The sequence below is a fragment of the Amycolatopsis coloradensis genome (assembly GCF_001953865.1).
Lineage (GTDB): Bacteria > Actinomycetota > Actinomycetes > Mycobacteriales > Pseudonocardiaceae > Amycolatopsis > Amycolatopsis coloradensis.
Genome location: NZ_MQUQ01000006.1, coordinates 321,349 through 377,607, shown reverse-complemented (window position 1 = coordinate 377,607; position 56,259 = coordinate 321,349). Strand labels below are relative to the sequence as shown.

Annotated in this window: 56 protein-coding genes and 1 pseudogene (2 of these 57 cut by a window edge); 33 read left to right on the top strand and 24 right to left on the bottom strand. The window is 68.4% G+C overall.

The annotated features are described in order from the left end of the window. Positions 1–693, bottom strand: the 5' portion of a protein-coding gene (locus tag BS329_RS15100; protein ID WP_076161005.1) for a hypothetical protein. Its footprint begins 66 nt before the window's first position; only the first 693 of its 759 coding nucleotides appear in the window; the start codon lies at positions 691–693; its stop codon lies beyond the left edge, outside the window. Further along, positions 690–899, bottom strand: coding sequence for a hypothetical protein (locus tag BS329_RS15095; RefSeq protein ID WP_076161003.1), 210 nt, complete (start codon positions 897–899; stop codon positions 690–692). The genes BS329_RS15100 and BS329_RS15095 overlap by 4 nt, the downstream gene beginning before the upstream one ends. Positions 900–1,024: 125 nt before the next feature. Between BS329_RS15095 and BS329_RS15090 the strand changes: the two genes are divergently transcribed. Together BS329_RS15090 and BS329_RS15085 are read left to right on the top strand one after the other, a co-directional pair. Next, entirely contained in the window at positions 1,025–2,629 is a 1,605-nt protein-coding gene (locus BS329_RS15090; protein ID WP_076161000.1) for a histidine kinase, read from the top strand. Continuing rightward, the gene (locus tag BS329_RS15085) at positions 2,604–3,278 is read left to right on the top strand and encodes a response regulator transcription factor (protein ID WP_076160997.1); all 675 of its coding nucleotides are present in this window, start codon (positions 2,604–2,606) and stop codon (positions 3,276–3,278) included. Before BS329_RS15090 ends, BS329_RS15085 begins: the two co-directional genes overlap by 26 nt. On the opposite strand, the gene BS329_RS15080 is transcribed toward BS329_RS15085, so the two are convergent. Next, a complete protein-coding gene (locus BS329_RS15080) occupies positions 3,223–4,344 on the bottom strand; it encodes an FAD-dependent monooxygenase (protein WP_076160994.1) in 1,122 nt (373 codons plus the stop codon). The genes BS329_RS15085 and BS329_RS15080 overlap by 56 nt on opposite strands. Positions 4,345–4,387: 43 nt before the next feature. Between BS329_RS15080 and BS329_RS15075 the strand changes: the two genes are divergently transcribed. Next, positions 4,388–4,933 (top strand): TetR/AcrR family transcriptional regulator, encoded by a 546-nt coding sequence (locus BS329_RS15075; protein WP_076160991.1) that lies wholly within the window; start codon positions 4,388–4,390, stop codon positions 4,931–4,933. Between the two features lie 128 nt (positions 4,934–5,061). Here the strand turns inward: BS329_RS15075 and BS329_RS15070 are convergent, their stop codons facing one another. Genes BS329_RS15070 through BS329_RS15060 form a run of 3 tightly spaced genes read right to left on the bottom strand, consistent with a single transcriptional unit; the run spans position 5,062 to position 7,762 of the window. Then, complete coding sequence (locus tag BS329_RS15070; protein WP_076160988.1) at positions 5,062–5,808, bottom strand: ABC transporter permease; 747 nt, start codon at positions 5,806–5,808, stop codon at positions 5,062–5,064. Continuing rightward, on the bottom strand, positions 5,805–6,836 hold the full coding sequence (locus BS329_RS15065) for an alpha/beta hydrolase family protein (protein WP_244197164.1): 1,032 nt from the start codon (positions 6,834–6,836) through the stop codon (positions 5,805–5,807). Before BS329_RS15065 ends, BS329_RS15070 begins: the two co-directional genes overlap by 4 nt. A gap of 8 nt (positions 6,837–6,844) precedes the next feature. Next, positions 6,845–7,762 carry an ABC transporter ATP-binding protein gene (locus tag BS329_RS15060; RefSeq protein ID WP_076160983.1) on the bottom strand — a complete coding sequence of 306 codons (918 nt, stop codon included), beginning with the start codon at positions 7,760–7,762 and terminating at the stop codon, positions 6,845–6,847. Between the two features lie 135 nt (positions 7,763–7,897). Between BS329_RS15060 and BS329_RS15055 the strand changes: the two genes are divergently transcribed. Next, positions 7,898–8,686 carry an ion transporter gene (locus BS329_RS15055; protein ID WP_076160980.1) on the top strand — a complete coding sequence of 263 codons (789 nt, stop codon included), beginning with the start codon at positions 7,898–7,900 and terminating at the stop codon, positions 8,684–8,686. A gap of 5 nt (positions 8,687–8,691) precedes the next feature. Here BS329_RS15055 and hrpB read toward each other — a convergent pair whose 3' ends face one another. Continuing rightward, positions 8,692–11,085 (bottom strand): ATP-dependent helicase HrpB, encoded by a 2,394-nt coding sequence (gene hrpB / locus BS329_RS15050; protein ID WP_076160978.1) that lies wholly within the window; start codon positions 11,083–11,085, stop codon positions 8,692–8,694. Then, a complete protein-coding gene (locus tag BS329_RS15045; protein WP_076160976.1) occupies positions 11,082–11,909 on the bottom strand; it encodes a glutamate ABC transporter substrate-binding protein in 828 nt (275 codons plus the stop codon). Before BS329_RS15045 ends, hrpB begins: the two co-directional genes overlap by 4 nt. Positions 11,910–12,000: 91 nt before the next feature. Here BS329_RS15045 and BS329_RS15040 point away from each other — a divergent pair, with 91 nt between their 5' ends. Beyond that, positions 12,001–12,489 carry a MauE/DoxX family redox-associated membrane protein gene (locus BS329_RS15040; protein WP_084749736.1) on the top strand — a complete coding sequence of 163 codons (489 nt, stop codon included), beginning with the start codon at positions 12,001–12,003 and terminating at the stop codon, positions 12,487–12,489. A gap of 2 nt (positions 12,490–12,491) precedes the next feature. Continuing rightward, complete coding sequence (locus BS329_RS15035; RefSeq protein WP_084749716.1) at positions 12,492–13,286, top strand: DsbA family protein; 795 nt, start codon at positions 12,492–12,494, stop codon at positions 13,284–13,286. Positions 13,287–13,349: 63 nt separating this feature from the next. Here BS329_RS15035 and BS329_RS15030 read toward each other — a convergent pair whose 3' ends face one another. The 3 genes from BS329_RS15030 to BS329_RS15020 all read right to left on the bottom strand — a co-directional run bounded on the left by BS329_RS15030 (position 13,350) and on the right by BS329_RS15020 (position 16,037). Then, positions 13,350–14,225: a LysR family transcriptional regulator gene (locus BS329_RS15030; RefSeq protein WP_076160970.1), complete on the bottom strand. Its 876-nt coding sequence runs from the start codon at positions 14,223–14,225 to the stop codon at positions 13,350–13,352. A 147-nt stretch (positions 14,226–14,372) separates the two neighbouring features. Further along, complete coding sequence (locus BS329_RS15025; RefSeq protein WP_076160968.1) at positions 14,373–15,080, bottom strand: RraA family protein; 708 nt, start codon at positions 15,078–15,080, stop codon at positions 14,373–14,375. Between the two features lie 9 nt (positions 15,081–15,089). Next, entirely contained in the window at positions 15,090–16,037 is a 948-nt protein-coding gene (locus BS329_RS15020) for a hypothetical protein (protein ID WP_208619214.1), read from the bottom strand. Positions 16,038–16,218: 181 nt separating this feature from the next. Between BS329_RS15020 and BS329_RS15015 the strand changes: the two genes are divergently transcribed. From BS329_RS15015 to BS329_RS14995, 5 genes are read left to right on the top strand one after another with little or no spacing between them, the layout of a single operon-like run. Continuing rightward, the gene (locus tag BS329_RS15015; RefSeq protein ID WP_208619213.1) at positions 16,219–17,412 is read left to right on the top strand and encodes a lipid-transfer protein; all 1,194 of its coding nucleotides are present in this window, start codon (positions 16,219–16,221) and stop codon (positions 17,410–17,412) included. A gap of 20 nt (positions 17,413–17,432) precedes the next feature. Further along, on the top strand, positions 17,433–17,864 hold the full coding sequence (locus BS329_RS15010) for a type II toxin-antitoxin system Rv0910 family toxin (RefSeq protein ID WP_076160966.1): 432 nt from the start codon (positions 17,433–17,435) through the stop codon (positions 17,862–17,864). After that, positions 17,861–18,706: a MaoC/PaaZ C-terminal domain-containing protein gene (locus BS329_RS15005; RefSeq protein ID WP_076160963.1), complete on the top strand. Its 846-nt coding sequence runs from the start codon at positions 17,861–17,863 to the stop codon at positions 18,704–18,706. The genes BS329_RS15010 and BS329_RS15005 overlap by 4 nt, the downstream gene beginning before the upstream one ends. A 10-nt stretch (positions 18,707–18,716) precedes the next feature. Beyond that, complete coding sequence (locus BS329_RS15000) at positions 18,717–19,586, top strand: SDR family oxidoreductase (RefSeq protein WP_076160961.1); 870 nt, start codon at positions 18,717–18,719, stop codon at positions 19,584–19,586. Beyond that, positions 19,583–20,803, top strand: coding sequence for an acyl-CoA dehydrogenase family protein (locus BS329_RS14995; protein ID WP_076160958.1), 1,221 nt, complete (start codon positions 19,583–19,585; stop codon positions 20,801–20,803). The genes BS329_RS15000 and BS329_RS14995 overlap by 4 nt, the downstream gene beginning before the upstream one ends. A gap of 276 nt (positions 20,804–21,079) precedes the next feature. On the opposite strand, the gene BS329_RS14990 is transcribed toward BS329_RS14995, so the two are convergent. Together BS329_RS14990 and BS329_RS14985 are read right to left on the bottom strand one after the other, a co-directional pair. Further along, complete coding sequence (locus tag BS329_RS14990) at positions 21,080–23,566, bottom strand: DNA gyrase/topoisomerase IV subunit A (RefSeq protein ID WP_076160956.1); 2,487 nt, start codon at positions 23,564–23,566, stop codon at positions 21,080–21,082. Between the two features lie 29 nt (positions 23,567–23,595). Continuing rightward, positions 23,596–25,647, bottom strand: a complete 2,052-nt coding sequence (locus BS329_RS14985; protein WP_076160953.1) for a DNA gyrase/topoisomerase IV subunit B — start codon at positions 25,645–25,647, stop codon at positions 23,596–23,598. Between the two features lie 231 nt (positions 25,648–25,878). Here BS329_RS14985 and BS329_RS14980 point away from each other — a divergent pair, with 231 nt between their 5' ends. From BS329_RS14980 to BS329_RS14970, 3 genes are all read left to right on the top strand, one after another. After that, a complete protein-coding gene (locus tag BS329_RS14980) occupies positions 25,879–26,820 on the top strand; it encodes a hypothetical protein (RefSeq protein ID WP_244197163.1) in 942 nt (313 codons plus the stop codon). 152 nt (positions 26,821–26,972) lie between these two features. Beyond that, a complete protein-coding gene (locus BS329_RS14975; protein WP_076160949.1) occupies positions 26,973–28,049 on the top strand; it encodes an LLM class flavin-dependent oxidoreductase in 1,077 nt (358 codons plus the stop codon). Next, entirely contained in the window at positions 28,046–28,633 is a 588-nt protein-coding gene (locus BS329_RS14970; protein WP_076160946.1) for an FMN reductase, read from the top strand. Before BS329_RS14975 ends, BS329_RS14970 begins: the two co-directional genes overlap by 4 nt. Before the next feature lie 162 nt (positions 28,634–28,795). Here BS329_RS14970 and BS329_RS14965 read toward each other — a convergent pair whose 3' ends face one another. Together BS329_RS14965 and BS329_RS14960 are read right to left on the bottom strand one after the other, a co-directional pair. Continuing rightward, positions 28,796–29,137: a YciI family protein gene (locus tag BS329_RS14965; protein WP_076160944.1), complete on the bottom strand. Its 342-nt coding sequence runs from the start codon at positions 29,135–29,137 to the stop codon at positions 28,796–28,798. After that, the gene (locus BS329_RS14960; protein WP_076160941.1) at positions 29,137–30,366 is read right to left on the bottom strand and encodes an MFS transporter; all 1,230 of its coding nucleotides are present in this window, start codon (positions 30,364–30,366) and stop codon (positions 29,137–29,139) included. The genes BS329_RS14965 and BS329_RS14960 overlap by 1 nt, the downstream gene beginning before the upstream one ends. 146 nt (positions 30,367–30,512) lie before the next feature. On the opposite strand from BS329_RS14960, the gene BS329_RS14955 reads away from it, so the two are divergent. The 3 genes from BS329_RS14955 (at position 30,513) to BS329_RS14945 (ending at position 32,583) form a co-directional block, all read left to right on the top strand. After that, positions 30,513–30,926, top strand: a complete 414-nt coding sequence (locus tag BS329_RS14955) for a PGPGW domain-containing protein (RefSeq protein ID WP_076160938.1) — start codon at positions 30,513–30,515, stop codon at positions 30,924–30,926. Between the two features lie 29 nt (positions 30,927–30,955). Beyond that, positions 30,956–31,639, top strand: coding sequence for a TetR/AcrR family transcriptional regulator (locus BS329_RS14950; protein ID WP_076161127.1), 684 nt, complete (start codon positions 30,956–30,958; stop codon positions 31,637–31,639). 86 nt (positions 31,640–31,725) lie between these two features. After that, entirely contained in the window at positions 31,726–32,583 is an 858-nt protein-coding gene (locus BS329_RS14945; protein WP_076160935.1) for an oxidoreductase, read from the top strand. A 56-nt stretch (positions 32,584–32,639) separates the two neighbouring features. On the opposite strand, the gene BS329_RS14940 is transcribed toward BS329_RS14945, so the two are convergent. Continuing rightward, complete coding sequence (locus tag BS329_RS14940) at positions 32,640–33,464, bottom strand: ABC transporter permease (RefSeq protein WP_076160933.1); 825 nt, start codon at positions 33,462–33,464, stop codon at positions 32,640–32,642. Beyond that, positions 33,454–34,339 (bottom strand): annotated as a pseudogene (locus tag BS329_RS45170) (ABC transporter ATP-binding protein). Before BS329_RS45170 ends, BS329_RS14940 begins: the two are co-directional and overlap by 11 nt. A 154-nt stretch (positions 34,340–34,493) precedes the next feature. Between BS329_RS45170 and BS329_RS14930 the strand changes: the two are divergent. Next, positions 34,494–34,952: a hypothetical protein gene (locus BS329_RS14930; protein WP_076160930.1), complete on the top strand. Its 459-nt coding sequence runs from the start codon at positions 34,494–34,496 to the stop codon at positions 34,950–34,952. Between the two features lie 98 nt (positions 34,953–35,050). Here BS329_RS14930 and BS329_RS14925 read toward each other — a convergent pair whose 3' ends face one another. Both BS329_RS14925 and BS329_RS14920 read right to left on the bottom strand, forming a co-directional pair. After that, the gene (locus tag BS329_RS14925; RefSeq protein WP_244197162.1) at positions 35,051–35,395 is read right to left on the bottom strand and encodes a hypothetical protein; all 345 of its coding nucleotides are present in this window, start codon (positions 35,393–35,395) and stop codon (positions 35,051–35,053) included. Between the two features lie 22 nt (positions 35,396–35,417). Continuing rightward, a complete protein-coding gene (locus tag BS329_RS14920; RefSeq protein WP_076160924.1) occupies positions 35,418–36,068 on the bottom strand; it encodes a hypothetical protein in 651 nt (216 codons plus the stop codon). A gap of 766 nt (positions 36,069–36,834) precedes the next feature. Here BS329_RS14920 and BS329_RS14915 point away from each other — a divergent pair. The 4 genes from BS329_RS14915 (at position 36,835) to BS329_RS14900 (ending at position 42,303) form a co-directional block, all read left to right on the top strand. Then, a complete protein-coding gene (locus BS329_RS14915; RefSeq protein WP_143253035.1) occupies positions 36,835–39,324 on the top strand; it encodes a CHAT domain-containing protein in 2,490 nt (829 codons plus the stop codon). Between the two features lie 228 nt (positions 39,325–39,552). Beyond that, entirely contained in the window at positions 39,553–40,068 is a 516-nt protein-coding gene (locus BS329_RS14910) for a lytic polysaccharide monooxygenase auxiliary activity family 9 protein (RefSeq protein ID WP_076160919.1), read from the top strand. Positions 40,069–40,138: 70 nt separating this feature from the next. Next, the gene (locus tag BS329_RS14905) at positions 40,139–41,086 is read left to right on the top strand and encodes a DNA polymerase domain-containing protein (protein ID WP_076160916.1); all 948 of its coding nucleotides are present in this window, start codon (positions 40,139–40,141) and stop codon (positions 41,084–41,086) included. 62 nt (positions 41,087–41,148) lie between these two features. Continuing rightward, positions 41,149–42,303, top strand: a complete 1,155-nt coding sequence (locus BS329_RS14900) for a 4-hydroxybenzoate 3-monooxygenase (protein WP_076160913.1) — start codon at positions 41,149–41,151, stop codon at positions 42,301–42,303. Here BS329_RS14900 and BS329_RS14895 read toward each other — a convergent pair. From BS329_RS14895 to BS329_RS14885, 3 genes are all read right to left on the bottom strand, one after another. After that, positions 42,223–42,882: an AAA family ATPase gene (locus BS329_RS14895; protein ID WP_244197161.1), complete on the bottom strand. Its 660-nt coding sequence runs from the start codon at positions 42,880–42,882 to the stop codon at positions 42,223–42,225. The two genes, BS329_RS14900 and BS329_RS14895, sit on opposite strands and share 81 nt — an antisense overlap. 66 nt (positions 42,883–42,948) lie before the next feature. Then, positions 42,949–43,614, bottom strand: a complete 666-nt coding sequence (locus BS329_RS14890) for a DUF998 domain-containing protein (protein WP_076160910.1) — start codon at positions 43,612–43,614, stop codon at positions 42,949–42,951. Positions 43,615–43,711: 97 nt separating this feature from the next. Beyond that, a complete protein-coding gene (locus tag BS329_RS14885) occupies positions 43,712–44,863 on the bottom strand; it encodes a beta-ketoacyl synthase N-terminal-like domain-containing protein (protein ID WP_076160908.1) in 1,152 nt (383 codons plus the stop codon). Between the two features lie 35 nt (positions 44,864–44,898). Between BS329_RS14885 and BS329_RS14880 the strand changes: the two genes are divergently transcribed. The 3 genes from BS329_RS14880 to BS329_RS14870 all read left to right on the top strand — a co-directional run bounded on the left by BS329_RS14880 (position 44,899) and on the right by BS329_RS14870 (position 48,828). Continuing rightward, positions 44,899–47,589: a sensor domain-containing protein gene (locus BS329_RS14880; RefSeq protein WP_244197160.1), complete on the top strand. Its 2,691-nt coding sequence runs from the start codon at positions 44,899–44,901 to the stop codon at positions 47,587–47,589. Positions 47,590–47,900: 311 nt separating this feature from the next. Beyond that, positions 47,901–48,464 carry a TetR/AcrR family transcriptional regulator gene (locus BS329_RS14875; protein ID WP_076160902.1) on the top strand — a complete coding sequence of 188 codons (564 nt, stop codon included), beginning with the start codon at positions 47,901–47,903 and terminating at the stop codon, positions 48,462–48,464. Between the two features lies 1 nt (position 48,465). Then, positions 48,466–48,828, top strand: a complete 363-nt coding sequence (locus tag BS329_RS14870; RefSeq protein WP_076160899.1) for a tautomerase family protein — start codon at positions 48,466–48,468, stop codon at positions 48,826–48,828. On the opposite strand, the gene BS329_RS14865 is transcribed toward BS329_RS14870, so the two are convergent. Continuing rightward, entirely contained in the window at positions 48,829–49,530 is a 702-nt protein-coding gene (locus BS329_RS14865; RefSeq protein ID WP_425266365.1) for a CDP-alcohol phosphatidyltransferase family protein, read from the bottom strand. A 181-nt stretch (positions 49,531–49,711) separates the two neighbouring features. Between BS329_RS14865 and BS329_RS14860 the strand changes: the two genes are divergently transcribed. From BS329_RS14860 to ribA, 6 genes are read left to right on the top strand one after another with little or no spacing between them, the layout of a single operon-like run. Then, positions 49,712–50,692 (top strand): zinc-dependent alcohol dehydrogenase, encoded by a 981-nt coding sequence (locus BS329_RS14860; RefSeq protein ID WP_076160893.1) that lies wholly within the window; start codon positions 49,712–49,714, stop codon positions 50,690–50,692. 21 nt (positions 50,693–50,713) lie between these two features. Further along, positions 50,714–51,112 (top strand): 6-pyruvoyl trahydropterin synthase family protein, encoded by a 399-nt coding sequence (locus BS329_RS14855; RefSeq protein ID WP_076160890.1) that lies wholly within the window; start codon positions 50,714–50,716, stop codon positions 51,110–51,112. After that, the gene (locus BS329_RS14850) at positions 51,109–52,176 is read left to right on the top strand and encodes a glycosyltransferase family 4 protein (protein WP_076160887.1); all 1,068 of its coding nucleotides are present in this window, start codon (positions 51,109–51,111) and stop codon (positions 52,174–52,176) included. The genes BS329_RS14855 and BS329_RS14850 overlap by 4 nt, the downstream gene beginning before the upstream one ends. Continuing rightward, entirely contained in the window at positions 52,173–52,991 is an 819-nt protein-coding gene (locus BS329_RS14845; RefSeq protein WP_076160884.1) for a class I SAM-dependent methyltransferase, read from the top strand. The genes BS329_RS14850 and BS329_RS14845 overlap by 4 nt, the downstream gene beginning before the upstream one ends. After that, on the top strand, positions 52,988–53,968 hold the full coding sequence (locus tag BS329_RS14840; protein ID WP_076160881.1) for a lysylphosphatidylglycerol synthase transmembrane domain-containing protein: 981 nt from the start codon (positions 52,988–52,990) through the stop codon (positions 53,966–53,968). Before BS329_RS14845 ends, BS329_RS14840 begins: the two co-directional genes overlap by 4 nt. After that, positions 53,965–54,579 (top strand): GTP cyclohydrolase II, encoded by a 615-nt coding sequence (ribA, locus tag BS329_RS14835; RefSeq protein ID WP_076160878.1) that lies wholly within the window; start codon positions 53,965–53,967, stop codon positions 54,577–54,579. Before BS329_RS14840 ends, ribA begins: the two co-directional genes overlap by 4 nt. A 69-nt stretch (positions 54,580–54,648) precedes the next feature. On the opposite strand, the gene BS329_RS14830 is transcribed toward ribA, so the two are convergent. Further along, positions 54,649–55,353, bottom strand: a complete 705-nt coding sequence (locus BS329_RS14830; protein WP_084749710.1) for a creatininase family protein — start codon at positions 55,351–55,353, stop codon at positions 54,649–54,651. A 17-nt stretch (positions 55,354–55,370) separates the two neighbouring features. On the opposite strand from BS329_RS14830, the gene BS329_RS14825 reads away from it, so the two are divergent. Both BS329_RS14825 and BS329_RS14820 read left to right on the top strand, forming a co-directional pair. Further along, positions 55,371–56,159 carry an inositol monophosphatase family protein gene (locus BS329_RS14825; protein WP_076160873.1) on the top strand — a complete coding sequence of 263 codons (789 nt, stop codon included), beginning with the start codon at positions 55,371–55,373 and terminating at the stop codon, positions 56,157–56,159. Positions 56,160–56,244: 85 nt separating this feature from the next. Continuing rightward, positions 56,245–56,259, top strand: partial view of a glycosyltransferase family 4 protein gene (locus BS329_RS14820; protein WP_143253027.1) — the start only. 1,080 nt of this gene lie beyond the right edge of the window; the window shows 15 of its 1,095 coding nt (coding positions 1–15); the start codon lies at positions 56,245–56,247; the stop codon falls past the right edge of the window.

The window sequence follows — 56,259 nt, the reverse complement described above, 5'->3', positions numbered from 1 at the left end:
GGGGGACCACTGCTCGACCCGCTTCTCGCTCAGGTGGGTGAGCAGGTCGAGTAGCGGCGGCCACAGGTCCTCGTCGGCGGCCGCGACCTGTAGGAGCCCCCGGAAGCGGGGCTCGGAGAGCAGGCCGAGGACGTGATCGATCCGGCTCTTGTCGTCGAGGACGAACGCGATCCGGATCAGTGCCTCGTCGCCGATGACGTCGAGGGCCTTCCGCACCGTCGGATCGGGCAGGTGACCGACGAACCGGCCGACGGTGATCCAGTCCTCGCGGCGCACCAGTTCGCCCGCGACCGCGACGACGGTGTCGAGCGGGATCCGCGCGATGATCGCGCTCGCCCGGCGCGGGTCCAGTTCGGCCGCGACGTCGGACAGGAACCGCGGCCTCAGGCGTTTCGCGACGTCGACGCCCCGGGAGACGTCCACCAGCCCGGCGATCCGGGCGCACAGAAGCGGGCCGAAGACCTTCTCGGCGATTTTCGCGAGGATCGGGCTCGGGATGAGCTTGCTCGCCGTCGCCATCCGCTCGAGGGTGGCGCGGTTGGCGTCGAACAGCTTGTTCGTGACCTGCTCGCGGAACGCCTGGAGTTCGGCCGCGTCGACGTTCCCCAAGTAGGAGAGCCGTTCGGGGGTGGTGCCGAGGACGCGGGCGAGTTTGAGGATTTCCGCCTGCGAGGCGAAGTTTTCAGTGGTCACAGGCCCACCACCTTGCGAATGGTGCCACGCAGAAGCGCGGGTACGTACTTCAAGCCCTCTTCGCCCGCTTCGGCCAAGGCCTTGGCCTGGCGGTGGCGCGCGTCGCGCAACGCGTCGGAGAGGTCCTGTTTCTCGGTGTCGGCCAGCGCTTCGATGCCTGCCGGGACAGGACCGCCTAGCTGACCGGAGAGTGTGCGCTCGGCCATGGTCGATCATCATGCCTCATGGCCCGCGCGGAGGCCGCGTGATCGGACCATCTTGACTTTCGTCCATGGCGAAGCGGACGGCGCGGCTTGTAGCGTCCGGTCCTGTGAAGGATCCTGAAGAGCCGATGCGGCGCGGGCGTCGGCTGGCGATGGACCTCGCGCTGTGGCTCGGGCTCTGTGGCTTGGTGGTCATCGACGCGGGATCCAGTACGAGGCCCTGGGAACTGCTCGCCGGACTCATCGCGACCACGGCCGCGATCGCGGTGTCGCGGCGGTACCCCGTGGTCTCGCTCGCCATAGCAATGCTCGCGGGCTTCGTCGTCCTGGGCAGTTTCGGCGGCCGGGTGCCGATCTGGGAAGGGTTCGTCCTGGTCGCGGTGAGCTACCTCGCCGGTTACCGGCAGCCGGTCGCGAAGCCGATGCTGCGCGTTTTCGCCGTCGTCTCCGTGATCGCGGTCCCTGTGGCGCTGATGGCGGGCGAGGACGGGTTCGCCTCCTGGGGCGCCCTGCTCGGGCTCTTGGTCTTCGCGTCGGTGACGCCGTGGCTGCTGGGCAAGTACATCCGGCAGCGCGAGGACATGGCGCGCGACGGTTGGCGTCGCGCGGAGGAGATGGAGAGCCGTCAGCGGCTCGTCGCCGACCGGGCGCGGCTACGGGAGCGCACCCGGATCGCCAGTGACATGCACGATTCGCTGGGTCACGAACTGAGTCTCATAGCGGTCCGTGCGGCGGCGCTCGAGGTCGCGGGCGGCCTCGACGAGAAGCAGCGGGAGGCCGCCGGTGACCTGCGGCAGAGCGCCGCGACGGCGACCGAGCGATTGCGCGAGATCATCGGCGTGCTGCGTGAGGACGACGCGCCGACCGAGCCGGTGCACGAGACCGTCGACGAACTGCTGGACCGGGCAAGGGCGTCCGGCGTGCTCATCGAGTCCTTTGTGGACGATTCGATCGACGGCGAGCCGCCGATGGTCGACCGCGCGGCCTATCGCGTGGTGCAGGAGTCGGTGACGAACGTCGTGAAGCACGCGCCCGGCGCCGCCGTCACCGTCCGGGTCGTGCGTTCGGCAGGGCGGACCGACGTCGTGGTCACCAACGTGCCGCCGCCCGCGGGGCCCTTGCCCGGCCGGTCTTCGGGACGGCGCGGGCTGATCGGTCTGCGTGAGCGGGTCCGGCTGGTCGGCGGGACCTTGCGGGCGGGACCTCGCGACGGCGGCTTCGAGGTCAGTGCGAGCTTGCCGCATGACGCGGCGCCGTCGGAGGAATCGCCGGAAAACCAGGCGGCGATGGACGCCGAAGTGGGACAGTCGACGTCGGCGAAGGAACTGGAACGTGCTCGACGGGACGTGCGGCGCAGCCTGATCCAGGCGATCGTCGTGCCGATCGGGCTCTTCGGCGTGGTGGTCGGGATCAGCGGGGTGGTGTTCCTCTTCCAGTGGTACGGCTCCGTGCTGCGCAAGGGAGACTACGACCGCGTCCGGCCGGGGCAGACGAGGGCGGAGCTCGCGGTCGTGCTGCCGGACGGTCAGCGGATCGCGCGGCCAAGGGTGGTGGAGCCGCCGGTGCCCGCGGGGGCGACGTGCGAGTACTACGGCACCGAGCGCACCGTGTTCAACTTGGACTACGAGGCCTACCGGCTGTGCTTCGCCGAGGGGAAGCTCGTGGCGAAGGACATGATCAGTGAAGACGAGCAAAGGGGGAACCCGGATGATCCGGGTGGTGCTGGCCGATGACGAGGCGATGATCCGCGCCGGGGTGTCGGCGATCCTGGCCGCGGACGCCGGGATCGAAGTGGTCGCGGAGGCCGGAGACGGCCGCGCCGCCGTCGAACAGGCTCGCGTGACCAGGCCGGATGTCGTGCTCCTCGACATCAGGATGCCGGTCATGGACGGGCTCAAGGCGGCCGAGGAAATCCGGCGGCTGCTGCCCGACATCGGCGTGATCATGCTGACGACGTTCGGCGAAGACGCCTACATCGAACGCGCGCTGGGCCTCGGCGCGAGTGGCTTCCTGCTGAAGTCCGGTGACCCGCGGGAACTGCTCTCCGGGATCCACGCCGTCGCCGGTGGGGCGGCGTTCCTCTCGCCGAAGGTCGCGCAGCGGGTCATCGCGCGGTTCTCCGGCAACCAGGTGTCCCGTGCCGAAGAGGCGAAGGCACTGATCGGCAAACTGACCCCGCGCGAACAGGAAGTGCTGGCGCTGCTGGGTTCCGGACTGTCCAATGCGGACATAGCCGGGAAGCTGTTCGTGGTCGAGGGCACGGTGAAGGCCTACGTGAGCACCATCCTCAACCGGCTCGGCGCGCGGAACCGGGTGCAGGCCGCGATCACGGCGTACGAGGCGGGGCTGGTCGGCGGGGAACGGGAGGAGTCCAGCCGCTGACACCGGCGCCGATGCGGGCGGTGAGCGCGCCGGGAAGCATCCGGAACACGCTGTTGCGGATCGCTACCGCGAGCGGATTTCTGAGCTGGGGCCCCATTTTTCCGGCCTGGACCGAGGACTTGACGACCGCTTGGCTGCGTGGGCGGCGCTGCTCGTCGTAACTCCTCAATGCCGTGTCGACGTTCTCGTGCGTGCTGAGCGCGGCGGCGAGGACGACGGCGTCTTCGATCGCCTGGCAGCCGCCTTGGCCCAGGAACGGCGGCATCGCGTGCGCCGCGTCGCCGAGGAGCGCGATGCGGCCTCGCACGTACGACGGCAGGGGAGTGCCGAGCAGGTACAGGTCGTGGTGGAGCAACGCCTCGGGCGTGGTCGCTTCGATCAGTTCGGGGATGGGTTCGTGCCAGCCGCCGAAGCGCCTTCGAAGGTACGCTTTCGGGTCTTCGTATCGGATTCCCGGTTCGGCGACATAGCTCGCCCACCAGTAGACCCGGCCGTCGTGCAACGGGATGACGCCGATCTCGGCGCCGTCGTCCCAGCTCGTGCCGAGTTCGGTGGGACGCGGGAGCGCGGTCACCGCGCGGAAGGCGGTGCTGCCGCTGTAGACCGGTTCGGGATGCCGCGGCCACAGGCGTTTCCGGAGTCCACTGTGGATTCCGTCGGCGGCGACGATGACGTCCGCGTCCAGGTCCTCGGGGTTCGTGACCTCGACGCCGGTGCGGACGCATCCGGCGGGAAGGGCGTCGTGGAGTGCCGCGATGAAGTCGGCGCGGTGGATGGCGGCGAGCGGGCGGCCGTGGTGACGGCGGAACGCGTCGGCGTCCCATCGGGTGATGCGGCGGCCTTCGCGGTCGTGGAGGCCGCCGGACTCTTGTTCTCGCAGCTTGGCGAGGTGGACGCCCAGCGTTTCGAGTGAGCGCAGGGCGTTCGGCCACAGGGAGATGCCCGCGCCGACCGCGGTGAGTTCCGGGGCCTGCTCCAGGACGGTGACCTCCCAGCCGATGCCATGCAGCCCGATGGCGGCGCTCAGTCCGCCGATTCCCCCGCCGGCCACGATCGCTTTGCGCATGTCGACCTCCTCTACATCCGTAGAGTACTACTACACTTGTAGAGTGCGAAAGGCGACGATCGGGGACGCGGCCATCGAGGTGATCGCGGCGGACGGGATGCGCGGGCTGACGCATCGCGCTGTCGACCGGTTCGCCGGCCTGCCGCCGGGTTCGACCTCGTATTACGCGCGGACGCGGGCGGCGCTGCTGGAGCTGGCGATCTCGCGGATGGTCGAACTCGACGAGGTCACCCTCGACCCGCCGCCCGGCAGGCTGGCCGAGTACGTGGCGGGGTTCGCCCACGCGGCGATCACGAGCGGGCGGACGCGGATGCTCGCGCGGTACGAGTTCGCGCTGGAGGCGACGCGGCGGCCGGAGCTGCGCGAGGCGTACGACCGAGGGGGCCTGATGATCCGGCGGCGGTGTGCCGAGGTGCTGGCCGACCGCGGCTCGGTGGAGCCGGAGCGGCACGCGCGGGTGCTCGTCGCTTGGCTGGACGGGACGATTTTCGACGCTCTCGCCGGGACCGGCTCGCTGCGGCCGCCTGGGTTGGCGGAGCTGACGCGGGGGGCGCGGGAGGTGCTGGCGGGGCTCGGGGTGGCGGGGTAGCAGGGGACCTTTGCTATCGCCTGGGGCTGGGTGTCGCGAAAGCCACTTTCGGGACATCTGATGTCCCGAAAGTGGCTTTCGCGACAGGCCGGGCGAGCAAGTGGGAGCAAAGGTCCCTTGCTGCGCCTTCAGGCGTCGCGGCGCCGGAGCACGGTGGAACCGGCGGCGAGACCGGCCGCCGCCCACGCCGTACAGAGCACGATGCCGACCCAGGGCGCGTAGGGCGCGATGCCGCCGAAGATGGGGTTCGGCTCCCCTGGCGAGAGCATCGCGTTGACGCCCGCGAAGCCGGGGAAGTAGTTCAGGATGTCCTCCCCGCCCAGCGAACCGACGAACATCGGGACCATCACCAGCAGCACGAACACCGTCACGAGCGTCCCCGCCGTGCTCCGCAGCGCCGTCCCCAGGCCGAGGCAGAGCAAGCCCAGCAGACCGAAGTAGCCACCCATACCCGCGGCGGTCGCGAGGACGTCGCCCACCGAGGTATCCCGCGCGGGGATCAGCGGCGCCGAGATCGCCACGCCGACGAGCGTGTTCAAGACGCCGTAGCCGAACAGCACCGGCAGCAGGACCGCCGATTTCGCCGCGAGGAGCCGATTTCGCACCGGGATCCACTGCAAGGTCGAGCGGATGCTGCCGCTGGCGTATTCGCTTGTGATGAACAGTGCCGCCAGCGCGACCACGGCGAACTGGGTGAGGTAGAACGCCGCCCCGGTCACCACGGCGTGCGGGGCCATCGAGCGTTCGACGCCCGCGTTCGCGGCCAGGCCCAGCGCGCCGGAGTAGGCGAGCATCAGGACGACCCCGATGCTCAGGCACCACCAGGTCGAGCGGACCGACCAGAACTTGGTCCATTCCGAAGAGACCGCGTTCATCGTGCGCTCCACTGCTTGAAGAAACCGGTCAGCCGGTCACGGAAGAAGTCCAGTGCCTTCCGGGAATCGATCGAGCCGTACTGGTTCTCGACCTCTGTCGGCGGAATCTGCGGTCGCAGCCCCAGCTGGTCGACCAGGAGCGCCGCGTCCGTCACCGACGAATGGCCGCTGTCCTTGACCAGGAACCGCTCCTTCGGACCGGTGAGCCGCGGCCAGGTCTCGTCCCAGGTCGGGCCGAAGTGCTTCTCGCCGATCGGGCTCGCCAGGAGAAGCAGCGGCCGGTCGAGGGAAACGGTGCCGTAGAAGGGGCCGTCGACGTTCACGCCCGCTTTGATCCGCCGGTCGGCGACCATCGTGGCGGCGGTGGCCGAACCGCCGGCGGAGTGACCGGCCATCCCGATCTTCCTGGCGTCGATCGACCAGCGCCGGTCCTTCAGCAGGGTGTCGACGACGAACGACGTGTCGATCGCGCGGTTCGCGATCGCGGCGGGCCAAGGGCCGTTCGGCCGGGTACATGCGACGCACTGGCGCAGTCCGTCGGGGAACTCCGTCGCCCAGGCTTCGTAGGCGTGGTCGATTCCGGCCACCACGAAACCCTGTGCGGCAAGATGTTCCGCCACCGAGGTCAGGGTGATCCGGTTGTTGCCCGCCCCCGGCGACAACAGGACCAGCGGGCGACGTCCGGGCAGCGAAGGCGCGTTCTCCCTCGAGTGAATCCGGACCTTGCTCAGTGTGTCCGGCGGCAGGTCGAGCTTCCGCCCGGCGACCGCCGCCGCCGACTCCGCGTTCGTCATGTACAGCGGCGCCCGCCCGAGGGGGACGGCCGGGTACCAGACGTTGACCATCAGCTCGCGCCGCTTCTCGGGCATCCAAGGATCGGCTCGCTGCTGATCGGTGAGGTGCAGCGTGCGCACCCCGATCGGGAACGGGCCCTCCGGCGCGGGAAGCGACAAAGCCGGGGCGGCCGGTGCCGCCGACGCGACCGCCGGCGCCCCCAGCAGGCCCGCGATCACTGCTACCGAGACCATGAGTGACTTCATGCCGCGACTCCCGTTCCGTATTCGACCGACGACGCGGTCAATTCCATGTAGGCCTGTTCCAATGACGCCGTCCGTTCGGTCAGCCCGTGCACGCGGATCCCGAGTTCGTGCACCGCGTCGCCGACGCTGTGCACGGCGAGGTCGTGCACGATCAGTTCGTCCCGATCGGCTTCCGTGGCCGCGCCGAGCGCGCGCAGACGCTGGTCGAGTGCGCGCAGTTCGGCGGGAACGGGCACCCGCACCGCGACCGACGTCCGCGAATTGCCCGCGATGAATTCGTCGACCGGGGCGTCGGCGAGCAGTTTTCCCTTGCCGATGACGACCAGCCTGTCCGCGGTCAGCTGCATCTCGCTCATCAGGTGGCTCGACACGAACACCGTGCGGCCCTCCGCCGCCAGCGAACGCATCAGCTGCCGAACCCAGCGGACGCCGTCGGGGTCGAGACCGTTGACCGGTTCGTCGAACATCAGCACGCCCGGGTCGCCCAGCAACGCGCCCGCGATACCGAGCCGTTGCCCCATGCCGAGCGAAAACATCCCGGCTCGTTTGCCCGCGACGTCGGTGAGGCCGACCGTCGCGAGCACCTCGTCCACCCGGCTCGCCGGGAGCCCGTTGCTGCGTGCCATCGCCAGGAGGTGCTTGCCCGCGCTCCGCCCGGGGTGCAGTGCCTTGGCCTCCAGCAACGCGCCGACCTCACGCAGCGGAGACCGCAGGTCCGCGTACTTCTCGCCGCCGATGCGGACGTCCCCGCCGCTGGGCCGGTCGAGGCCGAGCGTCATCCGCATGGTCGTCGACTTGCCCGCGCCGTTGGGACCGAGGAAACCGGTCACCTTGCCCGGCTCGACGGCGAAGGTCAGCCCGTCGACCACCGTCTTCTCGCCATAGCGCTTCGTGAGTCCTCGAAGCGTGATCATCCGCGCCCTCCTTCGTGTACCGCAAGTCTCCGGCGCGGGGACACGTGCGGGCATCGCCCCGAAGTCATCGGACACCCCTTACTTTCGACAGGTGCCGCCCGGCACGAGTCACCGCGGAAAGGCAGAATCGGCGCCATGACCACCCGCGAACAACGGCGCGCGAACCCGCTCGACCTGGTGATGCTCGTCCTCGCCGTGTTCTCCGTCGGGCTGCTCGTCTACGTGACGTTCTTCCCGCATTCGGACGAGACGGCGCACACCGTCTTCGTCATCGACACGGCGGTGTGCGGGATCTTCGCGCTCGAATTCCTGTGGCGGTGGCGGCGCGACGGCTGGGAGAAGTGGTTCCCGCTGCGCAACTGGTACGAAATCCTCGGCATGATCCCGATCGCGGATCCGGCGCTGCGCGGATTCCGGTTGCTGCGGATCCTGGTGGTGCTCGCCCGGCTCGTGCGCACGGCCGACCGCGCGTTCGGGGAGCGGTTCACGCAGCGGCTGGTCGAACGGCTTTCGCGGCCGATCGTGCTGGCGATCAAGAAGCCGATCACGATCGCGGTGCTCGACGAGGTCGTCAAGGTGCTGGAAACCGGGAACTACCCGCAGAACCTCGCGCGGTCACTGGGCGACAACCAGACGCTGCTGCGGGGGATCATCGCCGAGAAGCTCAAGAACGACCCGCAGGCGGGACGGCTTTCGAAGCTGCCGTTCCACGACGAGGTGGTGCGTTCGGTGATCGACACCGCGATGCGCGTGATCCTCGAAGTGCTGACGGATCCGCGGACCGACGAGTTCTTCGCGCATGTCGTGCGGGAGAACCGGGAGCAGATCCGGAGCGCGGTGCAACTCGGGCTGAACGAAAAAGAGGACGACGAGGAGCTGGCGGCGCAGCTGCCGACCCGGCCGCAGCACCAGATGATGGACTGAGGCGCTCAGGACGAGCCACCGCGCCGGGCGGTCCGCCGGGTCGGAGCGGCGCTCAGCGGGTCTTCCGGCCACGGATGCTTCGGGTAGCGCCCGCGGAGATCGGCTCGCACGGCCGCATAACCGTTACGCCAGAAGGATTCCAGATCGGCGGTGACCGCCGCGGGGCGCCCGGCGGGCGAAAGCAGGTGCAGTACGACGGGGACCCCCGCCAGTTCCGGCGTCGCGAGCCACCCGAAGGTCTCCTGCAGTTTCACGGCCAGCACCGGCTGCTCACCCGAGTAGTCGACGCGGAGCCGCGAACCCGACGGCACCTCCAGCCGGTCCGGCGCCAGCTCGTCCAAACGCGACGCTTCGGGCCAGGGCAACAGCCCGCGCAGCGCCGCACCCGCGTCCAGTGAAGCCAAGTCCGACCGGCGGCGGGCCTGCCCGAGGTCGAGCCAAGAGTCCAAAGTGGACAACAGGGCGGCTTCGTCGACCGCGGGCCAAGGTGGGCCCAGCACTCGATGCAGGAAGGACAGCCGCTCGCGCAGGCGCCCCCCGTCCTCCGACCACCTCAGCAGACCGAGCCCTTCGGTGCGCAGGCCGTCCAGCAGCGCGGCGCGGATCGCGTCCGGCGCGGGGGAGCGCAACGGCTTCTCCGACAACACGATCGCTCCGAGCCGCCGCATCGAACGCGCCACCACGTCCCCGCCTGCCCAGTGCACCTCGTCCACCGTCGTGACCAGATTCGGCGCCGCGCGCACGGCGAGTGCCTCGTCGGCGGGCGCGGCCAGCCGGATGATCCCCTGCGCGCGGCCGGGGTCGCGGGTCGCTTCGGCCACCGCCAGCCATTCGACGTCCGCCAGTCCGCTGCCACGCGGCAGTTCCGCCGCCGTGCCACCGGCCATCAGATACACCGGCGTGCCCACGGCACGCCGTCGCGCGAGCCGTTCGGGATGTGCCAGCGCCACGACCAGCGCCGGATCGGCCGCGTGACCGCCGTCGGGCACCAGTTTGGCGAGCCGCCGTACGTCGGACTTCCAGCGCCCGTCGTCCCGCACCCGTCGCAGTTCGGCTTCGAGATCGGTCAGTGTGCCGCCACTGTCGAGCAGCGCGACGACCTCGGCCGCCGAACGCGCGTTGGTCCGTGCCGCGCCGTCCAGCAACGCCCGCGCCAACCGCGGATGCAGGCCGAGCCCGGCCATCTTCCGGCCGCGTTCGGTCACCGTCCCGTCTTCCGTGGTCGCCCCGAGCGTGGTCAGCAACGCGCGACCGGCGGCCAGCGCGCCTTCACCCGGCGGATCCCACCAGGAGAGGCCGGAGCCGTCCGGAGTGGACCAGCACGCGAGTTCGAGCGCGAACCGGGCCAGTTCCGCCGTCCTGATCTCCGGCTCGGGGTAGGCGGGCAGGGAACCCTGTTCGTGCGCCGCCCAGCACCGGTAAGCACGCCCCGGTGCCTCACGTCCGGCCCGGCCGGCGCGCTGTTCCGCGACCGCGGCCGAAACCCGGACCGTCGCCAGCCCCGGCAGTCCGCGCCGGTGATCGACCCTGGGCACCCGGGACAGTCCGCAGTCCACCACCGCGCGCACACCCGGCACGGTCAGGCTGGACTCGGCGACCGACGTCGAGAGCACCACCCGGCGGCGGGCGCGCGGGCGCAGCGCGTCGTCCTGACTCGTCGCCGAAAGCCGCCCGTGCAGTGGCAGCACGTCGGCGGCCAGGCCGCTGAGCAGGCCACTCACTCTGGCGATCTCGCCCGCGCCGGGCAGGAACGCGAGGACGTCTCCGTCCCCTTCGGACAGTGCTTTGTGGATCGCGCGGACCACGGTCGTCTCGATCCGCTCGCCACGCGCGGGCGGGGAATACGAGACGTCGACCGGATAGGTCCTCGCGTACGCGGTGATCACCGGCGCGTTCCCGAGCAGCGCGGCCAGCCGTCCGGCCGCCACGGTGGCGGAAGTCGCGATCAGGCGCAGGTCGTCCCGCAGCCCGGCACGCACGTCCAGCAGCAACGCGAGCACCAGGTCCGCGTCGAGGTGCCGTTCGTGGCATTCGTCGAGCAGGACGGTCGAAACCCCGGACAGTTCGGGATCACCCTGCACCCGCCGGACCAGCAGCCCCGAAGTGACCACTTCGATTCGCGTCGAAGAAGACACCTTCCGGTCTCCGCGCACCGAATAGCCGACCGTCTCGCCGACCCGTTCACCCAGCAGGGACGCCATCCGCGCCGCCGCGGCCCGCGCGGCCAGCCGCCTGGGTTCGGCGACGATCACCCGGCCTTCGCCGTTGTCCAGCGCGAGCGGCACCAGGGTGGTCTTGCCGGTCCCCGGGGGCGCGACGAGCACGGCGGTGCCATGGGCGTCGAGCGCGGCTTCGAGTTCGGGCAGGACGGCGCGGACCGGCAGATCGGGAAGGGTCACCGTTCGGTGACCTGTGGTGGCGGCGGGATCCGGTAACCGGACGGGCCGATGTTGCGGTTCAGCGATGCGAGCCAATCGCCCGACGAGATCATCTTCTGGATGGCCCTGGCCACCGCCGCCCGCCCCTCGTCGTCACCCTTGCGCAGGCCTACACCGTATTTCTCGGCGGAGAAGGGCTTGCCGACGACCCTCAGCAACTCCGGGTTCTGCGCCACGTAGCCGGCCAGGATGACGTCGTCGGTGGTCACCGCGTCGACCTGCTGCGCGAGCAGCGCCGTGACGCAGTCCTGGTAGCGCGGGTATTCGACGAGCTGGACGGCTTGGGCGAACTTGTCGCGCACCTGCTCGGCCGAGGTGGTGCCGCCCACCGCGCACAGCTTGCGGCCGTTGAGGTTCTCGGGGCCGGTGATGTCGGTCGACCGGAGCCGGACCAGCAGATCCTGGCCGGTGTCGAAATAGGGCCCGGCGAAAGCGACCATCTGTTTGCGTTTTTCGGTGATCGAATAGCTCGCCACCATCAAATCCGTGGTCCCCGACGTTATGTCGGTCTCACGGGACGACGGTTTGGAGTCGTGCCAGGTGATGCGATCCGCGTCGACGCCCAATTCGGCCGCGACGTACTTCGCCACGTCGACGTCGAAGCCGACATACCGGCCGTCGACCGTCCGTTGGGACAGTCCCGGCTGGTCGAAGCGGATGCCGATGGTGAGTTTGTTCGATCCGACGGCCCGCGCGACAAGGGAATCCGACGGACCGGTCTCCTGGCTGCAAGCCGCCGTCGTGACCAGCATCAAGCAGATTGTCAGCAGGGCGCGTCCCCTCATCGGGTGCCTCCGTCCGCCGCCTCACATTGTTCTCAGGGTTGACGGCTAGCCTAGGCCCGTGCGTAGACCGCCCCAAGTCGTGTTCGATGCCGTGGGCACCCTCGCCCGGCTCGGACTGGCCGCCGTCTGGCTGATTTCCGGAGCGCTGAAGATCAGCGCTCCGGGGCAGACCTACATCGCCGTGCAGGCGTTCGACGTCCTGCCGGACGGGCTCGTCCGCCCGGTGGCGATCGGGATGCCGATCGCCGAACTGGCGCTCGGCCTGCTCCTGCTCGCCGGGTTCGTGACCCGCTGGGCGTCGGTGCTGTCGGTGCTGCTGCTCGCGGTGCTCATCGCCGCCATCGCCCAATCGTGGGCGCGTGGCCTGAGCATAGATTGTGGCTGCTTCGGCGGCGGCGGTCAGATCGCCGCGGATCAGACGCAGTATCCGCAGGAGATCGCCAGGGACCTCGGGTTCGCCCTGCTGGGTGTCTGGCTGATCGTGCGGCCGCGGACCTGGCTGTCGGTGGACGGCTGGCTCGGGAACTCCGGGGCCCCCGCCGACGACGACTATGTGGGTATCGCTGAAGGGAACGGATAATCGTGGGTGGAGCTGAGCGCAACGCTCGGAAACGCAAGCAGCAGCAGACGGCGGCGCGTTCGGTGGCACAGGCCAGGGGCGTCGCCGGGGGCGACAAGAAGAAGGTCGTCGTGATCACCGTCGCGGTGATCGTGCTCGCCGCGCTGGTGATCGGTGGCGTCATCTGGTCGACGTCCAGCAAGGACAGCACCGACGGCAAGGTGATCGCGGCGCAGTCGGGTACCTGGGGGCCAGGCGTCGTCGAGAAGCGTGACGGCGTCGTGGTGAGCGCCGGCAAGCCCGAGGCGAAGAAGTCCATCGACGTCTACGCCGACTTCTTGTGCCCGGTCTGCAAGCAGTTCGAGGAAAAGTTCGGGGGCCAGATCCACGAGCAGGTGAACAACGGGACCCTGCAGGTTCGCTACCACATGCTGCCGATGCTCAACCAGCGCTCCGACCCACCGGGCTACTCGCTGGACTCGGCCAACGCCGCACTGGCCGCGGCCGACGCGGGCAAGTTCCTCGCCTTCCACGACGCGCTGTTCAAGGATCAGCCGGACGAGGGAGCGCGCGGGTTCGACAAGGCGCAGCTGATCAAGCTCGGCCAAGACGTCGGCATCACCGACCCGGCCTTCGCCACGTCGATCAACACCGGCGTCTACGAGCAGCAGATCCAGGACGAGTACAAGAAGACCTCCACGGATCCGTCGTTGCAGCAGGACTTCGGCCGGGGTCCCAGTTTCGGCACGCCGACCGTCGCGTCGAACGGGCAGGTCGTGAAGCTCGACGAAGGCTGGCTTCAGAAGGTCCTCGGCTAGTTCCCCGTCGCGTTTCGTCCTCTAGTTGCGGTCCTTGCGCGTGCGAGGACCGCAACTAGAGGACTAATTGCGGGCGAGGGCGGCGAAGGCTTGGACGCGGGCGGTTTCGGCGGAGCGGGGCCAGACGAGGCCCCACTCGACGTCGGGGGAGCCCGCGAAGGGCACGAAGCGGATCCGGGGATGCGAGAAGTACTCCTGCGCGTGCGCGGCGAGCGGGCAGATCCCGGCGCCGGTGGCGATCGCGGCGAGCAGTTCCTGGAACGTCGCGAAAGACCTCCCTCGGGTCACCGGGTGCCCGGCGGGTGTCAGCCACTGCTTCGGTTCCTCGACCCAGTACGGCTCCGGCGGATGCGCCGCGCGCAGGACGGTGTCCCGCGCGAGATCGTCCAGAGTGACTGACTTCCGCCGCGCGAAGGGGTGTTTCGAGGACACCGCGAGGACCATCGGTTCGGAGTGGACAGCCGGTCCGGTGGTGACATCGGCTTCGTCAGCCGGAAGCAGGGTCACCAGCACGTCGATCTCACCCGATCGCAGCATCGCGAACGGGTCGGCGAAATCGGCTTCCCGGATGAGCAGTTCCGTTTCCGGATATCGGTTCCGGAAACGGTCCAACAGGCTTTCGATGAGGTCGGCGACGCCGGGTGCCTCGAAGCCCAGCCGCAGTACGCCGCCGATCCCGCGTCCGGCCGCGACCGCGCGCTCGATGCCTTCGTGCAGTGCGCGGTAGGCGGGGCCGAGGTCGTCGCGCAGCCGCTCGCCGATCGCCGTGAGCTGGACTCGCCTGCTCGTGCGGGCGAACAGCGGCGCGCCGATCCGGCGCTCCACCTGTTTGATCGTCTGGCTCACCCGTGCCTGCGAGACGTGCAGCCGTTCCGCGGTGCGGCCGAAATGCAGTTCGTCGGCCAGCGCCAGGAAGATCTCGATCTCCCGCAGTTCCATAATCTTCAGGTTATCGATTCGGGACGGGTGTGGGTCGCCGGGCATCGTCTTTCCGCAAACCTGGACCGCCTCGCAAGAGGGTGCCGACGGCCTGATCGGGGCGCGTTTTCCCTGGTCAGGCCGTCGGGCGAGAGCAAAGGTCCCTTGCTACTCCTCGATGGCGCCGCCCACCGCCCGCAGGTGCTCACGGAACGTCAGCGAAGGCGTCTTCGCGCGCTCCGCGAGGAAGTCGGCGAAGCGCACCTGCTCGCGAAGGGACTCCCCGGCGCGGATCCGGTCTGCTTGCAGGCGTTCGGTGTCGCGGATGGCCTCCGCGCGGTCGAGAACCTCGTCGGCGCGGTCGGCCGCGATGAACAGGACGCCGTCCTCGTCGCCGAACACGAGGTCCGCGCGGCTCACCGTCCACTCGCCGACGACGGCCGATTCCAGCGCGCCGTCCGGGCGGGCGGAGACCGAGAGCGGACCGGTCGGGATCGAGCCGAGGCTGAACACCGGCAGGCCGATCTTCACGATGTCGGCGGTGTCGCGGTGCAGGCCCCAGATCACGACGCCGCCCAGCCCGGCCGACTGCGCTTCGAGGACCGCGAGGTCGCCGACGCAGCTTTCGTCGAGCCTGCCGCCGTTGTCGACGACGAGGACGTCGCCGGGGTTCGCGGTTTCGTACGCCTCCAGAAAGACGTCGACACTGCCGACGTGCCGGGCGGGGGAGACCCGCCCGGCCAGCCTGCTACCGGGAACGACCGCGCGTGTCCCGGCGGGCGCGCACCGGACCGGGACGCCGGCGCGGACGCAGCCGTCGGTCAGATGCGCGGTGGTCAGCAGTTCGAACCGCTGCCGAAGCTCCTCGAAATCCATACCCCGACTTTAGCCACGACGCCATACGACGAGCTTGTCGTGATACTCGTCGTCCTGGAGAGTGCCCATGATTTCGCCGTTCGCCCCCGCGATGGCACCGCAACCGCTGGACGGCGCGGGAAGCGTCTCGACCGGCCCGCCCAGGGACCACGCCGCGGGAATCGTTTCGGTCCCCATGGTCCGCAGGCAGCCCGTGACGAGTCCCGACCCGTTGAGCGCGGTCGCCGTCATGCCGTCCGGCACCGGAACCGAGGTGTCGTAGGCCGTCCACACCCGGGCGCCGCCTTCGACGTCGGCCAGCACTTTGCCGTCCCGGATCGCGAGGGCACGGGATTCGCGGATGCCCTCGGGGAGGACGAGTTCCCGCGCCACGCCGTCCTTCCACAGCCAGGTGCTGCCGAACTGTTCCTGCATCAGGATCGTGCCGTCGCGGTCGATGTCCACCGGGCTGAGCAGCGGCGGGGAGTCCAAGACCACCGGGTGCGCACGGTCGCCGCCCGGCCAGAACGCCGCCCACGAGCCGAACCGCGGATCGTTGTACACGCTGCCGACGATGTCGCCCCGGTCGTTCATGCCCGTGACGACCGATTGGGAGTACCCCGGCGCCTTCTCCAGTAGCTGGAATCCGCCGTTCTCGAAGACGAACGAACGGCGGGTGTTCGTCGAGATCGCATAGCCGTTCGCGAGAACCGCCTTCGACGCGTTCTCGTCCACGGCTTCGACCGTGGTGTAGCCCGCCGGGACGCCGTGGTTCCGCACCCGCCAGCCCGACCAGGTGAGCAGGCCCCCGTCGAAGTGTCCCGCGTAGCTTCCGGCCCCGTCGGTGGCCACCACCCGGATGGCGTCGCCACCCGGCGGCCGCAGATAGCTCATCGTCCATCCGGTCGCCGACGCGGTGCCCGCGGACAGCAATCCCGCGGCGACGGTGGCCGCCAGGACCAGGCTCGTACGTTTCATCGAAACCCCCTGTGAGTCGTGTTCACCCTGTTTAACGGGGGTGCGCTCGGTCTGTCTGCGTCACCTGACACCCATCGTGCCGGTAGTAACATCCGTGCAGACCTGTATGTAAGGGGTTGATAAATACAGGCCTGTCTGTATCTTCAGGATCAACAGCGACCCGGCAACGACAAGGAGCGTTGTGGTGGCGAACAAGGTGTACGTCGTCGGCGTGGGCATGACGAAGTTCGAGAAGCCCGGACGCCGCGAGGACTGGGACTACCCGCAGATGGCCAAGGAGTCCGGGACGAAGGCGCTCTCCGATGCCGGGATCTCGTTCGACGAGGTGCGGCAGGCTTACGTCGGCTACGTCTACGGCGAGTCGACCTCGGGGCAGCGCGCGGTCTACGAGCTGGGCATGACCGGCATTCCGGTGGTCAACGTCAACAACAACTGCTCGACCGGGTCGACCGCGCTGTACCTGGCCGCGGAGGCGATCCGGGGTGGCCGCGCGGACTGCGTGCTCGCGCTCGGGTTCGAGAAGATGCAGCCCGGCTCGCTCGGCTCGACCTACGACGACCGCGAGCAACCGATGGGCAAGCACCTTCAGGCGCTCGCGGAGATCTCCGAAGTGCTTTTCCCGCCCGCGCCATGGATGTTCGGCGCGGCCGGTCGCGAGCATATGAAGACCTACGGCACCACTGCCGAGCACTTCGCCAAGATCGGCGAGAAGAACCACCGGCACTCGGTGAACAACCCGTACGCGCAGTTCCAGGAAAGCTATTCACTGCAGGACATCCTCAACTCGCGGATGATCTACGACCCGCTCACGAAGCTCCAGTGCTCGCCGACCTCGGACGGTTCGGGTGCGGCGATCCTGGCCAGTGAGTCCTTTGTGGACTCCCACGGGCTGGCGGGGCAGGCCGTCGAGATCGTCGGGCAGGCGATGACCACTGACTTCGCGAGCACCTTCGACGGTACCGCGAAGAACATCATCGGCCACGACATGAACGTCCAGGCCGCGCGGCAGGTGTACGACCAGTCCGGGCTCGGCGCGGAGGACTTCCAGGTCATCGAGCTGCACGATTGCTTCTCCGCCAACGAACTCCTGCTCTACGAAGCACTCGGCCTCTGCGCCGAAGGGGAAGCCGGGAAACTCGTCGACTCCGGTGACACCACCTACGGCGGCAAATGGGTCGTCAACCCGTCCGGTGGGCTGATCTCCAAGGGGCATCCACTGGGCGCCACCGGCCTCGCGCAGTGCGCCGAACTGACCTGGCAACTGCGCGGGACCGCGGACAAACGCCAGGTCGACGGCGTCGAAGCCGCGTTACAGCACAACATCGGACTCGGCGGCGCCGCCGTCGTCACCGCATACCAGCGCGCCGAGCGCTGATCTCACCGAAAGGACGAACCATGGGCAAGATCAGTGCCTCCGTCGAACTCCCCGCCGCTCCAGACAAGGTCTGGGCGGAGTTCTCCAACCCCAACAACTTCGAGAAGTGGCTGACCATCCACACCAAGTGGAAGGGCGAGGTCCCGGCCGAGTTCTCCAAGGGGGCGCAGGCCTCCGAGGTCGTCACGATGCTCGGGATGCCGAACACGATCACCTGGACCGTCGACGAGTTCGAAGCACCGTCGAAGCTGGCGATCTCCGGGACCGGCATGGCCGGGGTGAAGGTCAAGTTCGAGCTGTCCGTCGAGGCGTCCGGCGACGGCTCGCTCGCCAGCATCGACGCGGAGTTCGCGGGGCAGATGATCGTCGGCGCGCTCGGCAAGGCCGTCGAGAAGGACGGCAAGAAGAACCTGGACGCGTCGCTGGAGAAGTTCAAGGCGCTGGTCGCGTGACGGACGAGCGGTTCGATCCCGGCGGGCTCGGCAAGTGGACCGGTGAATCCCGGTTCGAGGTGACCCGCGAGCGGCTGATCGAGTACGCCAAGGCCACCAACGACCCGATCCCGGCGCATCTCGCCGGGGACGTCGCGGGCCCGGTGTTCGCGATCGTGCCGGTGTTCGAGTCGCTGATGGAACCCGCGCTGGAGGTCGTGCCGGTCGGGTTGTTCGGCCGGATCGTGCACGGGGAACAGGAATTCCGGTTCCACCGGCCGATCCGCCCCGGCGACAAGCTCGTTTCGCGGGCGCGGATGACCGGCTACGAAGGGCTGTCGAACGGCACGCGCGGCACCATCCATCTCGAATGCCGCACCGAAGACGGCGACCTCGTCAACGAGCAGTACGTGACGTTGTTCGTGCGTGGATTCGACACCGGTGAGACGCGGGGCGAACTCGGGCCGGAGCACAAGTTCAAGGACTCACTGCGCTCGCGGGCGCCGGTGGCTGAGGTGCGCCAGCACGTCGACAACGACCAGACGTACCGGTACGCACCCGCCGCGGGCGACCCGATGCCGATCCACCTCGATGAAGAGGTCGCGAAGGATTCGGGACTGCCGGGCATCATCGCGCACGGTCTGTGCACCATGGCGTTCACGTCCTGGGCGCTGCTGACCGAGGTCGCCGGATCCGATGTGGACAGGCTGAAGCGGTTCGCCGTCCGGTTCGCCAAACCGGTACTGCCCGGCCAGGACCTGACGACACGCGTCTGGCACGCGGGCGCCGGGAGCTACGCGTTCGAAACCACCGTCGGCGAGACCGTCGTGATCAAAGACGGCCTCGCGGAATTCGCGGAGTAGGAGCAAAGCCATGGGAGCACTCGACGGGCGGGTCGCCGTCATCACCGGCGCCGGCCGCGGGATCGGCCGCGAGCACGCGCTGCTGTTCGCGCGAGAAGGCGCGAGCGTCGTGGTCAACGACCTCGGCGGGGCGAACGACGGCAGCGGGGCCGACGTCGGCCCGGCACAGGAGGTCGCCGACGAGATCCGGGCGGCGGGCGGGAAGGCCGTGGCGAACACGGCCAACGTCGCCGACTGGGCGGGTGCCGAGGAACTGGTCGCGCAGGCGGTGGGCGAGTTCGGCAGGCTCGACGTCGTCGTGAACAACGCGGGCATCCTGCGCGACGCGTTCATCGCCGGACTGGAGGAGTCCCAGTGGGATTCCGTGATCGCGGTGCACCTCAAGGGACACGCGGCGGTGCTGCGGCACGCGGCCGCGTACTGGAAGACGGCGAGCAAGGCCGGTGAACGGGTCGCCGGATCGGTGATCAACACCGCCTCGGCGTCCGGGGTCACGCTGCCTAACGCGGGGCAGGCGAACTACGGCGCGGCGAAAGCGGGCATCGCCGCGCTGACGCTGGTCGCCGCCGAGGAACTGGAACGCTATGGCGTCCGGGTCAACGCGATCGCGCCGATCGCGCGCACGCGGCTCACGCTGGCGACTCCGGGGATGGGCGCGATCTTCGCGCAGGAGGTCGAAGAAGGGGAGTTCGACGCGTTCTCGCCCGCCAACATCTCACCGCTGGTGGCCTATCTCGCGACGGAGAAGTGCCCGCTCACCGGCAAGGTGTTCGCCGTGCAGGGCGGCGCGATCTCGGAACTCGCGGGCTGGCACGACGTCAAGGTGATCGAAACCGAGGAAGCCTGGGAGATCGACGACATCGCGGCCAGGCTGCCGTGATCGAGTGGTCCGAGACCGAACTGCTGATCCGGGACGCGATCCGCGAGTTCGTCGACAAGGAGATCCGGCCGCGGCTCGACGCGCTGGAAAGCGGGACCCTGCCGCCGTACGACCTCATCCGCAAGATGTTCGCGTCCTTCGGCATCGACGCGCTCGCGCGGGAGTCGGTGACGAAACTGCTGGCGAAGTCGCCTGGGTCCGGTTCGGGTGGCGGCGGGCTCGCGTTCGGCGGGCAGGAGGCGATGGCACTCATCGCGGTGAGCGAACTGGCCGGGGTCAGCCTCGGCATCGTCGCCTCGCTCGGGGTCAGCATCGGGCTGACCGCGCAGACGATCCTGACCAAGGGCACGCAGGCGCAGAAGGAACGCTGGCTGCCCGGGCTGGCGACGTTCGAGAAGGTCGGCGCGTGGGCGATCACCGAACCCGACTCGGGCTCGGACGCTTTCGGCGGGATGAAGACGTCGGTGCGGCGTGACGGCGACGAGTACGTCCTCAATGGACAGAAGACGTTCATCACGAACGGGCCCTACGCCGACACGATCATCGTCTACGCGAAGCTCGACGAAGGCGATGGCGCCGCCGTCCGCGATCGCAAGGTGCTGACGTTCGTACTGGACAAGGGAATGCCCGGCCTCACGCAGGGCAAGCCGTTCAAGAAGATGGGCATGATGTCGTCGCCGACCGGCGAGCTGTTCTTCAGCGACGTCCGGCTCGGGCGCGACAGGCTGCTCGGCGAGGCCGAGACCGGTCGTGACGGGGACAGCAAGGCCGAGGTGAAGTCCGGGTTCGCGGTCGAACGGATCGGGGTCGCGGCGCTGGCGCTCGGGATCATCAACGAATGCCACCGGCTCTGCGTGGACTACGCCAAGAACCGGACGCTGTGGGGCCAGGAGATCGGGCGGTTCCAGCTGATCCAGCTGAAGCTGGCGAAAATGGAAGTCGCGCGGATCAACGTGCAGAACATGGTGTTCCAGCTGATCGAGACCCTGCGCGCGGGCAAGATGCCGACGCTGGCCGAGGCTTCGGCGATGAAGCTGTACTCGTCGGAAGCGGCCACCGAGGTCGCGATGGAGGCCGTGCAGTTGTTCGGCGGCAACGGGTACATGGCGGAGTACCGGGTGGAGCAGCTGGCGCGGGACGCGAAGTCGCTGATGATCTACGCGGGAAGCAACGAGATCCAAGTGACCCACATCGCGAAGGGCCTCCTGGCCCGCTGAGAGAGCAAGGGACCTTTGCTATCACGTCGGGCCCGGACTCTCGCGTGCCCGGATCCGGATCACGCGTGCTTGGAGACGTATTTCGCGTGACGGGAGCCGTAACTCACGTGATTGAGCGCGTAACTCGCGTGATCAGGAGGCGAACTCCCGTCGCGGGTGTGTTACGGCTCCCATCACGCGAGTTACGGCTTCGAGCACGCGAGTTACGGCTTCAATCACGTGAGTGCGGGGTTGGGCGCGCAAGTAGGTGACTAATTGCGGCCGAGGGTGGCGGGGTCAGGTGCGTTCGATCAGGTGGCCGACGACCTCTGGACCGGGGTGAGCGTGGCCGGAGCCGTCGCGCCGCGGGTCGATTTCGGGTAGTTCCACCGGGTCGCCGTTGCGGGCGGCACCGGCCGGGCGCGGCCCGATCCAGCCAACGACCAGCCGCGTTTCGCCCTTCAGGAACCGTTGCGCCCGGACACCGCCGGTCGCGCGGCCCTTGGCCGGGTACTCGCTGAACGGCGTCACCTTCACGCTCGCGCCGGTCGCGGTGACGACCATCGGCTCGCCGTGCTCGGCGTCGTCCGTGCGGATGGCGGCGAAGAACACCGCCTCGGCGTCACCGTTTAGGTTTATCCCGGCCATGCCTCCGCCTTTGAGACCCTGCGGGCGCACCAGCGAAGCGGCGTAGCGCAGCAGCGACGCTTCGGACGACAGGAACGCCAGCGTCTCGTTCCCGTCGGTGAGCCAGGTGGCGCCGACGACCTCGTCGCCGTCCTTAAGACTGATCACGTCGAACTCGTCCGAGCGGACCGGCCATTCCGGCGCGCACACCTTCACGACACCGAGTTTCGTGCCGAGGGCGAGACCGGGGGAGCCGGCGGCCTGCTCGCCGAGCGGCGCGATGCCGACGACGTGCTCGCCCTTCTCCAGCGGCACCAGTTCCTTCGCGGCCATCCCGCCGCGCAGGGAGACGGTGCCCGCCTGCTCGGGCAGCACCGGCAGCGGCAGTACGTCGGTTTTGAACGCGCGGCCGCGGTTGGTCACCAGCAGCACCTGGCCGCGTGCGGTCGAGTGCACGACGGCGGACACCGAGTCGTGTTTGACGCGGCCGTTGCGGCGCCGCACTTCCGACGCCTCCTCCGATTCCGCCGCGGTCCGCGCGACCAGCCCGGTGGCCGAAAGGATCACCTGGCACGGGTCGTCGGCGACCTCCAGCGGACCGGACGGCTTCGACGCGGCGAGGACCTCCTTGAGGTCGCCGTCGATCAGCGCGGTGCGGCGTTCGGCGGGGGAGTCCTTGGCGACCTTGGCCAGCTCGGCCGAGACGACCTTCTTCAGCACCGACTCGTCGTCGAGGATCTTCGACAGCTCGGCGATCTCCTCGCGCAGCTTGTCCTGCTCGGCCTCGAGTTCGATGCGGTCGTACTTCGTCAGCCGCCGAAGCGGGGTGTCCAGGATGTAGGTCGCCTGGATCTCCGAGAGCTTGAACCGCTTCATCAAGCCGTCTTTCGCGGCCGCGGCGTTCTCGCTCTCGCGGATCAGCTTGATCACCTTGTCGATGTTGAGCAGGGCCGCCAGCAGGCCCTCGACCAGGTGCAGGCGCTCTTCGCGTTTGCGGCGGCGGTAGCGCGTGCGGCGGGTGACGACCTCGTAGCGGTGGCTGAGGAAGACCTCCAGCAGCGCCTTGAGCCCCAGCGTCCGCGGCTGCCCCTCCACCAGCACCAGGTTGTTGATGCCGAAGGACTGCTCCAGCGGCGTCAGCCGGTACAGGTCGGCCAGCAGCGCCTGCGGGTTCACGCCGACCTTGCATTCGATGACCAGCCGCGTGCCGTTCTCGCGGTCGGTGAGGTCCTTGACGTCGGCGATGCCGGTGAGCCGCTTGGACTTGTTGACCTCGTCGGTGATCTTCTCGATCACCTTCTCCGGGCCGACGCCGTACGGCAGTTCGGTGACGGTGATCGCCTGACGGCCGCGGCTGCCCTCCAGCGGCCCGGTCTCGGCGCTGGCACGCATACGCACCACGCCGCGGCCGGTCTCGTAGGCGCGGCGGACCTCGTCGAGCCCCAGCAGCGAACCACCGGTCGGCAGGTCGGGGCCCGGGACGAACTCCATCAGCTTGTCGAGGGTGGCGTTCGGGTGGTTGATCAGCCACCGCGCCGCGCCGATGACCTCGGTCAGGTTGTGCGGGATCATGTTGGTCGCCATCCCGACCGCGATCCCGGAAGTGCCGTTGACCAGCAGGTTCGGGAACGCCGCGGGCAGCACGGACGGCTCTTCGAGCGAACCGTCGTAGTTCGGCCGGAAGTCGACGGTGTCCTCGCCGAGTTCGCCGACCAGCAGCATCGCCTCGGGGGACAGCCGTGCCTCGGTGTACCGGGAGGCGGCCGGGCCGTCGTCGGGGGAGCCGAAGTTGCCGTGCCCGTCGACCAGCGGGACGTTGAGCGAGAAGTCCTGCGCGAGGCGGACCATGGCGTCGTAGATCGCCGTGTCGCCGTGCGGGTGGTACTTGCCCATCACGTCGCCGACCACGCGGGACGACTTCACGTACGCGTGCGTCGGCCGGTAGCCGTTCTCGTTCATCGAGTACATGATCCGGCGGTGTACCGGCTTCAGCCCGTCCCGCGCGTCCGGGAGCGCCCGCGAGTGGATGACCGAGTAGGCGTACTCCAGGTACGAGTCCTCGATCTCCGTCTTCAGCGAGTTGTCGAAGACGTTCGCGCCGGGCTGGTCGAACGCGGAGGGGTCGACCTTGGTGGTGGTGCCCTTACGGCGTGCCATTGCTCAAAGCTCCTTGAATAGCAACGAAATCAGGCGTCGATGGCTTCGCGGTCGACCCGGTCGGAGGATTCGACCAGCCAGTTGCGGCGCGGTTCGACCTTCTCGCCCATCAACAGTTCGAGCGCGTTCTCCGCGGCTTCGACGTCGTCGAGGGTGATGCGGCGGACCGAGCGGGTGGCCGGGTTCATCGTGGTGTCCCACAGTTCGTCGGCGTCCATCTCGCCGAGGCCCTTGAACCGCGGCACCGGCGTGACGATCTGCTTGCCCGCGCGTTCCAGCGCCGCGAACTTGGTCTCCATCTCCTTCTGGGTGAAGGTGAAGTGGGTCTCCGGGTTGCGGCCCTTGGTGACCAGTTTGTGCAGCGGCGGCATCGCGGCGTAGAGCCTGCCGTCCTCGATGACCGGCCGCATGTACTTGGCGAACAGCGTGATCAGCAGCGTCCGGATGTGCGAACCGTCGACGTCCGCGTCGGCCATCAGGATCACCCGGCCGTAGCGCATGGTCGTCAGGTCGAACGTGCGCCCGCTGCCCGCGCCGAGCACCTGCACGATCGAGGCGATCTCGGCGTTCTTCAACGTGTCGCCCAGCGACGCTTTCTGGACGTTGAGGATCTTGCCGCGCAAGGGAAGCAGTGCCTGGTACTCGGACACGCGCGCCATCCGCGCCGAACCGAGCGCGCTGTCACCCTCGACGAGGAACAGCTCACTGCGGGAGACACCGGTGGTGCGGCAGTCGACCAGCTTCGGCGGCATGGCCGCGCCTTCGAGCGCGGTCTTGCGCCGGGCCGCGTCCTTCTGCTGCTTCTGGGTGAGCCGGACGCGTGCCGCGTCGACCACCTTCTGCAGCACGATCTTGGCCTCGGACTTGGTCTTGCGCTCTTCGGTCCAGGCGCGGATGTGCTTGTCGACGACGCCCTGGATGACCCTGGTGATCCCGGCGGTGGACAGCTCGTCCTTGGTCTGCGAGGTGAACTGCGGCTCCGGCAGCCGGACGTGCACGACCGCCGTCATCCCTTCGAGGACGTCCTCGACGGTCGGCATGTCTTCCTTGGGTTTCAGCAGCCCGCGGGTTTTGGAAATGGCGTCCTGCAAGGCTTTCAGCACCGCGCGGTCGAAACCGCGGCGATGGGTGCCGCCGTGCACGTTGCGGATGGTGTTGGTGAAGCACTCCACCGTGCGCTCGTAGCCGGTGCCCCAGCGCAGCGCGACCTCGATCTCCGCGTGACGCACCACATTGGACTGCATGACACCGCTGGCGTCGGCCGCGTTCTCCTTGTACGTGCCCTCGCCGTTGATGATCAGCGTGCCGCAGACGGGTTTCTCACTGTCCGGGGCGAGGAAGTCGACCATGTCGGCGAGGCCGTTGGGGAAGTGGAAGGTCTCTTCGCTGATCGAGTCGTCGACGGCGGTGCGCAGGACGTACGTGACGCCGGGGACCAGGAAAGCGGTGTTGCGCATCTTCGCGCGGACGCCTTCGACGTCGAGCACGGCGCCGGTCTCGAAGTAGCGCGAGTCGTACCAGTACCGGATCGACGTGCCGGAACGTTCGCCGCGCTTCATCTTCCCGGTGATGTTCAGCCCGGACTTGCGGGTGAACTTCGCCTTCGGGCCGGGCCCGTCGAACACGCCGGGGACGCCGTGCGCGAACGACATCTGGTGCACTTTGCCGTTCTGCTTCACCGTGACGTCGAAGCGGTGCGACAGCGCGTTCACCGCCGAAGCGCCGACGCCGTGCAGGCCGCCGGAGGTCTTGTAGCCCGAGCCGCCGAACTTGCCGCCGGCGTGCAGCCTGGTCAGCACCAGCTCGACACCGGACAAACCGGATTTGGCGTGCGTGCCGGTGGGGATGCCGCGGCCGTCGTCGTCGACCTGGACACTGCCGTCGGCGTGCAGGGTGACCACGATCTTCGCGGCGTGACCCGCCACACCTTCATCGGTCGAGTTGTCCACGACCTCGGAGAACAGGTGGTTGATACCGCGGCTGTCGGTGGAGCCGATGTACATCCCGGGACGCTTGCGGACCGCTTCCAGACCCTCGAGATGCGTCAGGTCGTCGGCCCCGTACAGGGTCTCAGCAGTCACTGGGTCTTTCTCCTGGAGTCGTGGCTCGCGAACTTGCTCGTGACGGTGGCGTTCAACGCGACACCGTACTGGAGGATATCCGCCTCCTCCGACAGCTTCCTCTTCTGAAGGCTCTCGGTGTGGCGAACACCTGTTCCCAGTGGCCGGGTCACAGCCGCGGGGAAGCGGCTTCCTCAAGGGTCGGACGAGGCGTTATCGTTTCCGGTGTCACAGGGTGACGGGGGGAAGAAGGTGGCCGTCAAGGTCGGTCCCACGCGCGTCTCGACCGCTCAACGCGTCGTGAGTCTCTGGTATTTCGTGGTGGTCCTCGCGTCACTCGGGCTGCTCGCGCCCCTGCCGTTCGTGCACGCGGCGATCCGGCTGCGCCGTGCGTACCTGGTGCTGTTCGTGTTTTTCTACGGTGCCTGGTCCTACGGGCTGCTCTATCTGCTCGAGCCCGTGGAGATCGAAGAAGAAGTCGAGACGGCCCCGGCCCTGCTGTGGTTCTTCGGCACGATCCTGCTGATCGCCGCGTCCTGCGTCCACCTCGCCGTGCTGCGGAAGAAGATCCTCTACCCGCCGCGGACGGCGTGGGTCGAATCCGGCATGCACTGCGGGTTGTTCTCGATCGACATCGCCGGCTTCGGCCAGGTCGGGCGCAGCAGCGAGATCTTCGTCCAGGTCCGGCGGATGCTCTTCGGCCTGCTCTCCACCGTCTTCGAGGCCAGCGGCATCGCCTGGGACGTCTGCCTCAAACGGGACACGGGGGACGGCATGATCGTCGTCGTCCCGCCGCATTTCCCGAAGTTCCGGCTGCTGCTCCCGCTGCTTTCGCACCTGGCGGCGGAACTGGCCAAGTACAACGTGGTCACCGAGCCGGCGCTGCGGATCCGGGTACGCGTGGCGATCCATGCCGGAGAGGTCACGCTCGACGAGTACGGCGTGACGGGACGGCCGAAGGTGCTGCTCGCCCGGCTGCTCGACTCGCGGGTGCTGCGTGACGCGCTCGCCGAGGCCCCGGACAGCTCGCCCGTCGTCGTACTCGTCTCGGACCGGTTTCACGAGGACGTCCAGGACCAGGGAGGCCCCGGCCTCGACACGATGAGCTACCGGCAGGTTCTCGTGCACGAGAAGGAGACCGAGGTCCTCGCCTGGCTGCATGTCCCGACGCCGGTGATCAGAGGGCTGCGGTGAGGACCTCCAGCGCACTGTGCTGACGGGCGGCGTCGATCCTGCCGACCGGTCCCGCCCAGCGCGGGCCGTGCTCGCGTCGATGGTCTGGAATACTTCTTGCGCGCGTGAGGTTGAACGCTCAAGCAACAGTAACCCGGCCCAGGGAGCAGGTCATGCAGTTCGGAATCTTCACGGTGGGCGATGTGACGACCGACCCGGCCACCGGGGAGGCACCCAGCGAGTACGAGCGGATCAAGGCGATGGTGCGGATCGCCCTCAAAGCCGAAGAGGTCGGCCTCGACGTCTTCGCCACCGGCGAGCACCACAACCCGCCGTTCGTGCCGTCTTCGCCGACGACGATGCTCGGCTACATCGCCGCGCGGACGTCGAAACTCATCCTTTCCACCTCGACCACGCTGATCACCACGAACGACCCGGTGAAGATCGCCGAGGACTTCGCGATGCTCCAGCACCTCGCCGACGGGCGCGTCGACCTGATGATGGGGCGCGGCAACACCGGCCCGGTGTACCCGTGGTTCGGGCAGGACATCCGGCAGGGGATCCCCCTCGCCATCGAGAACTACCACCTGCTGCACCGGTTGTGGCGCGAGGACGTGGTCAGCTGGTCCGGCAAGTTCCGGACCCCGTTGCAGGAGTTCACCTCGACCCCGCGCCCGCTCGACGGTGTCCCGCCGTTCGTCTGGCACGGTTCGATCCGCAGCCCGGAGATCGCGGAGCAGGCCGCCTACTACGGCGACGGGTTCTTCGCGAACCACATCTTCTGGCCGAAGGAGCACTTCCAGTCGCTGATCAACCTGTATCGCGAACGGTACGAGCACTACGGGCACGGCAAGGCGGACCAGGCCATCGTCGGCCTCGGCGGCCAGGTCTTCCTGCGGCCGAAGTCGCAGGACGCGGTGCGGGAGTTCCGGCCGTACTTCGACAACGCGCCGGTGTACGGGCACGGGCCGTCGCTGGAGGAGTTCACCGAGCAGACGCCGCTGACCGTCGGCAGCCCGCAAGAGGTGATCGACAAGACGCTGACCTTCCGCGAGCACTTCGGCGACTACCAGCGCCAGCTGTTCCTGATGGACCACGCCGGACTGCCGTTGAAGACCGTGCTGGAGCAGCTCGACCTGCTGGGCGAGCACGTGATTCCGGTGCTGCGTAAGGAACTCGACTCGCTTCGTCCCGCTCACGTGCCTGAAGCTCCTACGCACGCTTCGCTTTCTTCGGGGGTGACCGTATGACCACGATCGCTGTCGTGACGGCGGGGTTGAGCCAGCCGTCCTCGACCCGGTTGCTCGCGGACAAACTCGCCACGGCGGTTTCCTCGGTGCTGCCGAACGTGGACATCGAGGTGATCGAACTGCGTGACCTGGCCATCGACGTCACGAAGAACATGCTGACCGGGTTTCCTTCCCCGGCACTGCGTGCGGCCATCGACACGGTGACCGCCGCGGACGGCCTGATCGCCGTGACGCCGGTGTTCACCGCCTCGTACAGCGGACTGTTCAAGTCGTTCTTCGACGTACTGGACCAGAAGGCGCTCGACGGGAAGCCGGTGCTGATCGGCGCCACCGGCGGGACCGAACGGCACTCGCTGGTGCTCGACTTCGCCTTGCGTCCGCTCTTCGCCTACCTTCGCGCCGAGCCTGTGGCGACGGCGGTGTACGCGGCTTCGTCGGACTGGGCGTCTCCGGGCGATCTCGACGTGCGGGCTTCGAGGGCTGGGCGGGAGTTCGCGGCTCGGCTGTCCTCGGAGGGGGCTCCGGTGGCGGCTCCGGACAGCGGGTTCGTGCCCTTTGAGCAGCTGCTGGCCGCGGGGGAGTGAGCAAGGGACCTTTGCTATCGCCGGGCTCGGCAGCGGCGGTGATCGGCCGGTCCAGTGGGTCAGCCCGCTCCAAGTACATGAAGGACCCCTTCCTGTACCTAGGCGCAAGTAAGGGGGCCTTCATGTACTTACGGCGGCCATGGCGCCGGTACGACACGAAGCTCAGGGGGTCGGCCAGATCGGCCGGATCTCGATGGTCGCGAACTTCGTGACCGGATGCTTCGACGCGACCTCGATCGCCTCGTCGAGGTCGGCGCACTCGATCAGGTCGTAGCCGAGGATCTGTTCCTTCGTCTCCGCGAACGGCCCGTCCGAGACGAGCAGTTCGCCCTCGCGGTGACGCACGGTGGTCGCGGTGGCCGTCGAGCGGAGCCTGCTGCCGGACAGCCGGACGCCGCGAGCGGTCATCTCGTCGACCCACGCCTGCGTCTTTTCGTCGAGCGGGTCGTCGCAGCCGTCCGTGCCGGGGTACGGGCTCCCGCAGATCAGTAACAGGTAGCGCATCAGTCCTCCATCGCCAGGGCTTTTTCGGGCCGCAGCGCCGCAAGAGCGATCGCCAGGCCCAGTGCCGCGAAGCAGGCGGCGGCCACGAAGCCCGCGCTGAAGCCACCGGTCACGGCTTCCGCCGACGTCGCGGCCCCGGTGACGGCCGCCGACACGGCCGAGGCTACCGAGACGCCGAGCGCGCCGCCGAGTTGGAAGGCGGCGGTGGTGATGCCGGACGCGAGCCCGGTGTCCCCGGCGTCGACGCCGCCCAGCGCGGCCATCGGCCCGGCGACCGTGGCCGCGCCCAGTCCGAGCCCGAAAGCGGCGAGGCCGGGTAGCAGATCCGTCAGGTAGGTGCCGTCCGGTGAGACACCGGCCAGCGTCAGGCAGCCGGCGCCGAGCAGCACCGTGCCCGCGGCCGCCAGGCCCCGGACACCGATCTTGGGGATCAGCGCCTGCCCGCCGTACGCCCCGACGACCGCCATCACCGGCAGCACCGCGGTCGCGACGCCGAACAGCAGCGGCGAATAGCCGAGTACTTCCTGGGCGTAGCGCGAAATCAGGAACGAGACCGCGAACGCGCCCATCGCGCTGGTGAGCATCACCAGGTTGCCGCCGGTGAGCATCCGCGACGAGAAGATCCGCAGCGGGATCAGCGGTGCTCCGCGCCGGGACGCGTCACGGCTCTCGTTCAGCAGTGCCGGTGTGGCCACGAGCAGGATCAGCGCGACCGGGATGTTCAGGAAGAACACCCACTCCCAGCCGAACGCCCGCGTCAGCGTCCCGCCGATGAGCAGCGCCGCCGTGGCGCCGAAGCCGCCGACTCCCGACCACGCGGCGAGCGCTTTGGTGCGTTCGCCGTCGTCGGTGAACGTCGTCATCACCAGCGACAGCGCGCTCGGCGCCATCAAGGCGGCCGAAATCCCCTGAAGGACGCGGGCGGCGATGAGGACGTCGTCGCTCCAGGCGAACCCGCACCACAACGAGGAGAGCAGGAACAGCGCCGTGCCGGCCGAGAACGTCCGGCGACGGCCGAGCAGGTCTGCGGCGCGGCCACCCGGCAGGAGCAGGAGACCGAAACTCAGCAGGTACGCGCTGAGGACCCAGTGTGTCCCGCCGCTGGCGAAACCGAGGTCCCGTTCGATCGACGGCACCGCGAGCACGACGATCTGCGAGTCCAGGATGACCATGAAGTTGGCCGTGCAGAGCAGGGCCAGCGCTCGCCATCGGCGCGGGTCGGGGTGCATGCGTGCCTCCGTCCTTCGGGGGTGGTTCACCACCCCGACGAACGGCCTCGCGCGAAACAGACCGATCCGCCGAAAAGTCTTCGAACCGGGCGGGAGCAGCGCGTTACCGGCACAATCGGAGTGAACACGACGGCGAGGAGAAAACGGTGGGCATCGGAAAACCCGTGAGGCAGGTGCTGATCCTGATCGCGGGCGTCATACTCCTGCTGGTCGGCATCGCACTCCTCGTGCTACCCGGACCGGGCCTGCTGCTCGTGCTCGCGGGTCTGCTGGTGCTGGCCTCGGAATTCCCGGCGGTGGAGAAATACGTCGACCCCATCCGCGACAGGGCGATGAAGGCGGCCGAGGACAGCGTTTCCTCTCCGCTGCGCATCGCCGGTTCGGTGCTGGCCGGGCTCGCGCTGCTGGCCGCGGGGGTCGTCTGGGGACTCGTGCCCGGCCTGCCGCTCGGCGGCTGGAGCACCGGTTCGAGCCTGATCCTGTCCGGGATCATCCTGTTCGCCCTGCTGATCTGGAGCTACAAGCGGGTGCGGGACAGGAAGGCCGCGAAGGCCGAATAACAGCCGGGTGGTCTGGTACCGTGCGGCGCGTGTCCCCCGATTTCCTGCGCGCCCGGCGTCCGGAACAGGTGGAGGCCCGGCGCGCGGCGATCCTCGGGGCCGCGCGCGAACTTCTGGCCGAGCGGCCCGTCTCGCAGATCAGCCTGCGGGAACTGAGCGATCATGTCGGCCTGGCGAAGTCGAACGTGCTGCGGTATTTCGACAGTCGCGAGGCGATCTTCCTGGAAGTCCTCGACTCGATCTGGCTCGCGTGGCTCGAGGAGCTTGAAAGCGAACTGAGCATCCCTGACGACGCGAAGGCTGGTTACGAGCGCGAAGTGCGCGTCGCGACTGTCATCGCGACGTCGATCTCGCGGCAGCGCCTGCTGTGCGAGCTGATCAGCACGATGGCCGCCGTGCTCGAACGCAACATCTCCGTGGAGACCGCCCGGGCGTTCAAGACCCGGGCGGGTGAACGGACCGAACGGCTCGCGGCCGTCGTTTGCTCCCAGGTCCCCCTGGACGCCGAAGCGGCCGGACACTTCGCGAAGGCCGTCTTCATCCTCGTCGCGGGACTGTGGCCCTACGCGAACCCGAGCGAGGCCGTCGCCACGGTCCTGGCCGAACGGGGAGTACCCGCCGGCCGCGACATGTTCGTCGACGGGCTGACCGAAGGACTGGCGAACCAGCTGGTCGGAATGGTCGTTCGCGCAGGTCAGAGCACCGGGCGATAGCAAAGGTCCCTTGCTCCCTTCCCGCACGCGCAGGGCCGGCAGGTCCTGCTTAAGGTGAGGGGAGCCCACTCGCACAAGGAGCAATCATGAGCCCAGGCGGCACCTTCACCCTCGGCGATCTCACCGTGAGCCGGATGGGCTACGGCGCCATGCGGCTGTCCGGCCCCGGCATCTGGGGGCCGCCGAGTGACCGCGAAACCGCGATCGCCGTCCTCCGCGAGGCGGTCGAACTGGGCGTGACCCACATCGACACCAGCGACTTCTACGGCCCGCACACGGTCAACGAGCTGATCCGCGAGGCGCTGCACCCGTACCCGGAGAACCTGCACATCGTCACGAAGGTCGGCGCGAAGCGGACTCCGGACAAGGGGTGGCCTTCGGCGCTCTCGCGTGCGGAGCTGACCTCCGCGGTCCACGACAACCTTCGCAATCTCGGCGTCGACGTCCTCGACGTCGTCAACCTTCGGCTCGCCGGGGAGCACGGCGTCTTCCCGATCCCGGTCTCGGTCACCGAGCCGTTCGAGGTTCTCGCCGAACTCCAGCAGCAGGGCTTGATCCGGCACCTCGGCCTGAGTCACGTCTCGGCGGAACAGGTCAAGGAAGCCCGCTCCATCGCGCCGGTCGTCTGCGTGCAGAACGAGTACAACGTCGCGAACCGCGCCAACGACGGACTGCTCGACGCGCTCGCGGCCATCACCATCCCGTTCGTGCCGTACTTCCCGCTCGGCGGGTTCACCCCGCTGCAGTCCGGCGTGCTCGACGACTGCGCCCGCCGTGCCGGCGCGACGCCGATGCAGGTCGCGCTCGCGTGGCTGCTCCAGCGGTCGCCGAACATCCTGCTGATCCCCGGCACGTCCTCGGTGTCGCACCTGCACGAGAACATCGCCGCCGCGAAGCTCGAACTGCCCGCGGACGTCATCGCGGACCTCGACGCCCTCGCCTAAGTCCGTGAAAGCCTCCTTGAGGACTCTGGGTCCCTCAAGGAGGCTTTCACGGACTGTCAGAGGACATCCCGGCGCCGCAGCAGCCAGCCGCCGAGACCGGCGAAGACCAGCAGGTACCCGGCGACCACCAGCGTCGCCTGGGAGACACCGACGAGTTCCCCGACTCCCGGTGTCGCGCCCGAGGCACCGAGCGACGCGGCCAGCGAACCGGCGTTGGCTCCCGGCAGGGCCCGCTGGAGTGTGTCGACCCAGTCCAGCAGCGGGGCCGCGACCCCGAAAAGCAGATTCTGGACCACCAGCAGCCACACCAGGCCGAGCCCGATCGGCAGCGCCACCCCGCGCATCGCGATGGCGAGCGCCGCGCCGAGCACCGCCCAGGTCATCGCGATCAGCCAGCCCGCCCCGATGCCGGTGAGGATCTCGCCGGACGCGGGCCAGTTCATCGGCCTGCCCTCCGAGGAAGCGATGATCGCGCTCGTGACCGCACCGGTCGCGAAGCTCGTCAGCACGACGGTCAGCGTCGCGACGGCCAGCGCGAACAACTTTCCACTGTAGACGGTCAGCCGTGAAGGGCCTTGTGTCAGCAAGGTCTTCCACGTGCTCCAGCCGTATTCGGTGCCGACGGCCAGCACGCCGATCACCAGCATGATCGCGCCGAGGAACACCGGCAGCCCGCCGATCGAGTTGCCGACCAGATTCGACGGCATGGTCGCGGCCAGTCCGCGATCCGTACCGGGCGCCCCGCTCGACGAGCCCGCCGCGCCGGCCAGCGGCAGCAGATAGGTGAACGTCAGCCCGAGCACGACCGCGATCCCGAGCAGGAACCAGTTCGCCGGACGCTTGACGAGTTTCGCCAGCTCGGCGGTGCAGCTACCCCACATGACCTGCCACCTCTCCGGTGAGCTCGAAGAAGACCTGTTCCAGATCCCGTTCGCGGACGTGCAGTTCGCGCACCGCGATCCCTTCCGTGACGAGTTCGCGGTTCAGCCACGACGCGCGCTCCGGATCGACGGTCAGGTCGAGACCGGTCCCGCTCGCCCGCACGTTCTCCGCGCCGATCCAGTGCTTCACCAGATCGGTGGCCCGCAGGATCTCGTCGGTTTCGATGTGCAGCACCGTGCCGCCGCGGAGTTCGGCGACCGTGTTCTCCGCGACCAGCCGTCCGCGGGAAACGATGCCGACGCGGTCGCAGATCTGCTGGACCTCGCCCAGCAGATGGCTCGACAGCAGCACGGTGCAGCCTTCCGCGCCGAGCCGCCGGATCAGCACACGCATGTCGGCCATCCCCGCCGGGTCGAGCCCGTTGGTCGGCTCGTCGAGGATCAGCAGCCGCGGATCCTTCAGCAGCGCGGCCGCGACACCCAGCCGCTGCTTCATGCCGAGGGAGTAGGCCGAGTACCGGTCTTTGCCTCGATCGGTGAGATCGACCAGCGCGAGCACTTCACCGACGCGGAGCGGGTCCGTTCCGCTGTACCGGGCCAGCACCTTCAGGTTGTCCGAACCGGACAGATACGGGTAGAAGCCGGGTGATTCGATCAGCGCGCCGACACCGTCGAGGTCGCCAGGTGGTCTCCCGAACAGCCGCACGCTGCCGGACGAGCCCCAGCAGCATCCGCAACGTCGTCGTCTTGCCCGCGCCGTTCGGGCCGAGGAAGCCGTAGATCTCACCGGGCAGCACGGTCAGATTCATCCGGTCGACGGCGAGGTGCTCGCCGTACCGTTTCGTGAGTTCGTCTGTGTCCACGGGAATGTTCATGGTGACCAAGGGTGATCCGAGCGAGGCCGCGCCACATCCGTTCCCAGGCGGCACTTGACGTACGTCATCGGGCGTAGGGCGTGTCCGGAATCCTGCGACATCTGTCGGAAACACCCGTATCGGGTGCCCGGGCGCCGATCTTAGGCTCGGCAGCGTGTCGAAAGTTCTCTTGATCCTGCATGTGCTGGCCGCCGTCATCGCGATCGGTCCGGTGACCGTCGCCGCGAGTATGTTCCCGGCCGCCGCCCGGCGCGCGTACGCCGATCCGGGTTCCGGGCTGTCCGTGCCGCGTCTGCTCAACCGGATCTGCCGGGTGTACGCGATCTTCGGGCTGGCTGTGCCGTTCTTCGGGCTGGCGACCGCGGGCAGCATGCGGGTATTCGGCGACGTGTGGGTGCTCGTGTCGATCGTCCTCACCGCCGCGGCCGCCGGTGTGCTGGCGCTGCTCGTGCTGCCGGGGCAGAACGCGATCCTCGCGGACCTGGGCGCCCAGCCGCCGTCGGAACCGCTGACGGCCGGGCGCGTGGCGATGTACACCGGCGTGTTCAACCTGCTGTGGGCGGTGGTGACGGTACTGATGATCGTGCGGCCGGGATCGACCACCGGCGCGTGAAACGGTCGTTTCCAACCTAGGCTGAAGTCCGTGAAGGACTCCTTGAAAGACCCTGGGTCTCTCAAGGAGTCCTTCACGGCGGACCCAGCCCTAAGTGGTTACGCCTTGAGTAGCTGGTTGAAGAACGAGCGGTAACGGCGCAGCGCGATCCGGAGATCCTCGGTGGCCGGTTCGCCGTGGCTCCACGCGGATTCCAGTTCCTTCTTGTGGTCCGCGAACGTCGTGGCCAGGTTCTGGATCACGACGGCGACCAGCTCGTCGGCCTCCTTGACCGCTCGCTGCGGATCGTCCACGAAGGCCGTCTGGATGCCCTGCCAGCTGTCCCGGAACCGGTCCACGTCGACGTTGTCGAACAACGTCTGTGCCTCGTCCTCGTCACGACGTTCGGGCGCCGCTTCGGTGGTGCGCCCGGGATCCGCCGCCACCAGGTCTTCGGTGCTCAAGGTGTGCCCGGAGTCGCCGCCGTCAGCGGTCCGTTCCCCGTCGGGCCGGTCCGTCGTCCCCGCGACGCTTTCCGCTGTCCGCGGTTCCGTTCCCTCGGTTCCCAGAGGCCTGTTTTCCATGACTCTTCGCTCCTTCGCCACCGTCGTCGGTCAAAAGATCTTCGAACACCTCTCGGTAGTGCTTCATCGCTTCACGCATGTCCTCTGTGGACATTTCCGTTTCCCGATGACGCTCCAGCGTGTCGTGCCCGGCGCGGTAGTGCCGCAACGCGTTCGCGTGCCGGACGGACAGATCCGCGAGCTGCTGGTCGTACCCTTCGGTCGGGTAACCGCGCTCGGCCATCAGGGAGACCAGTACCCGGTCCGCCTCGACGACGGCGCCGGACGGACGGTCGACGAACTGTTCCTGGATCAGTGCCCATTCCTGCGCGTAGCGGTCCTTTGTGGACGACGGCAGCGGCCGGATGTCGAGATCCGAATGACGTTTCATCCGCGACGTGAGGTCACGTTCGGCTTCCCGCGGGTTCTCGTGTTCCTTGACGGCACGCTCGTACTCGGGCCCGAACGTCTCTTGCAATCGCCGCCTGCGCTGCCCCTGGATGACGAACCAAGCTGCGGCTCCCACCACCAGGACCGCGGCGATGACGATGATGATGACCAACCACGTTGGCATCGTTATCTCCTCCGGATATTCGCCGGTCAACCCCCGACAGGCCGTAAGTGCCCGGCTTTTGCGGTCGGAAACCCTTGTGGCACAAGAATTTTTGGATATTAGGCCGGATGGCTCAGTGATCTTGGCCAGTTTGCCGAGGCGATCGCGGAAGGAGGGGCGCCGTGTTCCGCCGTTTCGCACAGGTCGTGAGGTTCGCTAACGAAGCATCCCCCTATCGGATGCCTGAGATGACTCAGTGTAGGTAAAAACTCCCGATCACTGCTCCGTTGTGGCACTATTGCCCCATTCGCAGGAAGAGGGCCTGCGATTCGAGGGGACCCGGTGCGACGGGGTCGCCTGGCACGACAAAAGAAAGATCATCAGGGGAGGAGATCGACATATGTCGACGCCTACGGACATCAAGGATCCCATCGGCGAGGAAGAGCCGCTCGACCCGGCTCAGCCCAAGTCTGACCTGCCTCAACACGAGCACAGCCCGGATTGCGAGCACTTTCGCAACCGGCTGATGGAGTGCTCCGGCGGCTGCGCTCAGACGCCCCCGCCCACTCCGTGAGCAGCTTCGCAGGCTGAGGGAAGTTTCCCGTCTCCGGGCTTTGCCCGGCGGCGGGATTCCTTCGGCTACGGAGTGTGCTGTCATAGTCCAGTGGCTGTAACAAAGCTCGAAGAACTCGAGGGTATTCGCAGGGCCCGTGATCTGCACCTGGCCGCCGTTGAGGCGGGCTGTTCGGCGCATCAGCGTGAGGCTCTTCGGCTGCTTCGCCGTGGAATGACCGTGCTCGAATCAATCCATCCGGTGTCGGCGGAGAACCGTGATGAATGGCTGACCGTTCGCATCAGGCTCGCCTCGACCATCGCCACGATCGGTACCGAGACCAGCGGCGCGGTGTTCGCGGGGCTGGCGGGCCTCGACGACATCCGGCTGCTGCTCTCCTCGGTCTCGGACCCCCTTTTGCGGGCGGACCTTTCCGGCAGGCTCGATCACAACTTCGCCCTGCTCTTGATGGCGGCCGGACGCAATGAGGAGAGCATCACTTATTTCGATTCCTCTCTTAGGTTCCGGCAGACGGTGCTTGACGCCGCGGCGGATCCGATCCCGCTACTCGATCCGTATCTCGGAACGCTGGTGACGAGGGGCCTGGCCTATACCCGATTGGGTGATGTTCGCCGGGCCCGGCAAGATCTCACCCAGGCCATGGAATTGGCCGAGCGTCATCGGATGCGGTCGCAGGCGGCGGATGCCAGGCGACCGCTCGGGTCGCTCGAACTGCGGGTCGGCAATGTGCCTGCCGCGCTGAAGATCTTCGAGGAGAGCGAGCGGATCTACCGATCGCTGGACATCGAGGTGCATCCGCTGCTCCGGCTCGCGCAGGCCCAGGCCTTGCTGGCGGCGGGACTGGCGGAAGAGTCGGGTGCCCACCTCGACGAGGTTCTCGAAGCGATGCTCGCCGAGCGAGGTATCAGCCGTGACCTCGCCGACGTGGAGCTGTATCGTGCCTCGGCGGCATTGATGAGCGATGATCTCGAACTCGCCAGAGGCTACGCGGCCTCTTCCCGCCGCAGGATGCTTCGCTGGGGATGCCAAACCTGTGTCGCCAACGCGACGATCGTCGGGCTTCGCGCTGACGTGCGGGATGCCCTGCGTACCAACGAAATCCCGGCCGGCCTGACCGCTCGCGCGTTACGTGCGGCGAACGGGATGCCGCTGCCGCGGCTCGCCGATCAGGCAGCGCTGGCGCGGATGCTCGCCGTCCGGGTCGAGCTGCGAAAGGGAAAACGCAAACGCGCCGCCGAGTTGCTGGCGCGGATTCCGCGGCCGGGGCGGCTGACTTCCGTCGATTACCGGATGCTGCGGCGCCTGTGCCGTGCGGAACTCGCGGTCGCCGAGGGGGACAAGAGCAGGGCGCTGGCCGAGATCCGGGCCGGGCTCACCGAACTCGACCGGGTCCGCGACCGGATGGGCGGCCTCGAACTGGTGTCCGGCACGGCGTTGCACGGCCGGGAGCTGGCGGACCTCGCCGTCAAGATCGTGCTGGAGCGGGGCGACGCGGCCCGGTTGTTCGGCTGGACGGAGCGGACCCGCGCGCAGAGTTACCGGTACGAACCTGTTGCGGCGACCGATCCGGATCTCGCCGAGCGAGTCGGTGAGATCCGGGGTCTCGATCAGGCGATCCACCAGGCACAGCACGACGGGCATTCGACGGCGGCCTTGCGCGCCAAGCACGCGGAGCGGTTGCGTGAAGCGCATCGGCTCGGGTGGCACACCGGGCGCTGGGGCAGGCCGCGGCCGATCGCGCGGCTGGCCGAGGTCGCCGACGAGCTGGGAGAACGCGCGCTGGTGAGTTTCGCGTCCTCCGGAGACGACCTGGTGGCCGTGGTGGTCGCCGGCGGACAGTGCGAGCTGGTGCGGCTCGGCTCGGCGGAGCTGGCGGCGGAGTCCGCGCGGATGCTGAACGTCGACCTCGACGCCCTCGCGCCGGATCACCTGCCCGCACCACTGGTCCAGTCGGTACTCGGTTCGGCGCGGAAGCAGGCCGAACGGCTCGACGCCCAGTTGATCCGGCCGCTGGAGGGGCTGCTCGGGGACCGCGGCCTTGTCGTCGTGCCGACCGGCCCGCTGTACGCCGTCCCGTGGGGAGTGCTGCCCGCGCTGCGCTCGCGGCCGATCGTCGTCGCCCCGTCGGCGACGGCGTGGCTGGGCGCGGAACGTTCGACGGTGTCACGCGCGCCGAAGGTCGTCCTCGTACGCGGTCCCGGTCTCGTCGGGACCAGGGGCGAGCTGGACAAACTGGCCACGCACTACCGGACCGCGCACACGCTGGCCGGGGCGGAGGCCACCGTGAAGTCGGTTCTGCGCGCGCTGGACGGCGCGAAGCTCGCGCATATCGCCGCGCACGGCGCGCACGAGCCTGAGAACGCCTTGTTTTCCAGGCTGGAACTGGCCGACGGCACCCTCTTCGCGCACGAGATGGCCGGGCTCGCGCAACCGCCGTCGCAGGTCGTCTTCGCGGCGTGCGAACTGGCGCTGAACCGGATCCGGCCCGGCGACGAAGTCCTCGGTTTCGCCAGCGCGCTGCTCGCGAGCGGTTCGCGGACGGTGATCGCGCCGTTGAGCCGAGTCGGTGACGAGGCCGCCGCGGCCGCGATGGACGATTACCACCGCGGACTCGCCGAAGGCGCCGGACCGGCGACGGCCTTGGCGGACACCATCGCGGTTGATCCGTTCCGGCGACCGTTCGTCTGTTTGGGTGCGGGCTGATCGCACGACTTGACAACCCCCGTTCGATCTTCACGGGCACAAGTGCGCGGTTGGTTACTCTTGACCGAGTCGTCTGAACCAATTATGGTCTAGACCACATTCGCCTGCTTGGTGCTTTGGCGGATGTGGTCCCAACCGTCATTGGTTTTCGCTCGCTGTGGCCCAAGAACCTCGTGTCAGCTGACGGTTCTGCCACCGGGTCAGCGGTGGGTGTCGAAAGGGGTAGGCATGAGCTTCAAACGAAGGCTTTTGACCCTGGCGGCAGGTGCGGCAACCGTGCCGGCTGTTCTGGTCGCGATCCCGGCGGGAACCGCCAGCGCGCACGGCTACGTTTCCTCGCCGGCGAGCAGGCAGGCGCAGTGCGCCCAGAACACCGTTTCCTGCGGTGACATCAAATGGGAACCGCAAAGCGTAGAGGGCCCCAAGGGGCTCATGAGCTGTAGCGGCGGGGTCGGCCGGTTCTCGGATCTCAACAACGACAGCAAGGGCTGGAAGGTGCATTCCCTCGGCCGTACCACCACGTTCCGGTGGACGATCACGGCTCGGCACCGCACCAGCACGTGGGAGTACTTCGTCGACGGCGCCAAGGTCGCGACCGTCAACGACGGCGGCGCGCAGCCGGGCGCCACGGTCACGCACAGCGTGAACCTGCAGCAGAGCGGGCGGCACAAGATCCTCGCCCGTTGGAACGTCTACGACACGGCGAACGCGTTCTACGCCTGCATCGACGCGAACATCAGCTGAGCGTCGGGCTCGTGAGGGGCGATGACGGTTCCGACCGTCATCGCCACTCGCGAGCCTTTAGGCTCACCCCATGAGCGATGACGAGCGCGACGGGGTCAAGCTGAGCAACCTCGACCAGCCGTTGTTCGAGGACGCGACCAAACGCGACCTGGTCGACTACCTGGACGCCGTCGCGGGCCGCATCCTCCCGGTGCTGGAGAACCGGCCGCTGTCGGTGATCCGGATCCTGCGCGGCCAGGACCCGTTCATGCAGAAGAACCTGCCCAAATACACGCCCGATTGGGTGAAGCGGTACGGCATGTGGGCGGAGACCTCGAAGCGGCAGGTGTCGTACGCCCTGTGCGACGACCGCCGCACGCTGTTGTGGTTCGCGAACCAGCGTGCCGTCGAGTACCACCCGACGCTGATGCACGCGGGCGACGTCGCGGGCCCGACCCATCTCGTCCTCGACCTCGACCCGCCGGCGGGCGACGATTTCACGCACGTCGTGAAGGCCGCCGGTCTGGTGCGGCAGGCCCTGTCCGACTCCGGTCTCGCCGGCGCCGTGAAGACCAGCGGGTCCAAGGGAGTGCACATCTTCGTCCCGCTGGTGCCTGGGCAGGCCTTCGACGACGTCGCGGCCGCGACCCGCGCGCTCGCCGCTCGCGCGGAACAGGTCGATCCTTCCGTCGCGACGACCGCGTACCTCGTGGAAGACCGCGAGGGGAAGGTGTACCTCGACTCGACGCGAGCGGGCGGCAACACGGTCGCGGCGGCCTACAGCCCGCGGTTGCGGCCGGGACTGCCGGTGTCGTTCCCGGTGGACTGGGACGACCTGGCGAACGTGCTCCCCGCCGATTTCACCGTCCACACGGCGCCCGCGCTGCTCGGGGACGGGGATCCGTGGGCCGAGGCGATGCCCGCACCGCAGACCCTGCCCGCCGACCTCGTCGAACAGGGGCACACGATCCCGGTCGCCCGCGTCGTGGCGATGCACGAAGGGAAACGCCGGGCGAGGTTGCGGGCACAGAAGGACTGAACAGCCACGCACTCAGGGTGTTTTGTGTACCTTGGACCGCAGGGGCGGTACTGGGGGGTTTCGTGGGGAAGAACGATGCTGATGTGCTGATCCTGGGCGCGGGCCCGGCCGGGCTGGTACTCGGAAACCTTTTGCGCGCGGCCGGAATCGACTGTGTGATTCTCGAGCGCAAGAGTCGCGAGCAGGTCGAAAACCGTGCCAGGGCGGGGTTTCTCGCCGCGAACAGTGTGCGTTTGCTCGAAGCGAACGGACTCGCCGACGGACTCCTCCGCGACGGTGTCCAGCACGACACTTGTGTTTTTCGTTATGAGCGAACGGAATTCGAGATCAAGTACGGCGGACTCGCCGCCGGTGAGGTGCACACCGTCTACCCGCAGCAATTCCTGGTCACCGATCTGATCGCGGAATTCCTCGCGCGTGGCGGGGAGATCAAGTTCGGGACCGAGGTGTCGTCGGTTTCGGGGACGGAAGCCACTGTCATCGCCGACGAAGTGCTCTTGCGGGCCGAGTACATCGCCGGTTGCGACGGTCGGCGCGGCGTTTCCAGGAGATCCGTGCCCGCCCGGGTCTTCCGGCGGGACCACGCGATTTCCTGGCTCGCGATTCTCGCCGAGGCGCCACCCAGTATGCCCGCGGTCGGGTACGCGATGCACGAACGCGGATTCGCCGGGCATATGGCGAGGACGTCGACGGTGACGCGCTACTACCTCGAAGTCCCGCGCGGTGAGGATCCGGAGGGCTGGACGGACGACCGGATCTGGGACGAACTGCACCAGCGGATGCGCGCCGACCAGTACGGTCCGCTGAAACAGGGCGCCATCCTCGAGCGCCGCATCGTGGACCTGGGGTCGCATGTGATGGACACGATCCAGCGCGGGAACCTGTTCCTCGCGGGCGACGCGGCGAGCCTGATCAGCCCTTCCGCGGCGAAAGGCGCGAATCTCGCGCTGATGGAGGCCGAGATCCTCGCCGGCGCGCTGATCGCCGCCCACCACGAGCGCGACACGACAGCGCTCGACCGGTACTCCGCGGAGTGTCTGCCGCGGATCTGGCGGGCGCAGGAATTCTCGCACTGGCTGATCGCACTCCTGCACAGTCCGGCCGGCTACGACGACGAGGCCGTCTTCCAGCGGGCACTACGGGACGCGCGCCTGGAGAGCCTGCGGATTTCCCGTGCGAACCAAGACTTCTTCGCCGAGAGCTACGTGGGTATCTGACTGAATTCGGTGCCCGGCCTCGCTCCCCGGCTCTTCCTCGGTGACGAACCGCAGCGCCCCGGTTACCTCACGGGTCACCATCCGCGCGCCGTGCCAGCCCGCCGGGACCCAGCCCGCCCGCAGGTCACGGCGCAGCTTCTCGGCCCTTTTGACGTGGCGGGCGAACGAACGCCGCCGGATGACCCGCCCGCGCGCGATCTGGCCGGCGCGGGCATCCTCCGGCGAGACGTCGAGCCACAGCAACCGGACCGGTCGGCGGCTCAGCAGGCCGAGCAGCGCCAGCAGCCCGCGGGTCGTCGCGCGGGTCGACGGCTCGTGCACGACCAGCGGACCGTCGTCCGCCAGCGCGAACCCGACAACCCGCGCGCGGTGCCACAGGTGGACGAGCGGCCGGTAGAACCGGTACGGCAGCGCGGTGGGCAGCCGCCCGCGCAATCGCGCGCGGACCTGGTCGGAGTCGAGCACCGGCATCGCGCCGGTCGCCGCCCTGGACAGGAGGGTGGTCTTGCCCGCCCCGGGAATTCCCGCGACCACCAGGAGATCGCGGCGGCCGAGCTGAAGTGCGATGCGCTCAGTCATAAGGCGTCAACGACCCGGCCGATGACAAAGGTTCCTTTACCTTGATCCGTCCGGCTCCGGTACAGGTCAGGCCGTCACGCGCGTCCCCGCCGTCACCGTCTTGTCCGGCAGCAGCGTCCCGCCCTTGGTGAGCCACGCGAGACCGAACGCGAGGGTCGCCGCCGATTCCAGCCACAGCGCCGGGTACAGCGACCTCGTCTCCTCGTCGAAGACCAGGCCGCAGAGCACGATCAAGGCGAGGCATACCAGCATGATCACGCCCGAGACGACGTACAGCCGGTTCCGTTCGGGCTTGTGGGCGCCGGGGATCTCCTTGTCCGACTTGGTGAACAGCACGATGCAGAAGAACGCCAGTGTCAGGAAGAAGACCGAGGCGAAGGCGAGATGCAGCATCCCGATGATCTCGTCCGCGCGGTCGCCGTTCGCCGGGGTGGTGGGGAAGAATGCCACCCCGACCGCGGCCACCGCCGCGATGTTCCCGGCGACGTCGTCGATCCGGCCGTAACCCCGGTAGGACAACAGGAAGACGCCGATCGCGCACATGACGCCGACCCAGACGTCACGCATGCCCGAGTAGTAGTAGCCGCTGATCGAGTTGAGCAGCCCACCGCCGTCGACGGCGATCTTCCCGAAGACCAGGACGAAGGGCAGCCCGATCCCGAGGAACCCGATGGCACGCCGCAGGAACAGGTAGTTGTGGACGAGATTGTCGGATGCCGTTCTCGGGCTCATGGCCGCCTCCGTGCTCAGTGCGGGTCGCTACTGGGGAGTATCGACTACTTGAGCACGAAAAATGACACTTCGTGACGAGGTTGGTACCGTGTGTTATCTAGGCGGTATCCAAGACGACCGCGGTGACGTAGCCGCCCATCCCGATCGACGTCTTCACGGTGAGCCCGCTTTCCGGCCGGGACGGCCCGTCCATCAGCCGCGGATGCCCGTCCGCCACCGGCTTCGGCGCCGGGATCAGGTCGCGCTGCGCCGCCAGGCAGGTCGTCGCGATCTCGGTCAGCGCGCTGCCCGACTGACTGTGGCCGGTCAGCGGCTTGATCGAGTAGATCTCCGTGCCGCGCGGGAAGACCGTGTCGAGAATCCGGGATTCCGAGCGGTGGCACAGTTTCGTGCCGGTGCCGTGCGCGTTCAGGTACCGGACGTCCTCCGGGGCGGCGTCCGCGTTCTCCAGTGCGTCGGCCACCGCCGCGATCGCGGTCGTCGCGTCCGGGTCGAGCGCCATCGCGTTGTGCGCCTCGTGCGCCATGGCGCCACCCCGCACGGTCGCGTACGCGTCGGTCTTCCGCTGGGTCAGCACCACCGCGACCGCGGCCTCGGAGAAAGTGAAACCCCTTGTGCCCTCTTGGAAAGGACGGCACGCGTCGAGCGGGGGCGTGTCGGTGATCGCGACCCCGCAGTGCACGAAGTTGCGCACCATCGCCCTGGTCGCGGACAGATCGGTGGTGACCACCACGACGTCGTCGGCCATGCCCGCTTCCAGCCACATCTTCGCGGTGAGCACCGCGGCGCTGCCGGTCGCGCACATCGCGGACGTGGCCATCGAAGGGCCGTGGAAGCCGAACTCCGACATCAGCGCGCAGATCGGGGTCGAGGGCATCATGCCGATGAATTCGCGCCGGTACATGAGTTCCTCGCCGAGGCCGGTGAGCCTGTCCCAGGTCCGCAGGTCTTCCCGGACGCCGCCGGAGATGACGCCGACGCGCCGTCCCGGCGACCAGCCTCGCGTACCGGCGTCTTCGATCGCCTCCCTCGCCGCGGCGAGCAGGGCGCGGCCATGCAGGTTGCCGTCCTCTCGTCTGCCGCCTTCGGCGATATGCCCGACCCAGCCGGGCAGTTCCGGGGTTTCCCCGAAACCTTCGGTGAATTGGGGGCTGGGAACGCCGCTCGCGAGACCCTCCCACAGCGATTCGCGCCCCCAGCCGTAGGCGGTTACGGCTCCGATGCCGCAGATGTCGGTTTTGCTCCGCACGTGTTTCCCTTCAACTACATTCCGTCAACGCTGGGGTGGAAAAGCCGCACCGGTCAGCTGGACGAGGAAGACGGCTACGTCGATTTAGTGATCTAATCGGAAGCTACATCAGTCGAGTAGGGGGTTTGGATCAGATGGATCCTGACGATCTCGACGGTGGGACTCCCGACCCCCACCGGCTGGATCAGGATTCCTCGCCAGCGAACGGCACCGCGACCTGCACGGTTGGAGAACCCGACCCGACCGGTACCACTGACCGGCATGCGTCGCTCGTCCGTTTGCTGACCGAGTTGTCCGCCGAGAGGGATCCGCGCGGCGAACCCGCGCTCGCCTTTCTCGGCAAGGGGTACCGCCTTTTGGAGCAAAATTCCGACGGCGGCGCCTTGGGTACGCAATACCTCACGATGGTCGAGGCGAGCCCTTATGGCATCTGTGTTCACCAGCGCGGCAAAGTCGTGTTCGTGAACTCGGCCACGATGCGGTTCGTCGGCGCGAGGGTGTCGACCGAGATCATCGGGATGCACATCACGGACCTCGTCGACGCCGGCTCGCGGAACGCGTTGCTGGAGCGGATCGGGTCGCTGGTCACGCCCGGCTCGTTCAGCGAACCGACCGAGATGACCTTGCAGACCCTTCAGGGCCACAAGGTCACCGTCGAATCCCAGGCGGTGCTCACCACCTGGGAGGGCAAACCCGCCTACCAGGTGATCATGCGCGATCTGACCACGCAGAAGGCGGCTGAAGCCGGTCTGCGGTTTCAGGCCGCGCTGGTCGGCCACGCGAGTGACGCGATCATCGCGACTTCGCCCGATGGACTGGTGACGAGCTGGAACCCGGCCGCCGAGGCCGTCTACGGGCACGATCTCGACCAGGTCATCGGGGCTCCGGTGGCCGAGGTCGTCGGCGCGCCGATGAGTCCGCGGCAGGTCGTCGCGGCGGGCGGTGTCGTGCAGGCCACGCATTTCAGCGCCGACGGCACGGCGCTGGCGGTGCGGGTCTCCGCGGCCGAGATGTTCGACGGCTATGTACTGTTGTGCGCCGACGAGACCGCGCAGCGCCGGGCCGAGGCCGAATTCGCCACCGTCGTCGAGACACTCGACGAAGGGGTGCTGGTGGTCGGCCCCAGTGGCCGGATCGAGCTGGCGAACTCCGCGGCGCACCGGATCTCGGGGGTGCCGGAGGGTTCCCTGGTCGGCCTGGAGAGCCGGACGCTGCGGCTGCACGACGAATACGGCGTCCCGGTGCCTGTCGACGATCTGCCGTCCGCGCGCGTGCGGCGCTCCGGGAAGGTCGAGACCGGGCGGGTCGTGCAGGTGCGGCGGCGCGACGGTGCGCACCGGTGGCTTTCGCTGACCTCCGGCCCGCTGATGGCGCCGGGGCAGAGCGTTCCCTCGGTGCTGACCTCGTTCGCCGACATCACCGAGCGGCGCGCGATCAGCGAGCGGCTGGCCTACGAGGCGACCCACGATCCGCTGACCAGGCTCGCGAATCGCACGCTCGCGCTGAACCATCTGGGCCGCACGATCGCCGATCCGGCGCGGACGACCACGGTGATGTTCATCGACCTCGACAAGTTCAAGATCATCAACGATTCGCTCGGTCATCCCGTCGGCGACCAGGTGCTGCGCATCATCGGCGAGCGACTGCGGGCCGCCGCCGGGCCTTCGGACCTGGTCGGGCGGCTCGGCGGGGACGAGTTCCTGGTCATCACCACCGGTTATACCGAAGCCGCCGAGGTGCGGGCGCTGGCGGATCACCTCCAGCGTCATCTCGCCCAATCGCTCACCGTGTACGGCCGCGAACTGCATATCAATACGAGCATCGGAATAGTGATCACCGAACCCGGTGATTCCCGCGGTGCCGACGAATTGCTGGAAGACGCCGATTTGGCGATGTATCAGGCGAAAACCTTCGGACCCGGCCGGTACGCTTTCTATGCGCCGATCATGCGGGAACGGGTTCAGGACCGTTTCATCCTGGAGCAGGATCTGCGGAACGCCATCGCGGCGGGCCTGATCGAGACCGTTTATCAGCCCGTCGTCGATTTGCGGACCGGTGAGATGGTCGCGGTGAAGGCGAAGTCCCGCTGGGATCATCCCGTCCGCGGGCCGATCGATCCGGCGGAATTGGTCGAGATCGCCGACGACGGCGATCTCTTGACCATCATCGGTGCGGAGGTCCTCTCCAAGGCCGTCGGTGAGATCTCCCGATGGCGTGCCGATCATGGTGTGCACTGTAATGTGAATGTGAGCCTCTCGGTGCGCCAACTGGGCGATCCCACGTTGCTCCAAGTGGTTCAGACAACCCTGGAGAGCGCGGGGCTGAGGCCGCACGACCTTAGTCTCGACGTCGACGAAACGGCGCTGAAGGACGCGGCGGACGCCGTCGACGCGTTGCGGAAGACCGGGGTCAAGGTGACCGCGGAACGGTTCGGCGCCGGGTATTCGTCGCTCGCCCAGCTGTGCAGGCTCGATCTGAACGTGATCGAGATCGACCGGTCGTTCGTGGCCGATCTCGGGAGGTCGAGCGACGCCGAGCCGATCGTCGCCGGAATCATGGCGATGGCGCACGCCGTCGACCTCGTGGTGGTCGCCGAGGGAGTCGAGACCGCGCGGCAACTGGAAGTGCTGCACGAACTCGGCTGCGATTGGGCGAAAGGGCCGCTGGTCGCGCCGCCGGGTCCGGTGGAGGACCTGCGGTCCGCGTACGAACACGTCGTGCGATGAACCGTGCCTGGGAGCGGGCCGGACTGGACGCGTTCCTGAAGGCCGGTTCGCGTTTATCCGACTACTTGCGGTGTTGGGGGCGTCGCGTCGTGCCGCCCAAGTACGTGAAGGGGTCCTTCCTTGCGTCAGGCGCAAGGAAAGGGGCCTTCATGCGGCTTGGCCGTGGCATTTGGGAGCACTGAGGCGGCCTTTACGGCATCGGTCCAGCCGTGTGGGCTCTGACCTGCGGATTCGCGCGAAAGTGATAGCAAAGGTCCCTTGCTTCCGCGCTCTGGCTTGTTACTGTACCTACTAGTAGGTACAGTACGGTCGTGGACAAGAGGGAACAGCTCATCGAAAGCACTCGCGAGCTTCTGTGGGAGCGCGGGTACGTCGGCACCAGCCCGAAGGCGATCCAGGAACGCTCCGGCGCCGGCCAGGGCAGCATGTACCACCACTTCCAGGGCAAGTCCGGACTCGCGCTCGCCGCGATCGGCCGCAACGCCGACGACCTGAGGACCAGAGCTGAAGCCGAGTTCTCCGGGCCCGGCACGGTCGTCGAGCGGGTCACCGCGTACCTGCGCCGCGAGCGCGACGCGCTCAAAGGCTGCCCGGTCGGCAGGCTTACCCAGGATCCCGACGTGATGGCCGATCCGGACCTGCGAAGGCCGATCGAGGAGGCCTTCGGCTGGGTCACCGGCCGTCTCGCCGAACTGCTCGACGAGGGTCGCGCGAACGGCGAACTCGACGCCTCGCTCGATCCCGCCGCCACGGCGATCGCGCTCGTCGCGGTCCTGCAAGGCGGTTACGTCCTCGCCCGCGCCGCCGGATCCACCGACGTGTTCGCGAAGGCCGTCGAAGGCGCCCTCGGACTACTCGCCGCCAAGGAGAACTGACATGCCCTTCGTCCGCATCGACGCCGTCGGCACCGACAACCTCGAAGCCCTCGGCAACGCCGTCCACGACGCGATGGTCGAGACGCTCGAGATCCCGGCCGACGACCGCTTCCAGGTCCTGAACGGCGGTGCCACTCTCAAGTACGACGACTACCTGGGGATCCACCGGGACGAGGGGGTCGTGTTCGTCGCGATCACCATGCGGCCGGGGCGCACCGACGAGCGAAAGAAGGCGCTGTACCGGCGGATCGCGGAACTCGCCGAGGAGTACGCGGGGACCGAACCGCGGAACGTGCTGATCACGATCAACGAGACCGATCTGGTCAACTGGTCGTTAGGCAACGGCGAAGCCCAGTACGCGTGATCACACGGCCCCGGCGGGAGTGGCGGCGAAGGCGCGCCGCTCCAGCAGCCACCACGTGTCGCGCCCGAAAGACCACGTCAGCAGACCCAGCGCGCCCAGCGTGACCACGAAACCGGCCCAGAGCGGCAGGACCGTCGAAGCCACCGCGACCAGCGCGATGCCCTGCACCGCCGCGACCGTCTTCCGCGCCATGCTCGGCGGCAGCGGATCGTTCAGCCACGGCCACAATCGGCCCGCGGCGACGAACACGTAGCGCATCGCGCCGATCGTGAGCACCCACGGGCCCAGCGACTGGGCGACGACCACGCTCAGGATCAGGATCAGATACGCGTCGACCTCCATGTCGAAGCGCGCGCCGAGGGGTGACGCCGTCCCGGTGCGGCGGGCGACCTGGCCGTCGACGGCGTCCAGGGCGAGCGCGACCGACGCGAGGACGACCATCGTGACGCTTCCCCGGCCCGCGGTGTCGACGACGAGCGCGGTCACACAGCCGACCAGCCCGGAGCGCCCGAGCGTGACGGTGTCGGCCGGGCCGAGGGAGCGCGCGGTGCTCCGGTTCAGGCCGTAGGTCAGGAATCCGCCGACGGCGATGCCGTAGGCCGCTCCGGCGATCCAGCCCAGCGGGCCGAGACCGGCGACGGCGTCCAGCGTTCCCAGCAACGCCAGTTGGACGAGGACCCCCAGGAAGATTCCGGGGTTCATCACGAGGCCTCCTCGTTATGGTGACGGTGACCCCGTTTTAGGGGCCGATGAGTGGACAAGACGAAAGACCCGTCTCCAAGGTCTGATGTGAATGGACAAGACGAAAGACCCGTCTCCAAGGTCTGATGTGAGCGGACAAGAGGGAAGACCCGTCTCCAAAGATCTGACATGAAAGGACACGATGGAACGCGCCTTCTGGTTCAGTGGTTCCGGTGGCGGCGAGCTGAGGCCGGTCACGCTCCCTCCGGTCGGTGACGGTGAGGTGCTGGTCCGCACCCTGTACAGCGGCGTGAGCCGGGGCACCGAGACGCTCGTCTTCCGCGGCGAGGTCCCACCGAGTCAACGCGAAGCCATGCGCGCACCGTTCCAGGATGGCGATTTTCCCGGCCCGGTGAAGTACGGGTACCTCAATGTCGGCGTGGTCGAACAAGGTCCGGACGGGCTCGCCGGGCAGGTCGTGTTCTGTCTCTACCCGCATCAGACCCGCTACGTCGTGCCCGCGTCGGCCGTCACGCCGGTGCCGCGCGAGGTGCCGCCGGAGCGCGCGATCCTCGCCGGGACGATCGAGACCGCCGTCAACGCCGTCTGGGACGCGGCACCGAAACTCGGCGACCGGATCGCGGTGGTCGGGGCCGGGATGGTCGGCAGCAGCGTCGCGAAACTGCTGTCCGGCTTCCCGGCGACCCGGGTCCAGCTGATCGACGTCGATCCGGCGCGCGCGAAGATCGCCGAAGCACTCGGTGTCGACTTCGCGGCACCGGAGGACGCGCTGGGCGACTGCGATCTGGTCGTCCACGCCAGCGCGAGCGAGGCCGGGCTGACGCGGTCGCTGGAACTGCTCGCGCCGGAAGGCGAGGTCATCGAGCTGAGCTGGTACGGCGACCGTCGCGTCACCATCCCGCTCGGCGAAAACTTCCACTCCCGACGGCTGGCGATCCGCTCCAGCCAGGTCGGCATGGTCTCGCCCGTTCGCCGCACGAATCGAAGCCACGGAGACCGTTTGGCGCTCGCCTTGCGCATTTTGTCGGACCCCGTCTTTAAGGTGCTGGTCAGCGGGGAATGCCGGTTCGACGAACTACCGGACGTCGTGGGGCGCTTGGCCGCGAATGAACCAGGAACGCTCTGCCTCCGTGTCTCGTATCAGGGGGAAGGCACGCAGTAGCCGCACGATCTGGGAGGTCCGTTGTTCAGCATCACCGTCCGCGACCACGTCATGGTTGCCCACAGCTTCCATGGCGAGGTCTTCGGGCCCGCGCAGAACCTGCACGGCGCGACCTTCGTGGTGGACGCGACGTTCCGCCGGTCCGGACTGGACAGCGACAACATCGTCGTAGACATCGGCAAGGCGACCGAAGAGCTCAAGGCGGTGCTCGCCGATCTGAACTACCGGAACCTCGATGACGTGCCGGAGTTCGCCGGGATCAACACCTCGACGGAGTTCCTGGCGAAGGTCATCGCCGACAGGCTCGCCGAGCGCGTCCACGCCGGAGCGCTCGGCGAGGGCGCCCGCGGGCTTGAGGGGATCACCGTGGCGCTGCACGAATCCCCTGTCGCGTGGGCGAGTTACGAGCGTGCGCTGTGACGGGCCTCCACGTCGTCCTGCCCAACGACATCGACGATCCGATCGCGCCGAGTGGCGGCAACGTCTACGACCGCCGCCTGTGCGACGGGCTCGCCGCGACCGGTGTGGAGGTCCACGAGATCGCCGTGCGCGGCAACTGGCCGCGGCCCGGCACCGAGGCGCGCAAGGTGCTGGCGCGCGAGCTCGCCGGACTGCCCGACGGTTCGGCCGTCCTGGTCGACGGGCTGGTCGCCTGCGGCGTGCCCGAGGTGATCGTGCCCGCGGCGCAGCGGCTGTCGATCGCGGTACTGGTGCATCTGCCGCTGGCCGACGAAACGGGACTTTCGCCTTCGCTCGCCGCCGAACTGGACCGGCTGGAGCGGGAGACGCTCGGCGCGGTCGAAGCCGTGGTCGCGACCAGCGCTTGGGCGGCGCGACGGCTGATCGAGCACCACGACCTCGCCCCGCATCGCGTGCACGCGGTGCCGCCCGGCGTCGACAAGGCCGAAATCTCGTCCGGGAGCCTCGACGGCACGCATCTCGTCTGCGTCGCCAACGTGACTCCGCGCAAAGGACAGGGCCTGCTCGCGGACGCGCTGAAGTCGCTCAAAGATCTTCCATGGTCCTGTGAATGCGTCGGCGCCATCCGCCGCGAGACCCGCTACGTCGAGCGCCTGCGGCGACACACCCTCGGCGACCGGTTCACTCTCACCGGGCCTCGGACCGGCGAAGCGCTCGAAGCCACGTACGCCGCCGCAGACCTTCTCGTGCTGCCTTCGCGCGCGGAGACCTACGGCATGGTCGTCACCGAGGCGCTCGCGCACGGCATCCCGGTACTGGCGACCGCTGTCGACGCCCTGCCGGACACGCTCGGTCAGGCACCCGACGGCAGTGTGCCCGGTCTGCTCGTCCCGGGTGAGGACGTCAACGCGCTGGCCGCGGCCCTTCGGCGCTGGCTCACTGAACCTGAACTGCGAGACCGGCTTCGCGCCTCCGCGCGCCTTCGCCGCGAGACGCTGACCGGCTGGGACACGACCGCCCGCGGGGTCGCCGCCGTGCTGCTGAACGCAAGGACGGCGGCATGACCAAATACGCCCCCAGCTGGCTGAGCTTGCGGGAGGACGCCGACGCGGCCGCTCGCGCGACCGGGCTGATCGAGCCGATCCGTTCCTTCTTGAAGACACAGGACGAAGTCGTGATCCGGGACCTCGGCTGCGGCACCGGATCGCTCGGCCGCTGGCTGGCCCGGCGGCTGCCCGGCCGCCAGCGCTGGATCCTGCACGACCGTGACGAAGACCTGCTCACGCACGCGCTGGCCCGCACCAGCCGTCCGGGGCACGCGGTGGACGGAAGCGAGGTGGATGTCGTCATCGAACAGTGTGACGTCACCGAGCTGCGCGCGGCCGACCTCGCCGGGACGTCGCTCGTGGCGGCGTCGGCGCTGCTGGACCTGCTCACCGCCGAGGAGCTGACGAAGCTGGCGGAAGCGTGTGTCGAGGCGGGCTGCGCGGTGCTGTTCACGTTGAGTGTTTCGGGCCGGGTGGTGCTGTCGCCCAAGGAAAAGTTCGACGTCGAGATCTCCGACGCCTTCAACGCGCATCAGCGCCGGGTGACCGGCGGCCGGTGGCTACTCGGCCCGGACGCGGTGGACGTCGCGTTCGGGGTCTTCGAACGGCTCGGCGCCACCGTGCGGCGCGCCCCGAGCCCGTGGCGGCTCGGCGCGGATCAGGCCGCGTTGACCGGGGAATGGCTCACCGGCTGGGTCGGCGCCGCATGCGAGCAGCGGCCGGAACTCGCGTCGGAAGGCGACGACTACCTGCGGTGGCGGCTCGCGCAATGCGCCGCGGGCGAGCTGAACGCGATGATCCACCACGAGGATCTCCTGGTGGTGCCGGCGTGAAACGGTTCTGGCCCTGGCTGCGGATCCTCGGCGCGCTCGGCATCCTCGCCGTGCTCGTCTGGCAACTGGGCACCAAGGCGTTCCTGGACGGACTGCGCGAGGTCGACGTCACCGGCGTCGCCGCCGCGCTCGGGATCGGCTTCGCCACCACGGTTTTCAGTGCCTGGCGGTGGTGCCTGGTCGCGCGGCGGCTGAGTCTCGAGCTGTCGTTGTGGGGCGCTGTCGGCGAGTACTACCGCGCGTTGTTCCTCAACGGCGTCCTGCCGGCGGGGGTGCTCGGCGACGTCAACCGCGCCGTGCGGCACGGCCGCGAATCCGGGGACGTCCCGCGCGGCGTCCGCGCGGTGGTGCTGGAGCGGACTGCCGGGCAAATCGCGGTCATCGGCGCTTCGGTCGCCGTCGTGTTCAGCACGCCTTCCGTGGTGCCGCCGCCGATGGACGGGGTCGTCATGGCCGCCGGGATCGTGGTCGCCGTGCTCGCCCTCGCGGCCGTCGTCACCGGGATGACGGCGGGAAAGCGCTGGATCCACAGTGGATCGAAGTGGCGCCGCGGGTTCGCCGTCACCCTCGCCGACGTCCGGCTGGGCCTGCTGGCCAAGGAGACCTGGCCCGGTGTGAGCCTGCTTTCGGTGGCCACCCTCGCCGGGCATCTCGCCCTGTTCGTCGTCGCCGCGCGCGCCGCCGGGGTCACCGCGCCGGTCGGGGAGCTGCTGCCGCTGATGATCCTCGCCTTGCTCGCGATGGGGCTGCCGCTGAACATCGGCGGCTGGGGCCCGCGCGAAGGCGTTTGCGCGCTGCTGTTCGGCGCGGCGGGGCTCGGTTCGGCGCAGGGTGTCACCGTGGCCGTCGTCTACGGCGTGCTCGCGCTCGTCGCGAGCCTTCCCGGCGCGGCCGTGCTGCTCGCGCGCTCTTTCAAGACTCACACGCCGGCCGCGCCGCGCCTCGGGGTACCCGTACGGATAGGAGAAACGCGATGACAGTGGAGAGGATCGTGGAGACCAGACTGCCGACCCGTTACGGCGTCTTCCGCGCGTACGGGTACTTGGACACCGACGGCACCGAGCAGATGGCGCTGGTGCACGGCGAGGTCGCGGGCTTCGACAAGCTGGCGCGGGTCCACTCGGAATGCCTGACCGGCGACGTGTTCGGCTCGATGCACTGCGAATGCGGTGACCAGCTGGCCGCCGCGCTTCAGGCGATCGTCGAGGTAGGCGCCGGAGTCCTCGTGTACGCCCAGGGACACGAAGGGCGCGGCATCGGTCTCCTCGCGAAGCTGAAGGCGATGCGGCTGCAGGACGAAGGACTCGACACCGTCGAGGCGAACATCGCGCTCGGACTGCCGGTGGACGCACGCGACTACGGTGCGGCGGCGGAGATCCTGACCGACCTCGGCGTGCGGTCGGTGCGGCTGCTGTCCAACAACCCGGCGAAGGTCGACCAGCTGAAGCGCCACGGCCTGCGGATCAGCGAGCGGGTGCCGCTGCTGGTCATGCCGAACGACGAGAACCTGCGGTACCTGCGGACGAAACAGGAGCGGATGCACCACTTCCTGCCGCACCTGGACGCGCTCGGCTCGGTGGGCTCCTGAGCTTCCCGCTCCCGCGGCCGGATGTTATGAACGGACCTTTCATAACAAAATTTGTTATGAAAGGTCCGTTCATAACAAACGGTTGAGCGTCTCCAGCGTCCCCGCGAAGGACCGCACGAGCGACTCCAGCACCAGCCGTCCCTTTTCCGCCGTCCCCAGCGAAGGCCGCCCCACCACACCGGACTCCGAGTACGGCCGCAGCCCGACCGTCAGCAGGTGCCGCCGGTCGTCGGCCAGGTGGTCCGCCTCCGCGAAACCGGGCCGGACCAGCGAAGGATGTGCGTGCAGCAGAAGGGAAGTCTCCAGTTCACCGGCGTGCATGTCGCTGTCCAGCGACGTCTCCAGCCTGGCCGCGTCATGTGCCGCCTGCCAGCCTTCGACACCGGGGAACAGCGCCATCGGCGAGGAGGACTCCTGGACCACATTGGACAGGACGTAGTTGCCGCCGTGCGCGTTCACCAGCACCAGTTTCGGCACCCCGGAGCGGCGCAGCGAGGCGGCGACGTCGTTCACCACGGCGTACAGCGTCGCGGCCGAGATGCTGACCGTCCCCGGCCAGTCCGCGTGTTCGTGCGAGCAGGCGATCGTGATCGGCGGGAGCCGCAGCACCGGGTACGCCGAGGCGAGGGCGTCGGCGATGGTCGTCGCGATCACCGCGTCGGTGGCGAGAGGGAGGTGCGCGCCGTGCTGTTCGAAACTGCCGATCGGCAGCACCGCGACGTCGGCGCCCCGGGCGCGCTCGTCGGCCGTCGTGGCCGTCGGGAACAGGTTCACCGGGCTACGGTACCCAGATGACCGACCACGCCGCATTGTCGTCCGTCGCCCGCGAGGCCGTCGCCAAGGCGACCGGGATCATCCGCTCGATGACGTCGTTCTCCGTTGCCGCCAAAGGCGATCGTGACATGGTGACCGACGTCGACCTCGCCGTCGAGGACGCCGTGCGCGAATTCCTGGCCCGCGAGACCCCGGAGATCGGCGTCCTCGGCGAGGAACGCGGGCACGTGGGCGACAAGGACCTCTGGTGGGCGCTCGACCCGGTCGACGGCACGGCCAACTTCGCGCGCGGCATCCCGCTGTGCGGCGTTTCGCTCGGTCTTGTGGACGGTCTCAAGAGCACGGTCGCGGCGATCTCCCTGCCGTTCCTCGGCATCACGTACACCGCTGTCGAAGGCCAGGGCGCGTACGTGGGTGAGGAGCGTCTCGAAGCCTCGAAGGCGACGAAGCTGTCCGACGCGATCGTGTCGATCGGCGACTTCGCGGTCGGTGAGGGCGCGGAGGTCAAGAACCGCGTCCGGATGGCGTTGCTGGCCGAACTCGGCGGCCGTGTGCAGCGAATCCGGTTCCTCGGGTCCGCGGCGATCGACCTGGCCTGGGTCGCGCACGGCAAACTGGAAGCGAGCGTCATCCTCGCCAACAAACCGTGGGACACGATGGCGGGTGTCCTGCTGGTCCGCGAGGCCGGGGGAATGGTCGTCGACATCGACGGCGGTGACCACACGGTGCGCTCGGCGGCCACGATCGCGGCCGGGGCGGGACTGCGTGACGAGATCGTCGCCGCCATCGCGCGGGTGACCGGTTGAAACTTTCTTCGCCCCGAAGGTGAACCGTCCGGGCTTCGCCTCCGTGTCTCCTGGTAAGGCCGCCGTCCGCACCTGGAGGTAATCCGTGGTCACCTCACCC

Excerpts from the sequence above, each read along its gene's own strand:
- BS329_RS15080 (WP_076160994.1), bottom strand. The coding sequence starts at position 4,344 with ATGCGCAAAGCGATCGTGGCCGGCGGGGGAATCGGCGGACTGAGCGCC.
- BS329_RS15010 (WP_076160966.1), top strand. The coding sequence starts at position 17,433 with ATGGGCAAGATCAGTGCCTCCGTCGAACTCCCCGCCGCTCCAGACAAG.
- BS329_RS15090 (WP_076161000.1), top strand. The coding sequence starts at position 1,025 with ATGCGGCGCGGGCGTCGGCTGGCGATGGACCTCGCGCTGTGGCTCGGG.
- BS329_RS14970 (WP_076160946.1), top strand. The coding sequence starts at position 28,046 with ATGACCACGATCGCTGTCGTGACGGCGGGGTTGAGCCAGCCGTCCTCG.
- BS329_RS15030 (WP_076160970.1), bottom strand. The coding sequence starts at position 14,225 with ATGGAACTGCGGGAGATCGAGATCTTCCTGGCGCTGGCCGACGAACTG.
- BS329_RS15055 (WP_076160980.1), top strand. The coding sequence starts at position 7,898 with ATGACCACCCGCGAACAACGGCGCGCGAACCCGCTCGACCTGGTGATG.
- BS329_RS14905 (WP_076160916.1), top strand. The coding sequence starts at position 40,139 with ATGAGCGATGACGAGCGCGACGGGGTCAAGCTGAGCAACCTCGACCAG.
- BS329_RS14960 (WP_076160941.1), bottom strand. The coding sequence starts at position 30,366 with ATGCACCCCGACCCGCGCCGATGGCGAGCGCTGGCCCTGCTCTGCACG.
- BS329_RS15000 (WP_076160961.1), top strand. The coding sequence starts at position 18,717 with ATGGGAGCACTCGACGGGCGGGTCGCCGTCATCACCGGCGCCGGCCGC.
- BS329_RS14915 (WP_143253035.1), top strand. The coding sequence starts at position 36,835 with ATGACCGTGCTCGAATCAATCCATCCGGTGTCGGCGGAGAACCGTGAT.
- BS329_RS14895 (WP_244197161.1), bottom strand. The coding sequence starts at position 42,882 with ATGACTGAGCGCATCGCACTTCAGCTCGGCCGCCGCGATCTCCTGGTG.
- ribA (WP_076160878.1), top strand. The coding sequence starts at position 53,965 with ATGACAGTGGAGAGGATCGTGGAGACCAGACTGCCGACCCGTTACGGC.
- BS329_RS14845 (WP_076160884.1), top strand. The coding sequence starts at position 52,173 with ATGACCAAATACGCCCCCAGCTGGCTGAGCTTGCGGGAGGACGCCGAC.
- BS329_RS14940 (WP_076160933.1), bottom strand. The coding sequence starts at position 33,464 with ATGTGGGGTAGCTGCACCGCCGAGCTGGCGAAACTCGTCAAGCGTCCG.
- BS329_RS15025 (WP_076160968.1), bottom strand. The coding sequence starts at position 15,080 with ATGGATTTCGAGGAGCTTCGGCAGCGGTTCGAACTGCTGACCACCGCG.
- BS329_RS14945 (WP_076160935.1), top strand. The coding sequence starts at position 31,726 with ATGAGCCCAGGCGGCACCTTCACCCTCGGCGATCTCACCGTGAGCCGG.
- BS329_RS14860 (WP_076160893.1), top strand. The coding sequence starts at position 49,712 with ATGGAACGCGCCTTCTGGTTCAGTGGTTCCGGTGGCGGCGAGCTGAGG.
- BS329_RS15060 (WP_076160983.1), bottom strand. The coding sequence starts at position 7,762 with ATGATCACGCTTCGAGGACTCACGAAGCGCTATGGCGAGAAGACGGTG.
- BS329_RS14965 (WP_076160944.1), bottom strand. The coding sequence starts at position 29,137 with ATGCGCTACCTGTTACTGATCTGCGGGAGCCCGTACCCCGGCACGGAC.
- BS329_RS14865 (WP_425266365.1), bottom strand. The coding sequence starts at position 49,530 with ATGAACCCCGGAATCTTCCTGGGGGTCCTCGTCCAACTGGCGTTGCTG.
- BS329_RS14870 (WP_076160899.1), top strand. The coding sequence starts at position 48,466 with ATGCCCTTCGTCCGCATCGACGCCGTCGGCACCGACAACCTCGAAGCC.
- BS329_RS15085 (WP_076160997.1), top strand. The coding sequence starts at position 2,604 with ATGATCCGGGTGGTGCTGGCCGATGACGAGGCGATGATCCGCGCCGGG.
- BS329_RS14920 (WP_076160924.1), bottom strand. The coding sequence starts at position 36,068 with ATGCCAACGTGGTTGGTCATCATCATCGTCATCGCCGCGGTCCTGGTG.
- BS329_RS15020 (WP_208619214.1), bottom strand. The coding sequence starts at position 16,037 with ATGAAACGTACGAGCCTGGTCCTGGCGGCCACCGTCGCCGCGGGATTG.
- BS329_RS14990 (WP_076160956.1), bottom strand. The coding sequence starts at position 23,566 with ATGGCACGCCGTAAGGGCACCACCACCAAGGTCGACCCCTCCGCGTTC.
- BS329_RS15065 (WP_244197164.1), bottom strand. The coding sequence starts at position 6,836 with ATGGTCTCGGTAGCAGTGATCGCGGGCCTGCTGGGGGCGCCGGCGGTC.
- BS329_RS14890 (WP_076160910.1), bottom strand. The coding sequence starts at position 43,614 with ATGAGCCCGAGAACGGCATCCGACAATCTCGTCCACAACTACCTGTTC.
- BS329_RS15045 (WP_076160976.1), bottom strand. The coding sequence starts at position 11,909 with ATGAGGGGACGCGCCCTGCTGACAATCTGCTTGATGCTGGTCACGACG.
- BS329_RS15095 (WP_076161003.1), bottom strand. The coding sequence starts at position 899 with ATGGCCGAGCGCACACTCTCCGGTCAGCTAGGCGGTCCTGTCCCGGCA.
- BS329_RS15070 (WP_076160988.1), bottom strand. The coding sequence starts at position 5,808 with ATGAACGCGGTCTCTTCGGAATGGACCAAGTTCTGGTCGGTCCGCTCG.
- BS329_RS14975 (WP_076160949.1), top strand. The coding sequence starts at position 26,973 with ATGCAGTTCGGAATCTTCACGGTGGGCGATGTGACGACCGACCCGGCC.
- BS329_RS14825 (WP_076160873.1), top strand. The coding sequence starts at position 55,371 with ATGACCGACCACGCCGCATTGTCGTCCGTCGCCCGCGAGGCCGTCGCC.
- BS329_RS14910 (WP_076160919.1), top strand. The coding sequence starts at position 39,553 with ATGAGCTTCAAACGAAGGCTTTTGACCCTGGCGGCAGGTGCGGCAACC.